Origin of the sequence: Pseudomonas sp. BP8 (assembly GCF_017875955.1) — a bacterium.
Classification (GTDB): Bacteria; Pseudomonadota; Gammaproteobacteria; order Pseudomonadales; family Pseudomonadaceae; genus Aquipseudomonas.
In genome coordinates this window covers 5,001-61,299 of record NZ_JAGINK010000001.1, presented here as the reverse complement: position 1 = coordinate 61,299, position 56,299 = coordinate 5,001, and the positions used below count along the sequence as shown (strand labels likewise).

Sequence of the window (56,299 nt, the reverse complement as noted above, 5' to 3'; positions counted from 1 at the left end):
CGATTTCGCTGTAGCCGGTGATCTCGCTGAAGGCCCGGTTGACTGCGCTGATGCGCTGTTCGGTGTCGGTGATCAGCACGCCTTCGGCGGTGTTCTCGAACACGGTGGCGGCCAGTTGCAGCTTTTCTTGCATCAGGTGACGTTCGGTGATGTCGCGGGCAATGGTCAGCATGCAATCGACCCCTGCAATCGGCAGCGGGCGTGCCGACACTTCACACAGGCGGATCTGCCCGTCACTGCGGCGGATATGGCAACTGAAGTCGCGCACGAAGCCATCCTGGCGGAGCTTGTCGATCATCCGCCGGCGTTCGTTCAGGTCGACCCAGATGCCCAGGTCGAGCGAGGTCTGGTCGACGGTGGGGTTAAGGTCATAGCCGGTCAGGCGGCAGAAGCCTTCGTTGACTTCGATCAGCAGGCCATCGCTCTGGCGCGACAACAGCAAGCCGTCGGGCGAGGCATGGAAGGCCTTGGCGAATTTTTCTTCAGAGGTCTGCAGCTGTTGCTGGGTTTCCTTTAGCTGACTGATGTCGCGAACCGCTACCACCAGGGCCGGAGTACCATCGAGGTCGAAGGTTTCAGCCGAGGTCAGGCCGGTGAACAGTTGGCCATTGCTGCGCCGGAAGCTCATTTCCAGGTTGCGCACGCCGCCACGGTTCAGGCGTTCGAGCAAGGCGGGACCGGTACCGCTGACGCCCCACAGGCCTAGCTCGGTGGCCGTGCGACCGACCACTTGGGCAGGGCTCAGGCCAATCTGCTCTTCAAAGGCTTCGTTGACCTCGAGCAGGCAGCCGTCGCTGTGCCGGGCGATCAGGAGGATATCCGGGCACTGCTGGAACACCGAGGCGAACTTCTGTTCAGAGAGGCGCAGGGCATCTTCGGTGTGCTTGGTCTCGCTGATATCGATCATCAGGCCGCGCATCAGTGGCCGGTGACCCTGTTCGATCATGCTGACGATGTTGCGCACCCAGAGGGTCTGGCCATCGGCGCGGATCACCCGGTAGTCAAGGCTGTGATCGCGGCCGGCGGCGGTTTCGCTTTCGCAGTAGGCCTGGGCCCAGAGGGCGTCCTCGGGGTGGAGGATACTGCGCCAGAACCCTGGTTTGAGCCATTCGTTGAGGGCAAAGCCGAGCAGGCCTTCGGCGTGGGGCGAGACGTAGCTGTAGGTGAAGTCGTTGGCGTCCGCCTCCCAGGCGATGGCGGACAAGCTCTCGACCAGGCTGCGGTAGTGATATTCACTGCTGCGCAGCTCTTGCTCGAGGGCGATGCGCCGAGAAATCTCCGAGCTCAAGCGGCGATTGACGCGCATCACCGCAGCAAGAATGGCCACCAGCAGCAGCACCCCCGGCAGGCCATAGAGCAGCATGTCGTGCCAGAAGCTCCGTTGGTCAATGACGTTGCCGACCCAGCGCTGCTGGATATCGCTGATTTCGGCGCTGCTCATGTCGGCCATGACTTTGTCGAGGATGCCCACCAGCAACGCGTTGTCACGCGGCACGGCCATGGCCAGTTGGTAGCGGTAGGGTGTTTCGCCGCTGACGTAGAGGCCGTCCAGCTTGAGCTGGCGCAGGCTCCAGATGCTTGAGGCGAGGTCGCCGACCACCGCGTCGACGGCATCGGTGGCGAGCGCCTGCAAGGCGGAGCTGACATTGGGCAGGGCGACCAGGTTGAGGTCTGGGTGATGGGTGCGCAGCAGTTCGTGGGGGGCGTAGTTTTCCACCACGGCGATCTTCAGGCCGTACAGGTCTTTGAGGGTGCGCGGTTGCTTACCGCCTTCGTGGGCCAGGATGACAATCGGGAAATCCAGGTAGGGGCGGGTGAACGACAGGTAGCTCTGGCGCTCTGGGGTCGACATGATGCCGGGCAGCAGGTCCAGCTGATTATGCCGGGCCTGCTCGAGTACCTGGCCCCAATTGGTCGGCTCGATCGGCTTGAGCGTGACACCGAGGCGCTCCTGGATCACGGCGATGTAGTCGGCGGCCAATCCCTGGTAACGGCCGTCCTGATCGCGAAATTCGAAAGGGGGCCAGGATGCATCAACACCCAGGCGCAGCTGAGGGTGCTCGCTGAGCCAGGCTTGTTCTTGATCGGTCAGGGTGAGGGCGCCGGCAGTTGCGCTCCAGGTGAACAGGATCAGCAACAGAAGGGCCGGCAGTGTCGGCATAGCGGCCTCTCGGTCAGATGGTCTGAACTCGAGTGTAGTCGGGCATTGTGAAGGGCGTTGAGGGAAGTTGGTTTGTGTTGGCTGGGTGTGCCTCTTCGCGGGGCAAGCCCGCGCCTACAGGGGCGGCGCAACCTTCAAACGGGTGAGTCAGCGGGCTTGCCCCGCGAAGAGGCCAGCCTAGCCCAGCAACTCGAAAGCGAGCCCAAGAAAAACCCCGGCCTGGGCCGGGGTTTGTCATCACTCGTCGAGGAAGGAGCGCAGATGCTCGCTCCGAGTCGGATGGCGCAGCTTGCGCAGCGCCTTGGCTTCAATCTGACGGATCCGCTCACGGGTCACGTCGAACTGTTTGCCAACCTCTTCGAGGGTGTGGTCGGTGTTCATGTCGATACCGAAACGCATGCGCAGCACTTTGGCTTCACGTGCAGTCAGGCCGCCAAGTACATCGCGGGTGGCCTCTTTGAGGCTTTCGACCGTGGCAACGTCGATCGGGGACTGCATGGTCGAGTCCTCGATGAAGTCGCCCAGGTGCGAATCTTCGTCATCGCCAATCGGCGTCTCCATGGAGATTGGCTCTTTGGCGATTTTCAGCACCTTGCGGATCTTGTCCTCAGGCATCTCCATGCGCTCACCGAGCTCTTCCGGGGTCGGTTCGCGACCCATTTCCTGGAGCATCTGCCGGGAAATACGGTTGAGCTTGTTGATCGTCTCGATCATGTGCACCGGAATACGGATGGTGCGCGCCTGGTCGGCGATCGAGCGGGTGATGGCCTGACGGATCCACCACGTAGCGTAGGTCGAGAACTTGTAACCGCGACGGTATTCGAACTTGTCCACCGCCTTCATCAAGCCGATGTTGCCTTCCTGGATCAGATCGAGGAACTGCAGGCCACGGTTGGTGTACTTCTTGGCGATCGAGATGACCAGACGCAGGTTGGCCTCGACCATCTCTTTCTTGGCGCGGCGAGCCTTGGCTTCACCGATCGACATGCGACGGTTGATGTCCTTGATTTCCGCGACGGTAAGACCGGTCTCGGTTTCAAGGTCGACCAGCTTCTGCTGGCAGGCAACGATCGCGTCGTTCTTTTCGCCCAGTGCTGCAGCCCACTTGGTGCTGCGCTTGGAGAGGTCACCGCTCCAGGTCTGATCGACTTCATTGCCCGGGAACAGGCGCAGGAAGTCGGCACGCGGCATGCGAGCGTCACGGACGCACAGTTGCATGATGGCGCGTTCCTGCTGACGCAGACGATCCAGGGCACCGCGAACGCGCTCGACGAGCACTTCGAACTGCTTGGGTACCAGCTTGATCGGCATGAACAGGTCAGCCAGCACCTGCATGGCACCAATGCTCTCGGCGTGGCTGCGGCCGTGCTTCTTCAGCGCCTTGAGGGTGACGACGAGCTGGTCGGAAACCGCGCCGAAGCGCTGTTGGGCAACGACAGGATCCGGACCACTTTCGGTCTCTTCCTCTTCGTCGTCACCGTCCTTTTCCTCTTCCTCGTCTTCCGCCTCTTCCTTCGCGGCAGCGGCCTTGGCGCCAGGAATCGGCACCTCTTCGGTCGGTGCGGCGATGTTGTCATCAGGGTCGATATAACCGCTGAGGACATCGGACAGGCGACCACCTTCGGTGGTGACTCGATCGTACTCGCTGAGGATGTAGTCGACGGTACCCGGGAAGTGAGCGATAGCGCCCATGACTTCACGAATGCCTTCTTCGATACGCTTGGCGATTTCGATCTCGCCTTCGCGGGTCAGCAGTTCGACAGTACCCATTTCACGCATGTACATGCGCACCGGGTCGGTCGTACGGCCGATATCGGTCTCGACGGCGGCCAACGCTGCGGCGGCCTCTTCGGCTGCGGCTTCGTCAGTGTCGGCTTCCGCCAACAACAGGGCATCCGCATCCGGAGCAGTCTCGAATACGTTGATCCCCATGTCGTTGATCATGCGGATGATGTCTTCCACCTGTTCAGGATCTGAAATATCCTCAGGCAGGTGGTCGTTGACCTCCGCGTAAGTCAGGTAACCCTGCTCACGACCGCGGGTGATCAACTCTTTGATACGAGATTGCTGTTGCGCTTTTCCGGACATAACACCCTATCCACTGAAGGTCTTGGCGGGCAAAAAACAAGCCGAGGATTATACCCGAGCTAGGACCTCACGCGCCAGATGAGGTCGGGTTTTGTGCGGGAACATTACGGCTCAGCAGGGCCAAAAGCTGAGATTTTTCCTCTGTACTCAAGTCACTTTGACGTGCTTTGCGCATCAGATGTTCCAGGCTGCGCTCGCGTTGGCGGGCGGACAAGCTAGTAATGGTGTCGAAAAACTGTTGTTCAAGGTTGTCGGCATCGATCAGCCATTCCTTTTCGGCCAAGGCACGCAGCAGGCGGCCTTGGTCAGTACCGTGCCAGCGTGCAATCAGCTGCATTGAGCTTAGCTTAGGATTCTTCTGCGCGGCTTCGATGAGGGCCACGAGCAATTGGTTGTAGACGTGTTCTTCATCCGCGAAGTGGCTGGCGTCTTCGACCTTGCCGGCCAGTAGCGGGTGGTGCAGCAGGGTGCGCAGGGCCGACAGCGTGGGCGGTTCGACCGGGGCCGGAACGCGCGGTGGCGCTTCACGCTGACCGTCGCGCTGCCAGGGCTTGCCGCCCTTCTTGTCCCAGGGTTTTTTCTCCCACTGCTTCTTGCCGCCGCCCTTGTCGGGCGTCCACGGGCGCTGCTCCTGGTGCCCGGCGCCGTAGTCGGGCTGATAGGCGTCGGCATGCTCGGGGGTGTAGCTGGCCATGGCATCGTAGTCGTAGCCAGGGTCGTAGTCCGGCACGCTGGCGGGTGGTGCGCTCTGTGCGAGCTGCTCCACCTGCTGGGTGTCCAGGCCTGTAATTTCCTTCAACCGATTGCGCATCAACTGACGCAGGTTGGCGCCCGGGATCTTTTCGATCAACGGTGCGGCCAGGGTCACCATGTGTGCCTTGCCTTCGAGCGAACGTGGGTCGGCTTCGTTGCTCAACTGCTCGAAGAAGTAGTCCGCGAGGGGTTGCGCGTGCTGGTTGATGCGCGCCTGGAAGGCGTCGGTGCCTTCGGCGCGCACCAGCGTATCCGGGTCTTCGCCTTCGGGCAGGAACAGAAAGCGCGCGCGCCGGCCGTCTTGCAGGCTCGACAGGGTCGACTCCAGGGCGCGCCAAGCGGCCTTGCGTCCGGCCTGGTCGCCGTCGAAGCAGAACAATACGCTGGGCACTACGCGGAACAAGCGCTTGAGGTGCTCTTCGCTGGTTGCCGTGCCCAGGGTCGCCACCGCGTTGCGCAGGCCTTGCTGGGCCAGGGCGATGACGTCCATGTAGCCCTCGACGACGATGATCTCGTCGAGATTGCGGTTGTGCTTGCGTGCCTCGAACAGCCCGTACAGCTCCTGGCCCTTGTGGAACACCGGGGTTTCCGGCGAGTTCAGGTACTTGGGCTTGTCGTCGCCCAGGACCCGGCCACCAAAGGCGATGATGCGGCCGCGGCTGTCGCGGATCGGGAACATTACCCGGTCGCGGAAGCGGTCGTAGCGCTTGCCGCTCTCGGCGTTCTCGATCAGCAGCCCGGCGTCGATCATGACCTTTTGCTGCAGGCTGTCGGCGCCCAGGTGTTTCATCAGGTTGTCCCAGCCGGGCGGGGCGAAACCCAGGGCGAAGTCGCGGGCGATTTCGCCCGACAGGCCGCGGCCCTTGAGGTAGTCGACCGCGGCCTTGCGGGTGGGATGGCTGCGCAGCGCCTGGCGATAGAACTCGGCGGCGGCCTCCAGCAGCGGGTACAGCGGCGAATCGGTCGGCTGGCGGGGTTTCTGCCCTCGCCGGCCTTCTTCGCGGGGGACTTCCATGCCAGCGGTGCGGGCAAGGTCTTCGACGGCCTGGGGGAAGTCCAGGTTGTCATGGTCCATGACGAAGCCGAGCGCGTTACCCCCGGCGCCGCAGCCGAAGCAGTAGTAGAACTGCTTGTCGGGGCTGACGGTGAAAGAGGGGGTTTTTTCTTTATGGAACGGGCAGCATGCAGAGTAGTTCTTGCCAGTCTTTTTCAGCTGGATGCGCGAACTCACCACGTCGACGATGTCGGTGCGGTTGAGAAGGTCGTCAATAAAACTCTGGGGAATCAGCCCGGCCATGGCGGTCTCGTCATCTTGCAACAGGCAAGTCTAATCGCTAACGCAGGGATGCGGAGAGGTGATGCGGGTATAGCGAGGGGAGTGTGCGCGTCGCCAGCCACAAGGGCTCGTCAGACAGGGACGGCACTACTGGTCCAGGACCAGTTCTGACGTGTAAAGACAGCATGCCAACTGCTTATCGCAGCGAGCGCCTCGGGCTTGCACCTGAGGTGTGTAACAACCGCTGCCAGCGGCCCGGCGTTAACCGGGCAGGGCAGAAGCTTTGTGACGAACGTCTGTATTAGTACAGACGAACGGCACGGCGCTGTTCGCGCTGTACTTTCTTCGCGTGACGCTTGACTGCAGCAGCAGCCTTACGCTTACGCTCAGCGGTTGGCTTCTCATAAAACTCGCGGCTACGCACTTCAGCCAGTACACCGGCTTTTTCGCAGGAGCGCTTGAAGCGACGCAGAGCTACGTCGAAGGGTTCGTTCTCTTTTACTTTGACGGCTGGCATCCAGGGCTACCTTCATTCGTTACCGGGGTAGACGTACTCCTGACAAAACAAAGATGCGCTGGAGAACGTCGGTTTTCAAGGGTTGCGGATGTTAACGCTTAGCTAGCCGGAATGCAAAGCCTCTGATCGAAAACCGCTGGTCGGCACTGGACACGGGGACTATCATGCGCGCCTTCGAATTCAGCCTCAACAAGGCACGGACCCATGCTAGTACTGGGATTGGAAACATCCTGCGACGAAACTGGCGTCGCATTATACGACAGTGAGCGCGGTCTGCGGGCCGACGCGCTGTTCAGTCAGATCGACCTGCACCGCGCTTATGGCGGCGTAGTGCCCGAGCTCGCCTCTCGCGATCACGTCAAGCGCATGCTGCCGTTGATTCGCCAGGTGCTGGATGAGGCCGACGCAGTCGCCACTGACATCGACGCCATCGCCTACACCGCGGGTCCTGGCCTGGTCGGCGCCTTGCTGGTGGGCGCTTCGTGCGCCCAGGCAATGGCATTCGCCTGGGATATTCCGGCGATCGGTGTGCACCACATGGAAGGTCATCTGTTGGCGCCGATGCTCGAAGAGCAGCCGCCGCAGTTCCCGTTCGTCGCTTTGTTGGTGTCCGGTGGTCATACCCAGCTGGTCCGGGTCGATGGCATCGGTCAATACCAGCTCCTTGGCGAAAGCCTGGATGACGCCGCCGGCGAGGCGTTTGACAAGACCGCCAAGCTGATCGGCCTGAACTACCCCGGTGGCCCGGAAATCGCGCGGCTGGCGGAGCAGGGTGTGCCTGGGCGGTTTGTCTTCCCGCGGCCAATGACTGATCGCCCGGGCCTGGAATTCAGCTTCAGTGGCTTGAAGACCTCGGCGTTGAACACCTGGAACAAATGCCGCGCCGTTGGCGACGATACCGAGCAAACCCGTTGCGATGTGTCGCTGGCGTTCCAGCAGGCGGTGGTCGACACGTTGACCATCAAATGCAAGCGCGCCCTCCAGCAGACCGGCCTCAAGCGCCTGGTCATTGCCGGTGGGGTCAGCGCCAACACTGCGCTGCGGGCCTCGCTGGAGCATATGCTCGCGGGGATCAAGGGCAATGTGTATTACGCACGGCCCCGGTTCTGTACCGATAACGGGGCGATGATCGCTTACGCCGGCTGCCAGCGGCTGCTGGCCGGGCAGCAGCAGGACCTGGCGATCAGCGTCCAGGCGCGCTGGCCGATGGAACAATTACCGCCGGTCTGAAGCTGAGCGCGGATAACCCGATCGGCTCAGAAATGTCGTTCGCGTCCAGCAAACAGGTCGCGTAGATTGCTGCGGTGGCGCCAGACAATCAGTATCGTCAGTGCGGTCATCGGTAGCAGGGCCTCAGGCTCGCGCCAGGCCAGCAGCGGCAGGGTCAGCGGCGTCGCGATCAGCGCGGCCAGGGAGCTGGTGCGGGTCAGGTAGATGGTCAGCAGCCAGGCGCCGATGGCCAGCAGTGCAGCCGGAAAGTACAGTGCCATGAGCATGCCGGCGGCAGTCGCCACGCCTTTGCCGCCCTGGAAGCGAAAGTACACCGGAAACATATGGCCGATCACCGCGCACAGCCCGATCCAGGCTTGCGCTTGCAGGCCGAGGCCGGCGAGGTGGGCGAGCAATACCGGCAACATGCCCTTGCACAGGTCGCCCAGCAGGGTCAGGATCGCCATCTTGCGGCCTGCCAGGCGCAGCATGTTGGTGGCGCCGGCATTGCCCGAACCGCTTGAGCGCGGGTCGGGGGTGCCGCTGAGCAGGCTCAGGACAATGGCAAAGGACAGCGAGCCAAGCAGGTAGGCGAACAGCGCCAATAACCAAAACATGCTAACTATTCCGGGCGAGGACGCCCTGATTCTAACGGCGCCAGTCGCCCTTGTCGTGCTGTGGAGAGAAGTGCTTGGACAGAGTGTTCATCGAAGGCCTGGAAGTCGATACCGTGATCGGTGCCTATGACTGGGAACGGGATATTCGTCAGTGCCTGCGCCTGGACTTGAGCTTCGCCTGGGACAACCGCCCGGCCGCCGCCGGCGATGACCTGAGCCTGGCTCTGGACTACGCCAGTGTCTCGGCGCGCGTTCAGGCGTTTGCCGAGCAGGCGCGCTTCGAGTTGGTCGAGACTTTTGCCGAGCGTCTGGTGGCGGTGCTGATGGACGAGTTTCACATTCCTTGGGTACGTCTGAAGCTGACCAAGCCTGGTGCTGTACCCGCAGCCCGTGGTGGTGTTGGCGTGGAGATCGAGCGCGGATGTCTTTGAGCACGGTATACCTGGGGCTGGGCAGCAACGTTGATCGCGAAGAGCACCTGTGTGCCGGGCTCGATGCCTTGGCCGGGTTTCTTGGCGAGATGCGCTGTTCGCCGGTCTTCGAAAGCCAGGCGGTGGGGATCAAGAGCGGCCCGTTCTTCAATCTGGTGGTAACGGGGCAGACCGACTTGCCACTGATGGAGCTGGATCGTCGGCTCAAGTTCATCGAGGCCGAGAATGGCCGTTATGCGCCTGAGCGCAAGGGCTTGCCGCTGGACATTGACGTGCTCATGTATGACGACCTGCACGGCGCGTTCGATGGCTTGGTGCTACCACGGGCCGAGATCCTCAAGAATGCCTTTGTGTTGTGGCCGTTGTCGCTGATTGCGCCGTCGTTGCTGCATCCGGGGGCGGGCAAGAACATGGCGCAGTTGTGGCAGGAGGCGCGTATCGAGCAGGTGCTGGCACCGGTGCCGTTCGAGTGGCGCGGGTTGCAGCTGACCCGAATTTAACCGCTTGTTGGTTGTTGGCGGGGACTCTGTAGGAGCGGGCTTGACCCGCGAACACCGGCGAAGCCGGTGCCCTACATCACGGTGCCTGAGCTGGCCTCTTCGCGGGGCAAGCCCGCTCCTGCAGGATCAGTTTCGCTGCGCGATAGCGCTTTGCGTATAGGCCTCAAGCGCCTTCAGTCGCTCAGCCTTGAGTGCCGCTCCCAGCGCCTGCCCGGTCAGGCCTTGGGCCACCAGTGACTTCACCTCCACTGCCTTGGCCGCCGCTACCGCACCGCGCAGGTAATCGCCCTGTGGATAATCTTCGCCGCCCCGCCCGCGGGCATCCATCGCGCACGCGGCGATAAAGTCCTCGAACCGTTGCGGTCGGCGATACACATCGAATTTCTGCAACAGATCCAGCAAGGTCGCTGCATCCAACTGCTGCGCGCGATGGCAGTGCGCCTGAAACTCACCGACCAGCAGCGCCAGTTCCTGGCACTCGCGGGGAGCCTTGAAGCGCTGGTTGACGGCGTTGATGGCCGTGCCAAGTGCCTGGGTCAGGCACGCCCAGCGGACATTCAGTGGCTGCTGATGCTTCGCGGCCTGCTCCAGCGCGGCGAGGGTGTGCATACCTGCGTCCTGCGGCGCAGCGAACAGCGCATCGAGCTCGGGCATCAGCTCTCTCAGCGCGTCGCAATCACGTAGCACCTGGATGAACACCTGCGGCTGCTCTTCCATCAGTGCGCGCTCGATTTCCTTCCAGCTGCGCTCTGCGGTCAGTGCCTGCAGCTCGCCCGAGGCGCTGATCTGGCGCATCAGTTCGAGGGTCTCTGGGGCTACCCTGAAGCCCAGTGGCGCATAGCGCGCAGCAAAGCGCGCGACGCGCAATACTCGCAATGGGTCTTCGGCAAACGCCGGGGATACATGGCGTAAAATACGCTGATCAAGGTCTTTTTTGCCGAAATAAGGATCGTACAAGTTGCCCTGTTGGTCCTCGGCCATGGCATTGATGGTCAGGTCGCGACGGATCAGGTCTTGTTCGAGAGTGACGTCGGGGCTGGCGTGGAAAACGAAGCCGCCGTAGCCGCGCCCGCTTTTGCGCTCGGTGCGAGCCAGAGCGTATTCCTGCCCGCTCTTGGGGTCGATGAAGACTGGGAAATCAGCCCCTACCGGGCGATAGCCCAGGGCCTGCATCTGTTCAACCGTAGCGCCGACTACCAGCCAGTCGACATCGCTGACCGGGCGGCCGAGCAGGCGGTCGCGCACGGCGCCGCCGACTTTGTAGATCTGCATATGAAACCTCCGTTGCTGGCAACAGGATACCCTGTCGACAGCAACGCAGGTGCTCGGGCTAGAGGTGATGCACCACGGCCAGGTCCATGCGTCCGTAGTCGCCGCTTTCGCCATGCTCACCGCGGGGCGGCATGTGGTGGGTTTTCATGACCTGGTCACCTTGTACGGTTTCCAGGTGGATATCGAAGCCCCACAGGCGGTGCAGGTGTTTGAGCACTTCTTCGGTGGAGTCGCCCAGTGGCTTGCGGTTGTGCTGCTGATGGCGCAGCGTCAGCGAGCGATCACCGCGACGATCAATGCTCCAGATCTGCACGTTGGGCTCGCGGTTGCCCAGGTTGTATTGCGAGGCGAGTTGTTCACGAATGACTCGATAGCCGTCTTCGTCATGGATGGCCGGCACCAGCAAGTCATCGCGCTGGTCGTCATCGAGGATGCTGAACAGCTTCAGATCACGGATCACCTTGGGCGACAGGTATTGCAGGATGAAACTTTCGTCCTTGAAGCTGCTCATGGCGAACTTGATGGTAGACAGCCAATCACTGCCGGCAATGTCGGGGAACCAGCGGCGATCTTCGTCGGTGGGGTGTTCGCAGATGCGCCGAATGTCGGTATACATCGCAAAGCCCAGGGCATACGGGTTGATGCCGCTGTAATACGGGCTGTCGAAGCCTGGCTGGAACACCACGCTGGTGTGCGACTGCAAGAACTCCATCATGAAGCCTTCGGTCACCAACCCCTCGTCATACAGGTCATTCATCAGCGTGTAGTGCCAGAAAGTGGCCCAGCCTTCGTTCATTACCTGGGTCTGACGCTGTGGATAGAAATACTGGGCGATCTTGCGCACGATGCGCACCACTTCGCGCTGCCACGGTTCCAGCAGGGGAGCATGTTTTTCGATGAAATAAAGGATGTTTTCCTGCGGTTCGGCGGGGAAGCGTGCATCGTCGCGCTCGTTGCCTTTTTCTGCGCCCTTGGGAATCGTCCGCCAGAGGTCGTTGATTTGCCGCTGCAGGTGCTCTTCGCGTTCCTTCTGGCGCCGGCGTTCTTCTTCGGCAGAGATCGGGTAGGGGCGCTTGTAGCGGTCTACGCCGTAGTTCATCAGCGCATGGCAGGAGTCGATCAGGTCTTCAACCGCATCGATGCCATGACGCTCTTCGCATTGGGCGATGTACTGCTTGGCGAACACCAGGTAATCGATGATCGAGCTGGCGTCGGTCCAGGTGCGGAACAGGTAATTGCCCTTGAAAAAACTATTGTGGCCGTAGCAGGCATGGGCGATCACCAGTGCCTGCATGCACATGGTGTTTTCTTCCATCAGGTAGGCGATGCACGGATCGGAGTTGATCACGATCTCGTACGCCAGGCCCATCTGGCCGCGGGTGTAGGACTTCTCGGTGCTGAGGAACTGTTTGCCGTAGGACCAGTGGTGATAGCCCAGCGGCATGCCGACCGACGCATAGGCGTCCATCATCTGTTCGGCGGTAATCACCTCGATCTGGTTGGGGTAGGTGTCCAGCGCGTAACGTTCGGCCAGCCGGCTGATTTCACGGTCGTAGGTCTGGATCAGGTCGAACGTCCACTCGGACCCGATGGAAATGGGTTGGCGTCTCTGTGCTCTTGCGGTCATGTGGCTAACCTGCGCTGGAAGAGTTCACGGAAGACCGGATAGATATCGCCGGCCGAGACCAACTGCTGCTGGGCGAAGGTGTCAGGGAATGACTCGCCGATACGCTCGTATTCGTACCACAGCGCCTGGTGCTCGCGCGGTGTGATTTCGACGTAAGTGTAGTACTGCACGTGCGGCATGATCTGCTTGGAGAGGATCTCGCGGCAGATCGGCGAATCGTCGTTCCAGTTATCACCGTCCGAGGCTTGGGCGGCATAGATGTTCCAGTCGTTGGTCGGGTAGCGTTCGGCCATGATCTCCTGCATCAGCTTGAGCGCGCTGGAAACGATGGTGCCGCCGGTTTCCCGGGAATAGAAGAACTCTTCTTCGTCGACCTCGCGGGCACTGGTGTGGTGGCGGATGAACACCACGTCGATCCGGTCATAGTTTCGCTTGAGGAACAGGTACAGCAGGATGAAGAAGCGTTTGGCAATGTCCTTGGTGGCCTGGGTCATCGAGCCGGACACGTCCATCAGGCAGAACATGACGGCCTTGGAACTGGGATTGGGCTGCTTCACCAGCAGGTTGTATTTAAGGTCGAAGGTGTCGAGGAAGGGCAGGCGATTGATCCGCGCACTGAGGCGCTCGATTTCTGCCTCTATGGCCTGAATGTCGGTGAAGTTGTCCGGCTCTTCCACTTTCAGTCGAGCCAGCTCGGCCTTGGCGTCGCGCAGCAGGGCACGGCTGCTGCCGGTCAGGGCAATACGCCGGGCATGCGCCGAGCGCAGGGTGCGGATGATGTTGATGCGTGCCGGGTTGCCTTCGTTGCTGATACCGGCGCGGACGGTCTTGAAGGTGTCGGTGCCGCTCAGTTGGCGCTTGACCAGGTTGGGCAGCTCGAGGTCCTCGAACATGAATTCGAGGAATTCTTCCTGGGTGATCTGGAAGACGAAGTCATCCATGCCATCGCCGGAGTTACCGGCCTTGCCACGGCCGCCGCCGCCTCCACCGCCCTGAGGCCGCGGGATGTGTTCGCCAGCAGTGAATTCCTTGTTGCCGGGATGGACGACGGTCTGTTTGCCGCCACGCCCGTGGTGCAGCACCGGTTCGTCGATATCACGACCGGGGATACTGATCTGCTCGCCGTGCTCCATGTCCATGATGGAGCGGCGGCTGACCGCCTCTTCGACGGCTTTCTTGATGTGGTCACGGTACCGGCGCAAAAAGCGCTGGCGGTTGACCGTGCTCTTGTTCTTGCCGTTCAGGCGTCGGTCGATTACGTAGCTCATGGGCCCTCCGGTAGCTGCGCAGCAGCTTCAAGCTGCAATACGGAGCGGTCGCCGCCACTGCAAGCCGGACGCGTACCGGAGGTACACGACGCCCAGCTTGCAGCGTGAGGCTAGTGGCTCGCCGCTTACTGCGATTTTCTGACCCGCAGGTACCATTCCGAGAGCAGGCGCACCTGCTTGTCGGTGTAGCCACGTTCCACCATCCGGGTGACGAAGTCGTTGTGCTTCTGTTGGTCTTCCTTGCTGGCCTTGGCATTGAAGCTGATGACCGGCAGCAGGTCTTCGGTGTTGGAGAACATTTTCTTCTCGATCACCACCCGCAGCTTCTCGTAGCTCAGCCAGGTTGGGTTCTTGCCATTGTTGTTGGCCCGGGCGCGCAACACGAAGTTGACGATCTCGTTGCGGAAATCCTTCGGATTGCTGATACCGGCTGGCTTCTCGATCTTTTCCAGTTCTTCGTTGAGGGCGATACGGTTGAGGATCTCGCCGGTCTCCGGATCGCGGTACTCCTGGTCCTGAATCCAGAAATCGGCGTACAGCACGTAACGGTCGAAGATGTTCTGGCCGTATTCGCTGTAGGACTCGAGGTAGGCGGTCTGGATTTCCTTGCCGATGAACTCGATGTAGCGCGGTGCCAGGTATTCCTTGAGGAAGCGCAGGTAACGCTCACGCACCTCGGCCGGAAACTGCTCCTGTTCGATCTGCTGTTCCAGCACATACAGCAGGTGTACCGGGTTGGCGGCCACTTCGTGGGCGTCGAAGTTGAACACCTTGGAGAGGATCTTGAAGGCGAAGCGGGTCGACAGACCGTTCATGCCTTCGTCGACCCCGGCCGAGTCGCGGTACTCCTGGATCGATTTTGCCTTGGGATCGGTGTCCTTGAGGTTTTCGCCGTCGTAGACGCGCATCTTCGAATAGATGTTGGAGTTTTCCGGCTCCTTCAGGCGCGAGAGCACGGTGAACTGGGCGAGCATCTTCAAGGTGTCAGGCGCGCAATGGGCTTTGGCCAGCGAACTGTTGAACAGCAGTTTGTCGTAGATCTTGATCTCGTCGCTGACCCGCAGGCAGTAGGGCACCTTGACGATATAGATCCGGTCGATGAAGGCTTCGTTGTTCTTGTTGTTGCGGAAGGTGTGCCACTCCGATTCGTTGGAGTGCGCCAGCAGGATCCCGGAGTAGGGGATCGCGCCCAGGCCTTCGGTACTGTTGTAGTTGCCTTCCTGAGTGGCGGTCAGCAGCGGGTGGAGCACCTTGATCGGTGCCTTGAACATCTCGACGAATTCCATCAGGCCCTGGTTGGCCCGGCACAGCGCGCCGGAATAGCTGTAGGCGTCGGCGTCGTTCTGCGGGAATTCTTCGAGCTTGCGGATATCCACCTTGCCCACCAGGGCGGAGATATCCTGGTTGTTCTCATCGCCGGGTTCGGTCTTGGCGACGGCGATCTGGTTGAGGATCGACGGGTAGAGTTTGACCACCTTGAACTGGCTGATGTCGCCCCCGAACTCGGCCAGTCGCTTGGTCGCCCAGGGCGACATGATGGTGTTGAGGTAGCGGCGCGGGATGCCGAAATCTTCTTCGAGGATCGCGCCATCTTCGGTGGCGTTGAACAGCCCAAGCGGCGATTCGAAGACCGGTGAGCCTTTGATCGCGTAGAAGGGCACCTTTTCCATCAGTTGCTTGAGTTTCTCGGCCAGGGACGATTTACCGCCACCCACCGGGCCCAGCAAATAGAGGATCTGTTTCTTCTCTTCCAGGCCTTGGGCGGCATGGCGGAAGTAGGAGACGATCTGGTCGATGCACTCTTCCATGCCATGGAAGTCGGCAAAGGCCGGATAGCGACGGATCACCTTGTTGGAGAAGATTCGCGACAGCCTGGAGTTGGTTGAGGTGTCGATCACCTCCGGCTCGCCGATGGCCAGTAACAGCCGTTCGGCCGCCGAAGCGTATGCGCTGCGATCCTGCTTGCACAGCTCGAGGTACTCCTGCAGCGAAAGTTCTTCCTGGCGGGTTGACTCGAAACGTTGTTGGAAGTGGCTAAAAATACTCATGACGTCACCTCGCTCGATACCTGGAGCCGACGCCGGATCAATCAGCTGATGCTGGCATGCAACCGGGTTCGCCGGTTGCTGTATACCCCCCAGAACACCCTTGAAGCGCTACCGATGACCCGCACGCCGGTGTACCGGCTCTCCCCTTTTTGGATGGCCTGGGCTTAAGAATAGTTGGTTCTGCGCAAGGTCAAGGGCGCGAGGCCGAGAAGTTGCCTACGACCGTTCGTCAGGTCTGGCGCCAGCCCGCTCGGGGCGCGGGCTGCAGGGGAGTGAAAATTTATTCGGCGGAGCCTTGAGCGGTCTCGGCCGGATAGGTGCCGCGCCACAGTTCGAAGCCGCCGTCGAGGCTGTAGACCTCGGAAAAGCCCTGGCCAACCAGGTAGGCAGCGGCGCTTTGGCTGGAGTTGCCGTGATAGCAGACGACGACAGTGGGCTGATCGAGGTCGGCGTTGCGGATGAAGTCGGCGACCGAGTGGTTATCCAGGTGCTGCGCGCCGCTGATATGGCCGGCGGCATAGGCTTGCGGGTCGCGAATGTCGACCACGACGGCACCTTGCTCGCGCAGGGCCTGGGCCTGTTCGGGAGGGATGCGCTTGAATTCGCTCATGGGGCGGGTTCCTTCAGGACTGATCGTTCATGTTAGCTGGCAGTGCCGCTTGGGGCATGCGCCGGCGGGCGGACAGTGCCGCTGTCGGCACAGTCGCAGCGGTGCAGTTCGCCGCTGTCGACATTGTACAAAGTCATCGCGCCGCCCCATACGCAGCCGGTATCCAGGGCAATCACGCCCGGCGCGTGCACGCGTCCTTCGAGCGCGGCCCAATGACCGAAGATGATCTTGACGTGGCGCGAGCGGCGCTCTTTGTGGGCGAACCAGGGCTTGTAGCCTTTAGGCGCCGAGTCCAGGCCTTCCTTGCTCTTGAGGTCGAGCTTACCCTCGGCGGTACAGAAACGCATGCGGGTAAAGTAGTTGGTGATGACCCGCAAGCGCTCGACACCGGTCAGGTTCTTGCTCCACTTGTTCGGCTCATTACCGTACATGCCGTCCAGATAGAGCTTGAACCGTGCATCGTCGCGCAGCACGTGTTCAACCTCGGCGGCCAGCTCCAGGGCTTGGCCCAGCGTCCACTGGGGCGGGATGCCTGCATGGACGAGGGCGACGCCGCGGGGCTCGTCGTAATGCAGCAGCTTCTGCTGACGCAGCCAGTCGAGCAGTTGGTCGGCGTCGGGGGCTTCGATGATCTCGCGCAGGGTGTCGCTTTTTTTCAGGCGCTCGACGTTGTGCCAGGCGGCCAGCAGGTGCAGGTCGTGATTGCCCAGCACGCAGACCAGCGAGTCGCGCATGCCATACAGGAAGCGCAAGGTTTCCAACGACTGCGGGCCACGGTTGACCAAGTCACCGACCAGCCACAGGCGGTCGACGGCAGGGTTGAAGCGGACCCGTTCGAGGAGGCATTTGAGCGGTTCGAGGCAGCCCTGCAGGTCGCCAACGGCGTACACCGCCATCAGTGCAGGGCCCCAGGCACGGCGAGGCGGAACGGCGCAATGGTGGCGTCGAAGCGCTTACCGTCCTCGGCAAACATCTGATAACTGCCCTGCATGGCACCGACCCGGGTGCTGATCACCGCGCCGCTGCTGTAGGTATGGCTCTGGCCAGGCTCGATCAACGGCTGCTGGCCGACCACGCCGGAGCCACGCACTTCTTCGACTTCACCGTCGCCATTGGTGATCAGCCAATGCCGGGACATCAGCTTGGCGGCGACCGTGCCGCTGTTCTGTACGGTAATGGTGTAGGCGAACGCGAAACGCTCGTTGTCGGGATCGGATTGTTCTTTGAGGTAGCGGGTCACGACGCTGACGTCGATCTGGTATCGGGAATCGGACATGCAAAGGCCTTGAGCAGACGTGCGAATACGGCAATGGATGCAGTCTAGGCTATCGGCGGGGCTTGAGGCCAGTTGTGTGCAGGGAAGGGGTGTTGGCGGTGCCGGCCTCATCGCGGGGCAAGCCCGCTGCCGCGCAGGCGCGATGAGGTCGGTACGGGGCAGCTTACTGGGCAGGCTGCTCGGCGAGCTTGTCGGCCAGGCGCACGAAGGCGGCCAGGTCGAGCTGCTCCGGACGCAGGCTGCCGTCAACGCCGGCGGCTTCGATGGCCTGGCTGTCGAGCAGGCCCTTGAGGGTGTTGCGCAGGGTCTTGCGGCGCTGGTTGAAGGCTTCGCGAACGACGCGTTCGAGCAGCAGGTGGTCCTTGGCCGGGAACGGCAGCACTTCGTGCGGCACCAGCCGGACAATGGCCGAATCGACCTTGGGTGGCGGGTTGAATGCGCCGGGGCCGACATTGAACAGGTGCTCGACCCGGCAATGGTACTGGACCATGATCGACAGGCGGCCCCAGTCACCACCGCCAGGGCCTGCGGCCATGCGCTCGACCACTTCCTTCTGCAGCATGAAGTGCATGTCGCGAATCAGCCCGGCATGGCTCAGCAGATGGAAGATCAGCGGGGTGGAGATGTTGTAGGGCAGGTTGCCAACCACTTTCAGGCTGCGCGCCGGGGCGCCCAGCTGGTTGAAGTCGAACTTCAGCGCATCGCCCTGGTGCAGGCGGAAATTGTCGCGGTTGGCGAACTTGTGCTGGAGGATCGGCACCAGGTCCTTGTCCAGCTCGACCACGTCGAGCTGCGCGCCGCTGCCCAGCAGGCCTTCGGTGAGGGCGCCCTGGCCCGGGCCGATTTCCAGCAGGTGCTCGCCAGGCTTGGCGTGGATGGCACGCAGGATGCGGTCGATGACCCCGGCGTCGTGCAGGAAGTTCTGGCCAAAGCGCTTGCGCGCCTTGTGTTGGTATTGCTCGTTCATGGTCGGTTCTCGGCCATCTGGTAGGCGGTTTGCAGCGCGACGCGCAGGCTGCCGGTGTCGACCTTGCCGCTGCCGGCCAGGTCCAGGGCAGTGCCGTGATCGACCGACGTGCGGATGATCGGCAGACCCAGGGTCACATTGACCGCAGCGCCAAAGCCTTTGTACTTGAGTACCGGCAGGCCCTGGTCGTGATACATCGCCAGCACCGCGTCGCAGTGCTCCAGATATTTGGGGGTAAACAGGGTATCGGCCGGCAATGGGCCGCGCAGGTCCATTCCTTCGGAGCGCAGGCGTTGCAATGCGGGCTCGATGATGTCGATTTCTTCGCGGCCGAGGTGGCCGCCTTCGCCGGCGTGCGGATTGAGGCCGCAGACCAGGATGCGCGGGTTGGCAATGCCGAACTTGTCACGCAGGTCGGCGTGCAGGATGCGGGTGACCCGTTGCAGACGCTCGTCAGTGATGGCGTCGGCGATCTCGCGCAGGGGCAGGTGAGTGGTGACCAGGGCCACGCGCAGGCCATGGGTCGCCAGCATCATGACCACCTGCGGAGTGTGGGTCAGGTCGGCAAGGAACTCGGTATGCCCGGAGAAGGCGATACCGCTTTCGTTGATCACACCCTTGTGCACCGGCGCGGTGATCATCCCGGCAAAACTGCCGTCGAGGCAGCCGTTGCCGGCGCGCGTCAGGGTTTCGAGGACGAATGCCGCATTGGCCTTGTCGAGCTTGCCGGGCACCACCGGTGTGGCCAGCGGTGTGTCCCAGACGTACAGGCTGCCGGCAGGCGCTGCCTGGTCGGGCCAGTTGTCGGGTGTCACCGTCAACAGGCTGATCGCCAGCCCCAGCTGCGTGGCCCGCTCAGCGAGCAGGTCACGGCTGGTGATGGCGATCAGGGGGTGAGGCTGGGCCTCGATGGCGAGCAGCAGGCACAGGTCGGGACCTATGCCTGCTGGCTCGCCGGGCGTGACGGCGAAGCGCAGGGGCTTCACTGAGCGGCCTGGTCGGCGCCAGGCAGCTTGATCTCAACGTAGGCTTCGTCGCGGATCTGGCGCAGCCAGGTCTGCAGCTCTTCGTCGTACTTGCGGTTGCGCAACACGCTCAGTGCCTGTTGTTCACGGGCCTGTTCGGTGCTGTCGGTGGCGCGGCGGCCGAGTACTTCGAGCACATGCCAGCCGTACTGGGTACGGAATGGCTTGGTCACTTGGCCTTGCTGGGCGGTGGCCATCTGTTCACGGAACTCAGGCACCAGGCTGTTCGGGTCGATCCAGTTGAGGTCGCCGCCATTGAGCGCCGAACCCGGATCTTCCGAGAAGCTTTTCGCCAGGGTAGCGAAGTCTTCGCCGTCCTTGATGCGCTCATAGAGCTTCTCGGCGAGCTGCTCGGTGGCGGCGTCGCTGCGAATCTCGCTGGGCTTGATCAGGATGTGACGAACATGCACTTCATCACGCAGGACGCTTTCGCTGCCGCCGCGCTTTTCTTCGAGCTTGAGGATGATGAAGCCGTTGGGGATACGAATCGGTTGAGTGATTTCACCCTCGGACAGGCTGCTCAGCATCTTGGCGAAGTCGGGTGGCAGCTGACCTGCCTTGCGCCAGCCCATTTCGCCGCCTTCCAGAGCGTTCTCGCTGGCCGAGCGGGCAATTGCCAGCTGGCCGAAGTCTGCACCCTGCTTGAGCTGCTGGTACACCTCGCCAGCTTGGCGCGCAGCGGCCTGGATGGCGTCCGAATTGGCGCTTTCCGGGGTCGGGATGAGGATGTTGGCCAGGCGGAACTCTTCCGACAGCTGCATCTTGCCCAGGTCGGACGCGAGGAAGTTCTTCACTTCCTGCTCGGAAACCTGGATACGCTCGGCAACCCGACGCTGACGCACGCGGCTGATGATCATCTCGCGCTTGACCTGATCGCGGGCGTCATCGAACGACAGGCCGTCGTGGGACAGGGCGGCGCGGAACTGATCCAGCGACATGCCGTTGCGCTGGGCAATGGTGCCGATGGCCTGGTTCAGCTCTTCGTCAGTGATGCGGATGCCCGAACGTTCGCCAATCTGCAACTGCAGGTTTTCGACGATCAGGCGTTCCAGGACCTGCTGGTCCAGTGCGCCGGGAGGCGGGGTGCCACCACCGCGCTTGGCGATGGTCTGCTCCACTTCACGAACGCGCTGGTCCAATTGGCTCTTCATGACCACGTCGTTGTCGACGATGGCCACTACGCTGTCCAGAGGTTGCACCGCGGCATGCACCGCGCCACTCAGTAATACAGCGCCCAGCATCAGCGGGCGCAGGCGATCAATAAGCTTGGTCTTCACGTGTACGATAACCTTGAATGCCTTGGTCGAGGAAAGACTCGACCTTGTTGCCCACGACGCCACCGAGGCCTTTCAGCACGATCTGCAGGAAGATGCCGTGGTCGCCTTTTTCGTTCGCTGGAATCGCCTGGCTGAAGTCGTCGTTGTCGACCCAGTAGCGGTTGATCAGGCGCAGTTTCCAGCAGCAGTTGTCATATTCGAAACCACCCATGGCTTCCAGGGTGCGGTTGCGGTTGTAGTCATGCTGCCAACGCGCGATCACGCTCCACTGCGGCACGATCGGCCAGATGACCGAGAAGTCGTGCTGCTGGATCTTGTAGTAGTCCTTGATGAAGTTCGGATCGCCCGGCGTGCCATAGTCGCCGCCGCCCACTTTCCAGGTACCGGTCAGCGAATCGTAGGTGATCATGTCGTTGCGGTAGCGATAACCGAAGTTGACGATCTTGTTCGGATTGTCTTCAGGCTGGTAGTGGAACATGGCACTGCCGGAGCGGGTGCTGCGGCTGTCCGGATCCCAGTTGAAGTCCGAATTGAAGCGCCAGTCGCGGTTGAAGTTGTAGGCGTAGACCAGTGCGTACGGCGATACGTCGGCCTGGCTGTCCTTGCGCGTACGGTAGTCGATGCCTGGCAGTTGGACCTTGCGATCCTGGAAGTACAAGGCCTGGCCGATGCTGAAGCTTTGACGTTCGAAACCGTTGTCTTCGATCCAGCGGGTGGTCACGCCGAGCGACAGCTTGTTCTCGTCACCGATGCGATCGCTACCGGCGAAGCGGTTGTCGCGGAACAGCGAGTCGTAGCTGAACAGGGTTTCACCCGAATCGAAAATCGGGATGTCCTGCTGTTCCTTGTTCGGTACATAAAGGTAGAACAGCCGCGGTTCGAGTGTCTGGCGGTAGTTTGTGCCGAACAGCGAGGTGTTGCGGTCGAAGTACAGGCCACTGTCGACACTGAAGACCGGTACGTCGCGGTTGATCGAACTGCTGTAGCTGCCGAACCCAGGGTTGGCCGACTGAGCCTCTGCCTGGGTTTTACCCTGGCTGTCGAGGTCCAGGTCATAGTGTGTATAGACGTACTTCAACTTAGGCGTGACATAACCGTAGCTGGCAGTCATCGGCAGGCTGATTGCAGGCGCGAAATTCAGTCGGGTGCCGTTGGCGCGGGCAATACCGGAGACGTTTTCATCCAGGCGGCGGCCTTCGGCGCCTGCGGAGAAGTCAGGGTTGCCATCTTTATCCCGGACAAAGTCGTCCTTCAGGTCACGCTCGAAGCGCACTGCTTCAGTGTCATAGCTGAAGTTCAAACCGCCCGGGCGGAACGGCAGGGTACCGTTGAAGGTAACCTGCGGCAGCCGGTCATACGGCGTGATCTGGGAGATGGTCGCCAGCTCGTAGGCCTGTACGTTCAACCGCGCGGCGTAGCTGTCGCCACGGTAGGTCAAGGCGCCTTGCTGGTTGACGAAGTCGGAGGTCTCGATGCCGACCTGATCCGATTCCAGATCCTGGAAGTAGAACGGATCGCTGATCTTGGTGTAATCCACCTCGGTCATCAGACGCTCGTCGAGGCCGCCCTTGTGCTGCCAGTTGATCATGTAGCGATCTTTCTGGTAATCGGTCTGCTTCTCGCGATCGTTGCTTTCGTCGTTGAGGAATGCACCGCCGAACTGCCCTTCGCTGGACTTGGTCAGGTAGCGGAACTCGCCTTCCATCAGCAGGCCGCGCTTGGTCATGTAGCGCGGGTACAACGTGGCGTCATAGTTCGGCGCCAGGTTGAAGTAGTACGGCGTGACCAGCATGAAGCCGGTGTCGCTGCTGGAGCTGAACGACGGCGGCAGGAAGCCGGACTGGCGACGGTCATCGATCGGGAAGTAGATATACGGTGTGTAGAACACCGGAATATCCTTGACCCGCAGGGTGACGTTGGTCGCGGTACCGAAACCGGTGGCCGGGTTCAAGGTGATGTTGTTGCCTTTCAGCTGCCAGGCATTGCTGCCAGGTTCGCAGGTGGTATAGGTACCATCCTTGAGGCGAATGATGGCGTTTTCGCCACGCTTGGCGTACAGGGCGTTACCGCGGATACGCGATTTGTGCATCACGTATTCGGCGTTGTCGACCTGAGCCTCGCCGGTATCCAGCTGGATCTGTGCCTGGTCACCGACGACCAGCGAGCCGTTGTCGCGAATCTTGACGTTGCCCTTGAGCTCGCCACGGTTCTCGGCCTGATAGAGGTTGGCCTCGTCGGCTTCGACCTGCATGCTGCCCTGGCGCATGACCACGTCGCCCGCGAGGGTAGCGATCTGCTGCTCCTGCTGGTACTTGGACACCTTGGCATTGAGGTAGGTCGGCGACTCGTCCTTGGGCGTGGTGTCGTTCATGCCCGGCCGGGTAGGCTCGACATAGGCACCCGCGCAATACGGACCGGTCTCGGCCAACTGGGCGGCCGTGAGCTTCTCGCGCGGGACCCAGTCCAGGTGGCTGTAGTCTTCGCTGCGGGTTTTCAGGCCGCGGCCTTTGCTCTCGGTGACCAGCATCGGCTTGGGCTCGCCGTCGACGCTGGCACTGCCAGCCTCGGCTTCGGTGCCCGAACTGAGCGCTGCGCCATCGTGCACGGGGCGCGGTGGCAGCGTGCTGACAGAGGTCTTGGGCTTGCAGTCCCAACCACCGGAAGCGGACACTTGGCAGTCAAACTGCTCGGCTGCCACCACGTACGAGGTGGCCAGAGGTTGCAGTACCAGCAAACTGCCTGTCACCAGCAACGGAAACTTTCTACGAAACGCGGGGGATTTCAATGCCATCTTATTAGTCCGGGCTTCCTGCGTGCCATCTGCCCGCGTGTGGGGCCGCACGCCTCTCGATGGTCTGAAAAAGATGCTGGATAATAAAGCATGACCCGCTTGACGGCTAGGGCCGTCGGAGACCCTTGTAATGCCTGATCATGATCTACGCCTTGAACTACTCAAAGACTGGCTCAAACCGCAACTGCTCGCCCTGTTCCAGATAAACGGCTGGGGTGAGGTGCCTGAAGGCAGCCTGACCGCCGCCAGCAGCGATGCGAGCTTCCGTCGTTATTTCCGCTGGCAGGGCGCCAACCGTAGCTTCGTGGTCATGGATGCGCCGCCCCCGCAAGAGAACTGCGCGCCGTTCGTGGCGATCGATCATCTGCTCGCCAGTGCGGGCGTACATGTCCCGACCATTCATGCCGAAGACCTGCAGCGCGGTTTTCTGCTGCTGGGTGACCTGGGCCACCAGACATACCTGGATATCATTGATGGCGATAACGCCGATGGCCTGTTTGCCGACGCCATCGATGCCCTGCTGGCGTTCCAGCGCCTGCCGATGGATGCAGCGCTGCCCAGCTACGACGATGCCCTGTTGCGCCGCGAGCTCGAGCTGTTCCCCGAGTGGTACGTCGGTCACGAGCTGGGCCTGGCCCTGGATGAAGCGCAGCAGGCTCGCTGGCAGCGGGTCAGCCAGTTGCTGATCGACAGCGCCCTGGCCCAGCCGAAAGTGCTGGTGCACCGCGACTACATGCCGCGCAACCTGATGCACAGTGCGCCCAACCCGGGTGTGCTGGACTTCCAGGATGCGGTCTACGGGCCGGTGACCTATGACATTACCTGCCTGTTCAAGGATGCCTTCCTCAGCTGGCCGCAGGCGCGTGTCGAGGGCTGGTTGGGCGATTACTGGGAGAAGGCGCGGGTTGCCGGAATCCCGGTACATGCCGATTTCGAGGCGTTTCAGCGGGCCAGCGACCTGATGGGCGTGCAGCGTCACCTCAAGGTGATCGGCATCTTTGCGCGGATCTGCCACCGTGACGGCAAGCCACGCTATCTCGGCGACGTGCCGCGCTTCTTCGCCTACATCGATGAAGTGATCACGCGGCGTCCGGAGCTGGCTGAGCTGGGCCAGCTGATCAATGAACTGACCGGCGAGGCGCGTCCATGAAGGCGATGATCCTCGCTGCCGGCAAGGGCGAGCGCATGCGCCCGTTGACCCTGCATACCCCCAAACCGTTGGTGCCGGTGGCTGGCCAGCCACTGATCGAGTATCACCTGCGCGCCCTGGCGGCTGCCGGGGTCAGCGACGTGGTGATCAACCACGCCTGGTTGGGCCAGCAGATCGAGGATCACCTGGGCGATGGCAGTCGGTTCGGCCTGAGCATCCGCTACTCGGCCGAAGGCGAGCCGCTGGAGACGGGCGGTGGCATCTTCAAGGCGTTGCCGTTGCTCGGTGATGCGCCATTCTTGCTGATCAACGGCGATATCTGGACCGATTACGACTTCAGCCGTCTGCACGCGCCGAGCGATGGTTTGGCGCATCTGGTTCTGGTCGACAACCCGGGACACCACGGCCGCGGCGACTTCCGTCTGCAGGGCGAGCAGGTTGTCGACGGTGACGAGGCTCCGGGCACGCTGACGTTCAGCGGCATCTCGGTGCTCGACCCGGCGTTGTTCGAGGGTTGTCAGGCGGGCGCCTTCAAACTGGCGCCGTTGCTGCGCAAGGCTATGGCTGCTGGCAAGGTCACGGGTGAGCACCATCGGGGGCACTGGGTTGACGTTGGTACCCTGGAACGCCTTGCCGAGGTTGAACGCTTGATTGGCGAGCGCACCTGACGTGTGGTGGCCGAGTACAGTGATCGGTGCCGGAGCAGGCTTTGCGGTTGCCAGTATCCCGGGTGCCTTGCTCGGCGCCTTGCTCGGCCAGGCGATGGACCGGCGCCTGCGCCTGCGTGGCTGGGAAGACCTGCGCGAGCGCTTGGGTGGGCGCCCGGCGCTGCGTGACGAAGAGCTGCTGTTTGTCTTGCTGGGGCGGCTGGCCAAGAGCGATGGCCGGGTCGGCGAGGGGCACATTCAGCAGGCGCGGCATGAGATGGCGCGGCTGGGCATGGCCGAGCCTGCCCGCTTGCGTGCGATCGCAGCGTTCAACCGTGGCAAGACCGGCAAGCAACGGCTTGGCCCTTACCTGCGGCGCATCAAGGACCAGCCGCATGCGGCAGAAGGCACGCTGCGCGCGTGCTGGCGGATGGTCTGGGCCGATGGCAAGGCCGGGCGCCATGAACGGGACTTGGTCCTGGACTGGGGGCAGGCGCTTGGCCTGAGTCGGCGGCAGGCGCAGGCACTGTCGCTGGAGTACGAGCCGCGCAAGGCTACGGTGGAAGGCAGCGCCATGACTTACGCTGCGGCCTTGCGGGTGCTTGGCGTCGAGGCTGATACCGAGCCGGACAAGCTCAAGCAGGCTTATCGACGCCTGCTTAGTCGGCACCATCCGGACAAGCTGGTGGGCAGTGGCGCGAGCGAGGCGCGGGTGCGGGAGGCGACCGATAAGACTCGCGAGCTGCACCAGGCCTATGCCCTGATTCGCAAGCGGAGGGGGGTGTAGCCCTAAGTTGATCGGGTGACTGTGCCGGCCTCTTCGCGGGACAAGCCCGCTCCTACAGAATTTACGCAATCCCGCGAAGAGGCAGGCACAGCCTGCAGATCACTCCTGGGGTGTTAACCACCCTCGCACCCGGCGAAACAGCTGCTCTTGTTCCGCCGCCTTGTTGCCTGGCATGGCAATCAGCGACAACTGCCGATACTGACTGTCCTGCTGGCGCTTGCTCGCCTGCAGGCGCAGTTCGGCCGCGCGGCGGTCGGCGGTGCGCGTGGCGTAGTACAGGTCTGCTGTTGGCACTTTCAGCGTTGGGGTTAGGCTCTCCAAGTCATGCTCGACCCGCGCCGGTGTCTGTGCAGCCACCATGACCAGCTTTTGCACCTGCGGCGGCTGCCGCTCGCTCAGGTAACGGGCCGCCCAGTAGGCGCCGCTGCCATTGCCGAGGAGGACGATGCTGCGGGCTTTCTGTTGCTGGGCGTAGGCCACCGCCGCATCAAGCCGGGCAAAGATCCGCTCGGCATCAGCCTGGTCGGTCTGTTCGCTGGCCTCGACTGCGTCGGTGCCCTGAGCGGTATCGGCGTCGGCAGCGGTTGCCTGGGCGACATTGGCGTTGGCATCGGCAGGCGTGTCCTTGGCCGGAGCGGCTTCGCCGTTGCCTTTGTCCGGTTGCGCCGAGGGCGCCTGCTCGACGCGCGCTTGCGGGCTGTCAGCGAGCAGGTCGGGCAGGCTTATGCTCAGGCTGTGCCAGCCGGCATCGGGAAACTTGCGCCGAAGCGGGCCAACCGTACTGGGCCAGTCGGCAGTTTCCCCGGCACCAGGGACGATGATCAGCGCGCCCTGCGGGTCGCTGTCGTTGGCGGGTTTCCACAGTGCCAGAAAACGCTCGCCGCCAGCTTCCAGCATTTGCTGTTCCACTTTGGGCACCTGTCGCTCAAGCGCCTGGGCGTCTTCCTGGCTGCGTTCGATCAGCGCAGGGCGAGGAACGGGCGTTTCGGCCTCTGCGGCGCGCGCACCGAGCGGTACCAGCGAAGCCAGGCAGCACATTGCCAGCGTCGTGCGATAAAGTGTCAACATGAACCGATCCAAGGCCAGAGTGATACCGGCAGCCTAATAGTATTTGTCCGCGACGGCCACGGCTGATGGCCGCGCTTGCCAAGACGAGCGTATAGATGAAGCGAATGCGTCGCCTGTTGGTTATCGGCTGCCTGTGTCTGCCCTTGATCGCCTTGGCCAGGCCTGCGCCGACGCCGTCGGTAGCCCTGGAGCCTGCCCAGCAGCAGTGGCTGGATGAGAACCGCAGCCTGCGGGTTGGCCTGGTCCTGCAGGCGCCATACGCCCAGTTTGATCGGCGTCTGCAACAGCTGTATGGAGCCAACGTCGAGCTGGTCAACTGGCTGGCGCAGGCGCTCAGGCTCGACCTGACCTGGCGCAATTACGCCGACCAGGCCGCCCTTGAGCATGCACTGCAGGCCGGCGAGATCGATTTTGCCCCTGGCCTGACGCAAACCCCGGCCAGCTTGCGTGTGTGGCTGTTCAGCGACCCCTATATGCGTGTCCCGCAGCTGATGGTGGGGCAGCGCACCGGAGCGGTCGCGGTCGAGCTGGAGAAACTCGGCTCCGCCGAGCGGGTTGCGGTGCGCATGCCCAGCGCCCTGGCCGACTACCTGCGGAGCAACTACGCCAATCTCAATCTGCAGGGGGTGCCCAACGAGCGCCAAGCCCTGCAGCTGCTCCTCGGCGGGCAGGCGAGCTATGCCGTGCTCGATGAAGCGCAGCTCAGCCGCTTGTCGCGCGAGAGTGAGTTCAGTGACCTGGCAGTGGTCGGTGACATCGGCCTGCCGCAGTTGCTGCGGGTCGGCTCGCGGCGTGACTGGCCGCTGCTGGCCGATGTGCTTGAACGTGGCCTGCAGAGCATGCCGGCCAAGGAACTGGAGCAGCTGCATCAACGCTGGCTGCAACCCAAGTATCCGCGGCTGAGCGAGAGCGCCGGCTTCTGGCAAAACCTGGCGCTGTTGTTTGGCATGTTGCTGTTATGCGCTATCGCCACGTTGGTCTGGCAGCGTCGCCAGCAACGCCAGCTGGAACGCAGCCTGCTGGCCGCGCGGGAAACCCTGGTCGAGCGCCAGGCGCACGAGGAGGCGCTGCGCCTGAGCCAGTTTTCCATCGACCAGAGCACGGTGGGTATCCTCTGGGTCAATTGGGACAGCCATGTCCGTTATGCCAACCACGCCGCCGAAGGCATGCTCGGTTATGGCCAGGGTGAGCTGCTCGAACGGCCGCTGATCGATTTTGAGCCGAACCTGCAGATGGACCGCTGGCTGCAGTTATGGCGGCGTGCGCGTACCGGTAATGGCGGCGCTGAGCACTTCGAAAGCCAGTGCTTGCGGGCTGACGGCAGCGTGCTGCCGGTAGACCTGTCGCTGAGCTTTTTGCGCTTTCGCGATGCCGAGTACCTGGTGGTGTTTCTCACCGATGTCACCGAGCGCCGCCGCGCCTTGGCCGCCTTACGCGAGAGCGAGGCACGGCTCAAGGGGATTGCCGGCAATGTGCCGGGCCTGGTGTTTCGCCTGGAGCGTGACCCGGCTGAGGGCGACCTGGAGTTTCCCTACGTCAGTGAAGGCAGTGAGGCTCTGGTTGGCTATGCGCCCGCGGCGATCCAGCACCCGCAGATGGGCCTGCGCAACCTGGTCCATCCGCAGGACCGGGCCGATTATCACCGGGTCCAGGACCTGGCCCTGGCCAACAATCAGGACTGGTCCTGGCAGGGGCGTATCCTCACCCGCCAGGGCGAGCAGCGCTGGGCTGATATCAAGGCCAGTGCCCGTCAGCTGGGCGATGGCCGGGTGGTGTGGGACGGGATTGTCTGGGACATCTCCCAGAGCAAGCGCGCCGAGCTGGCCCTGGCGCGCTCTCAGGGGCAGTTACGCGAGCTGTCGGCGCACCTGGAGAGCGTGCGTGAAGAGGAGAAGGCACGCATTGCCCGTGAAGTGCATGACGAACTGGGGCAGATGCTCACCGTGCTCAAGCTGGAGGTGTCGATGTGCGAGCTGGCTTATGCCGAGCTCGACCCAGGGCTGAACGAGCGCCTGTCGAGCATGAAGCGGCTGATCAGCCAACTGTTTCAGCTGGTCCGCGACGTGGCCACCGCGCTGCGGCCACCGATCCTCGATGCCGGCATCGCTTCGGCTATCGAGTGGCAGGCGCGGCGGTTTGAGGCGCGCACGCAAATCCCGTGTCTGGTACAAGTGCCGGATAATCTGCCAGCATTGAGCGATGCCAAGGCCATCGGCCTGTTTCGTATCCTGCAGGAAGCGCTGACCAACGTCATGCGCCATGCCCAGGCGCATACCGTGCAGATCCTGCTCGAGCGCGAAGCTGCGGTGCTGCGCATGAGTGTCATCGATGATGGCGTGGGGTTTTGTACCGAGCAGGCCAGGCCGACGTCGTTCGGCCTGGTCGGCGTACGTGAACGGGTGCTGATGCTCGGTGGCAGCATGACCCTGGACAGCGAGCCGGGCGAGGGCAGCAGCCTGAGCGTGGCGATTCCTCTGGATTAGGAGAACACGCGTGATTCGAGTGCTGGTAGCCGAAGACCACACCATTGTTCGTGAAGGTATCAAGCAGCTGCTCGGCCTGGCCAAGGACATGCAGGTCGTGGGCGAGGCGGGCAACGGCGAGCAATTGCTGGAAACGCTGCGCCACACCCCGTGTGAAGTGGTGCTGCTGGATATCTCGATGCCTGGGGTCAGTGGCCTTGAGGCCATCGCGAGGATTCGCGCGCTCAACGCGCCACCGGCGATCCTGATGCTGTCCATGCACGATGAAGCGCAGATGGCCGCCCGGGCCCTGAAGGCGGGTGCCGCTGGCTATGCCACCAAGGACAGCGACCCGGCGCTGCTGCTCACGGCCATTCGCCGGGTAGCCGGTGGCGGGCGCTACATCGACCCGGCGCTGGCCGACCGGATGGTCTTCGAGGTTGGCCTGACCGAAACCCGTCCGCTGCACACGTTGTTGTCGGAGCGGGAGTTCTCGGTGTTCGAGCGGCTTGCCCAAGGTGCCAACGTCAATGACATCGCCCAGCAGCTGGCGCTGTCGAGCAAGACCATCAGTACCCATAAGGCGCGGCTGATGCAGAAGCTCAAGGTCAATTCGCTGGCCGAGCTGGTGAAGTACGCCATGGAGCACAAGCTGGTCTGACTGTTCCAGTTGCGACGTGCGGCGCGCTCGGGTTCGCTGCGCTGCGTGTGTGGGGGGCTGCCGGCGAACAGGCCCGACGTGGCAATGGAGCGGTTCGGGCGGGTGTATTCGCGGGTGAAGCCGCTCCCACAGGATTTATCGGTTACCTGAAAACGTCATCGTTGTAGGGCGATCCCTACACGCAATCTTCCACCTGGATGATGGAATTCTCTCAGCGCCCCCGATTTGCGGGCACTTGCGCCTTGTCTAACCTTCTCTCACGCAGTCATCCAACAAGAAGGTGCAGGCATGAGCGAGGCGAATTCGAACGCTGCCACCGGCGACACGCTGGTCAGCTTCCGTGGTGTGCAGAAGAGCTACGACGGCGAGTCGCTGATCGTCAAGGACCTCAACCTGGAAATCCGCAAGGGCGAGTTCCTCACCTTGCTCGGCCCATCCGGTTCGGGCAAGACCACCAGCCTGATGATGCTGGCCGGCTTCGAGACGCCCACTGCTGGCGAGATTCAGCTCGAGGGCCGCTCGATCAACAACGTGCCCCCGCACAAGCGCGACATCGGCATGGTGTTCCAGAACTACGCGCTGTTTCCGCACATGACCGTCGCCGAAAACCTGGCGTTTCCGCTGAGCGTACGCAACCTGAGCAAGACCGACATCAGTGAGCGGGTCAAGCGCGTGCTGGGCATGGTCCAGCTCGACGCCTTCGCCAAGCGCTACCCCGGTCAGCTCTCCGGCGGCCAGCAGCAGCGAGTCGCCCTGGCCCGGGCGCTGGTGTTCGAACCGCAGCTGGTGCTGATGGACGAACCGCTCGGCGCACTCGACAAGCAACTGCGTGAGCACATGCAGATGGAGATCAAGCACATTCACCAGCGCCTCGGCGTGACCGTGGTGTACGTGACCCACGACCAGGGCGAAGCGCTGACCATGTCCGACCGCGTGGCCGTGTTCCACCAGGGCGAAATCCAGCAGATCGCTGACCCGCGCACCCTGTATGAAGAACCGCGCAACACCTTCGTGGCCAACTTCATCGGTGAAAACAACCGCCTCAATGGCACCTTGCTGGCGCGCAATGGCGAACGCTGCCAGGTGCAGCTGGCGCGCGGCGAGCGAGTCGAGGCACTGGCAGTGAACGTCGGTGAAGCGGGTGATCCGGTGACCCTGTCTATCCGGCCTGAGCGTGTGCGCCTCAATGACCACAGCGAGCGCTGCGCCAACCGTTTCTCCGGCCGGGTGGCCGAGTTCATCTATCTGGGCGACCACGTGCGGGTGCGCCTGGAAGTCTGCGGCAAGACTGACTTCTTCGTGAAGCAGCCCATTGCCGAACTCGACCCGGCCTTGGCCGTGGGCGACGTGGTACCGCTAGGCTGGGAGGTGGAGCACGCGCGCGCGCTCGACCCGATTGCCGAAGCCCACTGAAGGTTCGCTTAACCAACCCTGTACTGTGGAGAGAATAATAATGCGCAAGCAGTTGAAACTGACCGCCCTGGCCCTTGGCCTGTTCGCCGCCGGCCAGGCCATGGCCGCGGACCTCACCGTGGTGTCGTTTGGCGGTGCCAACAAGGCAGCCCAGGTCAAGGCGTTCTACGAGCCGTGGGAGAAGGCTGGCAACGGCAAGATCATCGCCGGCGAGTACAACGGCGAAATGGCCAAGGTCAAAGCCATGGTCGACACCAAGAGCGTGTCGTGGCACCTGGTCGAGGTCGAGTCGCCTGAGCTGGCCCGCGGCTGTGACGAAGGCATGTTCGAGGAGCTCGACCCCGCGCTGTTCGGCGACGAGGCCGACTATGTGCCTGGCGCCATCCAGCCGTGCGGCGTGGGCTTCTTCGTCTGGTCGACGGTGCTTGCCTACAACGCCGACAAGCTCAAATCCGCGCCCACCAGCTGGGCGGATTTCTGGGACACCAAGCAGTTCCCGGGCAAGCGTGGTCTGCGCAAAGGCGCCAAGTACACCCTGGAATTCGCCCTGATGGCCGATGGCGTTGCGCCGAAGGACGTCTACAAGGTGCTGGCCACCAAGGAAGGCCAGGACCGTGCGTTCAAGAAGCTCGACCAGCTCAAGCCGAGCATCCAGTGGTGGGAAGCCGGTGCCCAGCCGCCGCAGTACCTGGCCTCGGGTGACGTAGTGATGAGCTCGGCCTACAACGGCCGGATCGCGGCGGTACAGAAAGAAAGCAACCTCAAGGTGGTGTGGAACGGCGGTATCTACGATTTCGACGCCTGGGCCATTCCGAAGGGCGCCAAGAACGTCGAAGAGGCGAAGAAATTCATCGCTTATAGCGTTCAGCCCGAACAGCAGAAGGTTTACTCGGAGAACATCGCCTACGGTCCGGCCAACTCCAAGGCGGTCCCGCTGCTGGCCGAAGCCGTGAAGAAGGACATGCCGACTACACCTGAGAACATCGCCAACCAGGTACAGATCGACGTGGCGTTCTGGGCCGACAACAGCGAGCAGCTGGAGCAACGCTTCAACGCCTGGGCGGCGAAGTAAGCGTGTGATCGGAGCGCCGGGCAGGTCCGGCGCTCCCCGTTTTCCCGTTTTTTCGGAGTTCGCCATGGCCATTGCAGTGCCCCTGAATGACGGCGCAGGTAAAAGCCTCAAGCAGCGCCTCAAGCATGCCGAGCGGGTCAACCGCTGGAAGGCCCAGGCGTTGATCGCGCCGCTGGCGCTGTTTCTTCTGCTGGTGTTCCTGGTGCCGATCGCGGCGCTGCTGTACAAGAGCGTCGGCAACCCCGAGGTGGTCGCCGGCCTGCCGCGTACGGTCGAAGCGGTGCAGCAGTGGGATGGCAAGAGCCTGCCGGGCGAAGCGGTGTACAAGGCGCTGAGCCTGGACCTGCCCGAGGCGCGCAAAAATCAGAGCCTGGGCGATCTTTCCAAACGCTTGAACATGGAGCTGGCCGGTTACCGCAGCCTGCTGTCGAAGACGGCTCGGGCGTTGCCGTTCAAGACTGAACCCGCTTCCTATAAAGAAGCCTTGCAAACCCTCGACGAGCGCTGGGGCGATCCGGCCTACTGGCAGGCGATCCGCCGTAATACCAGCACTGTCACCTCCTATTACCTGCTGGCCTCGGTCGATCATCGCATCGACGACCTGGGCGAACTGGCCAAGGCCACGCCTGACCAGGCCATCTACCTGGATATCTTTGCCCGCACGCTGTGGATGGGGGTGGTGATCACCGTGATCTGCCTGTTGCTGGCCTACCCGCTGGCGTACCTGCTGGCCAACCTGCCAACCCGGCAAAGCAACCTGCTGATGATTCTCGTGCTGTTGCCGTTCTGGACGTCGATCCTGGTGCGGGTTGCCGCCTGGATCGTGTTGCTGCAGTCGGGCGGGCTGATCAACAGCGCACTGATGGCCATGGGCATCATCGATGAACCGCTGGAGCTGGTGTTCAACCGCACCGGGGTCTACATCTCCATGGTGCATATCCTGCTGCCGTTCATGATCCTGCCGCTGTACAGCGTGATGAAGGGTATATCGCCCAGCTACATGCGTGCGGCGATCTCGCTGGGCTGTCATCCGTTCGCCAGCTTCTGGCGGGTGTACTTCCCGCAGACCTACGCTGGCATCGGTGCAGGTTGCCTGCTGGTGTTCATCCTGGCCATCGGCTACTACATCACCCCAGCGCTGCTCGGCAGCCCCAACGACCAGATGGTCAGCTACTTCGTGGCCTTCTATACCAACACCAGCATCAACTGGGGCATGGCCACCGCGTTGGGTGGGCTGTTGCTGCTGGCCACCGTGCTGCTGTACCTGATCTATAGCTGGCTGGTCGGCGCCAGCCGCCTGCGCCTGAGCTGAGGAGCCTTGTCATGCTGAGCCCTTACATGTCGCCCGTGGAGCGGGTGTGGTTCTACAGCCTGCGGATACTGTGCGGCCTGATCCTGTTGTTCCTGGTGTTGCCGGTGCTGGTGATCATTCCGCTGTCGTTCAACAGTGGCAGCTTCCTGGTGTACCCGCTGCAGGGCTTTTCCCTGCAGTGGTACCAGGACTTCTTCGCCTCGGCGGAGTGGATGCGTGCCCTGAAGAACAGCATCATCGTGGCACCGGCGGCGACGGTGCTGGCGATGGTGTTCGGTACCCTGGCTGCGATCGGCCTGACCCGGGGTGATTTCCCCGGCAAGTCGTTGGTGATGGCCCTGGTGATTTCGCCGATGGTGGTGCCGGTAGTGATCATCGGCGTGGCCAGCTACCTGTTCTTCGCCCCGTTGGGCATGGGGAACAGCTTCATTTCGCTGATTCTGGTGCATGCGGTGCTGGGCGTGCCGTTCGTCATCATCACCGTGTCGGCGACCCTGCAGGGGTTCAACTACAACCTGGTCAGGGCGGCGGCCAGCCTCGGCGCGTCGCCGCTGACAGCCTTCCGCCGGGTGACCTTGCCGCTGATTGCGCCGGGGGTGATTTCTGGAGCGCTGTTTGCCTTTGCCACCTCGTTCGATGAAGTGGTGGTGACGCTGTTTCTCGCCGGGCCTGAACAGGCGACCCTGCCCCGGCAGATGTTCAGCGGCATTCGCGAGAACCTGAGCCCGACCATTGCGGCGGCGGCGACGCTGTTGATCGCCTTCTCGGTGGTCTTGCTGCTGACCCTGGAGTGGTTGCGGGGGCGTAGCGAGAAGCTGCGGACTCAGCAACCAGGCTGATTGCTGTGTTGCCCGCTTCGCGGGGCAAGCCCGCTCCTACAGGTCTGCACTCACCCCTGTAGGAGCCGGCTTGCCCCGCGAAGAGGCCGGTACTGATACCGCGACATTGGGCAGTCGTCGACATCGATTGATACCAATCAGCCTTGATCCTATTGCCTGGGGTACAATGCGCGCCACCGTGATTCTGCCAACAGGTGCGCCATGCAGCCCTTCGCTATTGCCCCCTCCATCCTTTCCGCCGATTTCGCCCGCCTGGGCGCTGACGTCGACGCGGTGCTGGAAGCCGGGGCCGACATCGTTCACTTCGATGTCATGGACAACCACTACGTCCCCAACCTGACCATCGGCCCGATGGTCTGCAGCGCTCTGCGCAAGTACGGCGTCACCGCGCCGATCGACGTTCACCTGATGGTCAGCCCGGTCGACCGCATCATCGGTGACTTCATCGAAGCCGGCGCCACCTATATCACCTTCCACCCCGAAGCCAGCACGCACATCGACCGCTCGCTGCAGTTGATCCGCGATGGTGGCTGCAAGGCCGGCCTGGTGTTCAACCCGGCTACCGGCCTGGATGCACTGAAGTACGTCATGGACAAGGTCGACATGGTCTTGCTGATGAGCGTCAACCCAGGCTTTGGCGGGCAGAAGTTCATCCCTGGCACCCTCGACAAACTGCGCGAAGCCCGTGCCTTGATCGATGCCAGCGGCCGTGACATCCGCCTGGAAATCGACGGCGGGGTCAACGTCAATAACATTCGCGAAATTACCGCGGCTGGCGCCGACACCTTTGTCGCCGGCTCGGCGATCTTCAATGCCCCGGACTACAAGCAAGTCATCGACAAGATGCGCGCCGAAATGGCCCTGGCCCGCGCATGAGTGGCTTCGAGCAGCTGTTCCCGGGGACGCTGCCCAAGTTGGTGATGTTCGATCTGGATGGCACGTTGATCGATTCGGTCCCCGACCTGGCTGCAGCCGTCGACCGCATGCTGCTCGAACTCGGGCGCCCTCCGGCTGGCCTGGAGGCTGTCCGCCACTGGGTCGGCAATGGCGCCCAGGTGCTGGTCCGCCGTGCCCTTGCCGGCGGCCTGGAGCATGAGGCGGTAGACGAGCAACTGGCCGAGCAAGGCCTTGCGCTGTTCATGGAGGCTTACGCCGAAAGCCATGAACTGACGGTGGTCTACCCCGGCGTGCAGGATACCCTGCGCTGGCTGCGCAAGCAGGGCGTGGAGATGGCCTTGATCACCAACAAGCCGGAGCGCTTCGTTGCGCCCTTGCTTGACCAGATGAAGATCGGTCGCTACTTCCGCTGGATCATCGGCGGTGACACCTTGCCGCAGAAAAAGCCTGATCCGGCAGCCTTGCTGTTCGTGATGAAAATGGCCGGTGTCGAGCCTGGGCAAGCGCTGTTTGTCGGCGACTCGCGCAGCGATGTCCTGGCGGCCAAAGCGGCTGGGGTCCAGTGCGTTGGCCTGACGTACGGCTACAACCATGGTCGCCCGATCAACGAAGAATCGCCGAGCCTGGTGATCGACGATCTGCGCATCCTGTTGCCTGGTTGCGTAGTCACGGACACTGGGATAACGTTGGCGCATCTTCAAGCCTCCCAAGACAGAGAGTCCACCGTGGCGGTTACTGGCAAATTCTGGATGAAAGTCATCAAGGCCCTGGCCCGTTGGCGTTGGCGCGCCTGACTTCTGCCCGCCGGCGCCTGCCGGCCCGTCCGTTTGCCTGACCCCATTGCTGCTTGCTCCGAGGCTACTCATGACCCGCGAAGAATTCCTGCGCCTGGCTGCTGCCGGCTATAACCGCATTCCCCTGGCCTGCGAAACCCTGGCCGACTTCGACACCCCGCTGTCGATCTACCTGAAGCTGGCCGACCAGGCCAACTCCTACTTGCTCGAGTCCGTGCAGGGCGGCGAGAAGTGGGGGCGCTACTCGATGATCGGTTTGCCGTCGCGCACCGTGATGCGCGTGCATGGCTATCACGTGAGCATCCTGCAGGATGGCGAGCAGGTGGAGAGCCACGAGGTAGAAGACCCGCTGGCATTCGTCGAAACGTTCAAGGATCGCTACAAGGTTGCTGATATCCCTGGCCTGCCGCGTTTCAATGGCGGCCTGGTCGGCTACTTCGGCTACGACTGCGTGCGCTATGTGGAAAAACGCCTGGGGGCTTGCCCGAATCCGGACCCGCTGGGCGTGCCGGACATCCTCCTGATGGTCTCGGATGCCGTCGTGGTGTTCGACAACCTGGCCGGCAAGATGCACGCAATCGTTCTGGTCGATCCGTCCGAGGAGAACGCCTTCGAACACGGCCAGGCGCGCTTGCAAGGCTTGCTGGCCAAGCTGCGCGAGCCGATCACCCCGCGCCGTGGCCTCGACCTGAGCCGGCCGATGGCCGCAGAACCGGCGTTCCGCTCCAGTTTTACCCAGGATGACTACGAGCGTGCGGTCGACACGGTCAAGGAATACATCCTAGCCGGTGACTGCATGCAGGTTGTGCCGTCGCAGCGCATGTCCATCGACTTCAAGGCGGCGCCGATCGACCTGTATCGGGCGCTGCGTTGCTTCAACCCGACGCCTTATATGTACTTCTTCAACTTCGGTGACTTCCACGTGGTGGGCAGTTCGCCGGAAGTCCTGGTGCGGGTTGAAGACAATCTGGTCACGGTACGACCGATTGCCGGTACCCGTCCGCGTGGCGCTAGCGAAGACGCCGATCGGGCGCTTGAAGACGACCTGCTGTCTGACGCCAAGGAAATCGCCGAGCACCTGATGCTGATCGACCTGGGCCGCAACGATGTTGGCCGGGTATCGGCCACCGGCAGCGTGCGCCTGACCGAGAAGATGGTGATCGAGCGGTACTCCAACGTCATGCACATTGTCTCCAACGTTACTGGCCAGTTGCGTGAGGGACTGACCGCCATGGATGCACTGCGTGCAATCCTGCCGGCGGGCACCTTGTCGGGCGCGCCGAAAATCCGTGCGATGGAGATCATCGACGAGCTGGAGCCGGTCAAGCGTGGCGTGTATGGCGGTGCGGTCGGTTACTTTGCCTGGAATGGCAACATGGACACCGCGATTGCTATCCGTACGGCGGTGATCAAGGACGGCGAGCTGCATGTCCAGGCCGGTGGGGGCATCGTCGCCGACTCGGTGCCGGCGCTCGAGTGGGAAGAAACCATCAACAAGCGCCGCGCGATGTTCCGCGCGGTGGCGTTGGCCGAGCAAACGCCCGAGGCGTGAAGGGTCGGGGCTGCACCGCAGCCCCAAACCTCAGAAGTCCAGGCTGAGCGCCAGGCTCACCCCCTGCTGGGTCAGCTCATCACTCTTGCGCCAGTTGTAGTTCCCACGCAGTTGCACCCCCGCCGTCAGCTCATGCGACAAGCCCAGGCTGGCCCGGGTGAGGTTGCTCTGTGGCGTATACCCGGTCAGGGTGAAGTCGTTGGCCGGCAGCCCCGTCAGGTGCATCGTCACCTCTTGCTGGTCATCCTCGAACTCATGCTCGCGCGCGACTTCGGCATACACCCGCGTTGAAGGCATGAACTGATAGCTTCCCTGCAAGCCCGCGCCCAAGCGCCGTGAAGTGCGTTCCTGGTCGGCGAAACCCAGCGCAGTGGAGCGGTCGCCTTTCTCCTCATAACCATCCACCTTGACCCGCGCATAGTCGGCGCTGATGAAGGGGGAAACCTGCCAGGCACTCTGTTCGGCAGCGAGGTTGTAGCCAAGCCGCCCGCTGACCGCCCAGACCTCGCCATCGGTGTCGCCTTTCTCACTGCGATCATTCACGCCAAGGGCGAACGTGCGCTTGAGGTCGCTGTAATCCAGGTGGCCGGCACTCAGTGCGGCATCTGCCCACCAGTGGTGTTGCCGGTACTGGGCGAAAACGCTGGCCAGGTAGCTGTTCAGCTTGTAGTCCGAATCCTGTTCGCCTGCTTCCAGTTTCTGCCGGTAGACACCCGCCGCCACGCCCAGGCGCCAGGCATCATCCAGGCGGTAGCTGCCGCCAACCGTCAGGTTGTAGCCACGCCCGTCACCGCTGGCACTGCTGCGTTGATCGTCAAAGTCGAGGTCCTGGGCGCCCGTGGCGACGATCGCCTGCCACTGGCCAACCGCTTGCCAGGGTGTCTGCCACTGATTGCGCAGCTCGTCCTGATGGGCGCGCAGGCTGGCGTGGGCCATCTCTGGCAGCAGGCTCAGTTCCCAGGGGGCGGCAATGATCGAATAGGCGTAGTCGGCGATCAGTTGCTGGCCGGCGATGGTCGGGTGTACCGAGTCGTTGAACAGCAGCTTGGTCGGGTCGGGTGAGGCGCTGTTGATCCCGTACAGCGGGTTCTCCACGCAGCTGTCGCCGCTGTAGCAGGTGCCGACCAGGTTTTGCCCGCTGGCCAGGCCGAACTGTTCCGGGTTGGCCAGTGCTTCACTGAGCAACACCGGGATGTTCAGGGGGATGATCTCGGCATCGATCTGGCTCAACTGGCTGACCAGCGATTGATTGAATACGCCGGATAACTGCGACAGGGCGCCTTGTTGCGGGGTGCCACTGAAGTTGGGTGTGAGGCCAAGGTCGGGCAGCAGCCAGACCATGATGTAGCGCGCACCGCCTTGCTGCAGGGCTTGGGCGCTGGCAGCCAGGTTGGCACCGGCCGCCGCCGCGGTAGCGGGGCTGGTGACCCGACCCTGAAGGAAGTCGTTGCCGCCGCCGGTCAGGTAATAGAGGGCGTTGGGGTCCGCAACCTGGCCGTTGGCCAGATAGCCTGCGCGTTCGCGCAGGACAAAGCCGCCCAGCGGGCCACCTGGCGGAAAGACCGTTTGTGAGGTGTCGGTGATCGAGTCGAAGATCTGCTCGGTGGTGTAGCCACCCACCGCCCAGTTATTGCCGTCGGGTTGAACGCCTACCGAGGTGGAGGGATTCAATTCGTCGGGCGCGATGCCCAGTCGTCCGCCAAGGATCATCGGCGACACCGGCGCATAGTTGCCGTTGGCGTCGCGGTTGGTAAAGCGCATGCCACCGAACTGACCGGCATCACTGAGGCTGTCGCCAAACACGATCAGTGTGGAGTAGGGCGAAGGCGCAGCCACCGCCTGGTGGCAGGCGAGGGTGAGGGTACACAGCGTAAAGCCCAGCAAGCGTGAAATACGCATGAAGGAAGATCCTTTTCATTGTTTTTATAGGAGCGTGCCGATTGACCATAGCAAATCGCGGGGCATGCTCGGCAAGTCCAATCGTTTCCCGGTATTTACCGGCATATTGCGCCCGTCGCGCCGGTAGGCTACTGTGCCGGGACGTATGAACGAGACCTACCCCGTGTTGATCGTCAGCAAACTCTTGATGCGCGTTATCAAGGCTCACGCCCGTTGGCGTTGGCGCGCCTGACTTTATCTCCTGCCGGCCCGCCCGGCTCGCTCCGTCTGCCTTCCCTTTGCTTCATCCAGCGCCCTGCGCGTGATTGCCCGCGCCTGCGGCCGGCATCGGAAGGTTCGAATCAAAAGTCAGTATTCAAGAGGTTTGCCCCAGATGTTACTGATGATCGACAACTATGACTCTTTCACTTACAACGTCGTGCAGTACTTCGGCGAGCTGGGTGCAGAGGTCAAGGTCATTCGCAACGACGAAATGACCATCGCCCAGATCGAAGCGCTCAACCCCGAGCGCATCGTTGTTTCCCCCGGCCCATGCACACCCAGCGAAGCGGGCGTGTCCATCGAAGCGATTCTGCACTTTGCCGGCAAGCTGCCGATCCTGGGCGTGTGCCTCGGTCACCAGTCCATCGGCCAGGCCTTTGGTGGTGATGTAGTGCGTGCGCGCCAGGTGATGCACGGCAAGACCAGCCCGGTCCACCACCGCGATCTGGGCGTATTCGCCGCGCTCAACAATCCGCTGACCGTGACCCGCTATCACTCGCTGGTGGTCAAGCGTGAAACCTTGCCGGACTGCCTGGAAATTACCGCCTGGACAGCCCACGACGATGGCACTGTCGACGAGATCATGGGCCTGCGGCACAAGACCTTGAACATTGAAGGGGTGCAGTTCCACCCCGAATCGATCCTGACCGAGCAGGGCCACGAGCTGTTCGCCAACTTCCTCAAGCAGACCGGCGGCCGCCGCTAAGGACCGAACATGGATATCAAGAGCGCGTTGAGCCGCATCGTCGGTCATCTGGACCTGTCCACCGATGAAATGAGTGACGTCATGCGTCAGATCATGACCGGGCAATGCAGCGAGGCGCAGATTGGCGCCTTCCTGATGGGCATGCGCATGAAGAGTGAGAGCATCGATGAGATCGTCGGTGCGGTATCGGTGATGCGTGAGCTGGCTGACAAGGTCGAGCTGAAGAGCCTTGATGGCGTGGTCGACATCGTCGGTACCGGTGGCGATGGGGCGAATATCTTCAACGTTTCCACGGCTTCATCGTTTGTGCTCGCGGCCGCCGGTTGCCCGGTGGCCAAGCATGGCAACCGTGCGGTCTCCGGCAAGAGCGGCAGCGCCGACCTGTTGGAGGCCGCCGGCATCTACCTGAACCTGACGCCGGTACAAGTCGCCCGCTGCATCGACAGCCTGGGCATCGGCTTCATGTTTGCCCAGAGCCATCACAAAGCCATGAAGTACGCTGCCGGCCCGCGTCGTGACCTGGGTCTGCGGACCCTGTTCAACATGCTTGGCCCGCTTACGAATCCGGCCGGCGTGAAGCATCAGGTGGTCGGCGTGTTCACCCAGGCGCTGTGCCGGCCGTTGGCCGAAGTGCTGCAGCGGTTGGGCAGCAAGCATGTCTTGGTGGTGCACTCCAAGGACGGCCTGGATGAATTCAGCCTGGCAGCGCCGACGTTTGTTGCCGAGTTGAAGAATGGCCAGATCAGCGAGTATTGGGTCGAGCCCGAAGACCTCGGCATGAAGAGCCAGAGCCTGCATGGCCTGGCGGTGGAGAACCCCGAAGCGTCGTACGCGTTGATCCGTGACGCCTTGAGCCGGCGCAAGACCGAGAACGGCCAGAAAGCCGCCGAAATGATCGTACTCAACGCCGGCGCCGCCTTGTATGCCGCCGATCACGCGATGACCCTGGCACAAGGCGTAGAACTCGCCCACGACGTGCTGCACACCGGCCTGGCCTGGGAAAAACTGCAGGAGCTGGGCGCCTTCACTGCTGTATTCAAGCTGGAGAACGAAGCATGAGCGTACCGACCGTGCTGGAAAAAATCCTCGCCCGCAAGGTCGAGGAAGTCGCCGAGCGCAGTGCCCGGGTCAGCCTGGCCGAACTTGAGCGCATGGCCAAGGCGGCCGATGCCCCGCGTGGCTTTGCCAACGCCTTGATCGAACAGGCCAAGCGCAAGCAGCCGGCGGTGATCGCCGAGATCAAGAAGGCCTCACCGAGCAAGGGCGTGATTCGCGAACACTTCGTCCCGGCCGAAATCGCCGTCAGCTACGAGAAGGGCGGGGCCACCTGCCTGTCGGTGCTGACCGATGTCGATTACTTCCAGGGCGCCGACGCCTACCTGCAGCAAGCGCGAGCAGCTTGCAGCCTGCCGGTGATCCGCAAGGACTTCCTGATCGATCCCTATCAGGTGGTGGAGGCCCGTGCGCTGGGCGCCGACTGCGTCCTGTTGATCGTGTCGGCGCTGGACGACGTGCGCATGGCCGAGTTGGCCGCCGTCGCCAAGCAGGTCGGCCTCGATGTACTGGTTGAAGTGCATGACGGTGACGAGCTTGAGCGCGCGCTGAATACCCTCGATACGCCGTTGGTGGGGGTCAACAACCGCAACCTGCATACCTTCGAGGTCAGCCTCGAGACCACCCTCGACCTGCTGCCGCGGATCCCTCGTGATCGCCTGGCAATCACCGAGAGCGGCATCTTCAACCGTGCCGATGTCGAGCTGATGGAGATCAACGAGGTGTACTCGTTCCTGGTCGGCGAGGCGTTCATGCGCGCCGAGCAGCCTGGGCACGAACTGCAGCGGCTGTTCTTCCCCCAGCGACCTGTGCACAACGTGGTTCAGGCACTGGACTGATCGACTCTGAAGCCGGCGAATGCCGGCTTCTTTGTATCTACAAGGTAGAAACCAATGACGACTGAGCAACCTCTGGCCCTCACTGTCGAACAAGGCCTGCAGGCCGAGCAGGAACTGCTGGCCGCCGTCTGCCGGGGTGAGCGCGATGCCGGCGTGCTGTTCTGGCGACCTACCGACCATGCCCTGGTGATGCCGCGGCGCATGAGCCGGCTGGAAAACTTCGAGGCGGCCTGTGCCGAGCTGGCCATTGCCGGCTGGCCGGTGCTGTTGCGCGAAACCGGCGGCGAGCCGGTGCCGCAGTCGCACGCCACGGTGAATGTGGCGTTGGTGTATATCGCGCCGCGCAGCGAAGGTGATCACGGCCGCATCGAAAATGCTTACGAGCGCTTGTGTCTGCCCCTGTGCGACGTGTTGCGCGAGTGGGGCGGGGTGGCTTCGGTGGGCGAGATCGACGGCGCCTTCTGCGATGGCCGCTACAACGTCAATCTCAATGGCCGCAAGTTGGTGGGTACCGCCCAGCGCTGGCGCCAGGGCCTGGGCGGCAAGCGTGGGGTGGTGTTGGTGCATGGCGCGCTGTTGCTGGACAACGAGCGTGAATCGATGGTCGCCGCGGTCAATCGCTTCAACGAGTGTTGTGAGCTTGAGCAACGCTGCCGCGCCGACAGCCACATTGCCTTGCACGAAGTCGCGCCCGCCGTGGCCTGGTTCGAGCGCCTGTCGCAGGCCTACGCTGAAGTGATTGCCGCCTTGCCCAAGGACTAGCGGGTCCCGTAGACCACCATGGTCTTGCCCTTGACCTGCACCAGGCTGCGCTCCTCGAGATCCTTGAGGACGCGGCCGACCATCTCCCGCGAGCAGCCGACGATGCGCCCGATTTCCTGGCGGGTGATCTTGATCTGCATGCCGTCAGGGTGGGTCATGGCGTCCGGCTGTTTGCACAGGTCGAGCAGGCAGCGCGCCACCCGCCCAGTCACATCGAAGAAGGCCAGGTCACCGACCTTGCGCGTTGTGTTGCGCAAACGCTGGGCCATCTGGCTGCCCAAGGCATAGAGAATGTCGGGATCCTGGCGGGTGACGTCGCGGAATTTCTCGTAGCTGATTTCGGCGACTTCACATTCGGTCTTCGCCCGTACCCAGGCACTGCGTTGCTGCTCCTGCCCGGCGGGTTCGAACAGGCCCAGCTCGCCAAAGAAATCGCCATCGTTGAGGTAGGCGATGATCATTTCGTGACCGTCGTCATCTTCAATCAGGATGGTGACCGAACCCTTGATGATGAACGACAGTGTCTCGGCCCGATCACCTGCGCAGATGATATTGCTCTTGGCGGTGAAGCGGCGTCGCTGGCAGTGAACCAGCAGCTTGTCGATGTTCTTGATCTTGGCGGATAGGGCGGAAACAACCATCACGAAATCCTGTTCGATACACGCAGAGGCTTTTTATAGAGTCGGCCGACGTCATGCGCCAGTCATTTGGCGCCAGCTTATCAGACACTGCGGCCGCTATCGGCACAATTGCGCGGCGTGTTGAGCTTTTCCGGCAGCCCGACAAGGCTTAAGCTGACACCCTTTCAAGCATATAGGGAGTCCAGCAACATGAAGGCACGCATCCAATGGGCCGGTGAAGCGATGTTCCTCGGCGAGTCGGGCAGCGGCCATGTCGTGGTCATGGACGGCCCGCCCGAAGCCGGAGGTCGCAACCTTGGCGTGCGCCCGATGGAAATGCTCCTGCTGGGCCTGGGCGGCTGCAGCAACTTTGACGTGGTCAGCATCCTGAAGAAGTCCCGCCAGGCGGTGGAGAGCTGCGAAGCCTTCCTGGAAGCCGAACGTGCCGATGAGGACCCCAAGGTGTTCACCAAGATCCACCTGAACTTCGTGGTCAAAGGACGTGGGCTGAAGGACGCGCAGGTCAAGCGTGCGGTCGAGCTGTCGGCAGAGAAGTACTGCTCAGCGTCGATCATGCTCGGTCGAGCAGGCGTCGAGATCACTCACAGTTATGAGATTGTCGAGCTCGGCTGAGGTATTCGAGGGCACACACCAGTGCCAGCCCGGGAGCCAGTGCGATTAACCCACTGGGCAGGTTGAAGGCTAACAGGCCGGCAATTTCCGCACGGCTCCAGGTGCTGCCAAAGGTCTCGGCAAACAGCAGGCATTGCAGTAGCAGAGTGATGCTCGCGGCCCCTGCATAAACGCCGATGAGCACTCGACGCCTGTGGATAAAACTGCCTGTGAGCAGAAACAGCAGTTGCCCTGGCACGCTGAACAGCAGCAGCTCCAGCGTGCTGCTGCTGTCAGGTTCTACCAGGGTGGGCAGTTCGAAGCTGAGCGGCGACTGGCTGACGTTGGCCGTCATCAGGCAGACGAACAGGTAGGCCACCAGCATCAGACTGAACCCTTGCAGCAGCCGCAGGCCGAACCCGCGCAATTTCAACGGCGCAGGCCGGGCATCAGTTGCAGCAGCTGTGCCGGCAGGCGTGCGCGCAGGCGTACGCTCAAATCTTCGCGATGCTTCTGATAAAGCACGCCCAGGCCGATCACTCCCAGGCCAATCAAGGTCAGCACCAGCGGGAACAACAGCGACTCGGCAAACACCTCATACGACAGGTAGCCCAGATACGCCGCCACGCCCAGCGCGCCAAACACCATGAACAGCGGACGGCGCAGCACTACCGCAACAAGCATCAAGCCCAGGTTGATCAGGCAATACAGTGCCTTGCCCCATTCGCTGTCGCTGTCCATCAGCGTCAAGCCACCCCAGAATGCTGCCAGCCCTGCCAGGTAACCCCAGAAGGCATAGTCCCTGCGGGTACGCCCATCGACGATCAGGCACACCAGCAGCAGGCCCAGGCCGAACCAGAGCGACACCGTGCGGCGCTGCTCCCAACTGAACGGCGCGCCGTAGATCCACTCGCTCAGGTCCATCGACATGAACCACAGCGCCAGTGCCATCGGCATGACGATGAACGGGAAAGGGATCAGCCGTAGCATCAATAGGCCGGCCACCACCGTGGCGGCCTCCATCAGCAGCCAGCCGCCTTGCACGTAGGTGTAGTACTGATGGTAATCAGCTTGCGCATCGTCCAACGGCCACCAACCGAGTAAACGCTCGATGGCAAATACGGCAAGGGGGACGATGCTCACCGCCACAGCACCGAGCACGCCTGCCGCAATCAGCTGGCCGCGCCGCTGCAAGGAGATGCCAAGCGCGCTCAACGAGGCAATATAAAGAAGGGCGATCGTCAGCAGCGCCGTGTCGCCGATCCGCATCCAGGCTTCGCTGAGCAACCAGCCCATGGCAGCCATGATCAGCAGGGCACCGAAATAGAACGCGACATGGGCCAGCTGAAAACGCCCGCGGTTCTCTGGCTGTTGGCGCAAGAAGCCCAGCAAGGCATGCGCCTGGCTGGGCTGGAGAATACCTGCGTCTACCGCACGCGCCAGATCCTTGGCATCAAAACGTTCCGTCATCGCCGGGATCCTAAATGCGGTAAGTGCTTTTGGTCATGACCTTGGCCATCAGGCTCATACCGAAGCGGACCGGAGCCGGGAAGCGATAACCACCAGCTTCCAGCGCAGATTCGGCGTGGTGCTCTTCATCAACGCGCATCTGCTCGAGAATCGCCCGAGACTTTTCGTCCTCGGCTGGCAGCTGCTCGAGGTGCTCGTCGAGGTGCTTGCAGACCTGGTGCTCGGTCGCGGCGACGAAGCCGAGGCTGACCTTGTCGCTGACCAGGCCGGCGAGCGCGCCGATGCCAAACGACATGCCATAGAACAGGGGGTTGAGCACACTGGGATGACTGTTCAGCTGACGAATACGCTGCTCGCACCAGGCCAGATGGTCGACTTCTTCTTCGGCGGCATGCTCCATCGCCTTGCGTACCTGCGGCAGCTTGGCGGTCAGGGCTTGGCCCTGGTAGAGCGCTTGGGCGCACACTTCACCGGTGTGGTTGATGCGCATCAGGCCAGCGATGTGGCGGGTCTGCGTCTCGTCCAGGTCGGCGTCCGGCTGGATGATGGCCGGGGAAGGGCGGGAAGGTTGGCCGCTGAAGGGCAGCAAGGTGCGCATGGCGGTGTCGGCCTGCAGCAACAAGCGGTCGAGCGGGGAATAGTGACGTTCGGTAGCCATCGGGCACCTCCGCTAGAGTGATGCCCGACAGTTTACCGCAATCCCCTGGCCGGGGCTTGCCTTGGATCAGCCTGGTGGCCAGTGCATCTGGCGTTGGCCGAGCACGTGCATGTGAATATGGTAGACCGTCTGGCCACCCAGTTCGTTGCAGTTCATGACCACGCGGAAACCGTCTTCACAGCCGAGCTCCTTGGCCAGGCGCTGGGCGGTGAACAGAATGTGGCCGGCCACGCCCTTGTCTTCCTCGGTGAGGTCGTTGAGGGTGCGAATGGGCTTTTTCGGGATGACCAGAAAATGCACCGGCGCCTGCGGGGCGATATCGTGGAAGGCCAGAACCTGGTCGTCCTCGTAGATGATCTTGGCCGGGATTTCCCGGTTGATGATCTTGGTGAAGAGAGTCTCCACAGCACTTGCTCCAGGGTGAGGGTCCGGGCCGAGTGTACCCAGCACGGCGCCGCTCGCACAGTGCTATTGCGCTTCGAGCGGGCAGTAACGCCGGTTGATCGCCCCGGCCAGCTTGCGGGCCAGCCATCGCGGCAGCAGGCGTGGCAGCCAGGCCAGCCAGCGGTTGCGCCGGCCGGGCATGATCAGCGCGCGGTTCTTGTCCAGCGCACGCACGGTGTACAGCGCTACCTCCTCAGGGCTCAGGCAGCGTTGGCTGCCGTCGAGCCGGGGAATGTGCCGCCGAGACGAGCGAACCGGGCCAGGACAAAGCGCCGAGACTTTGATCCCGGTACGCCCGAGCTCTTCGCGCAGCGCTTCGGAAAAACTCACCACGTAAGCCTTGCTGGCGGCATAACAGGCCATCCATGGCCCGGGGGTCGCGCTGGCCAATGACGCCACATTGAGGATCTGCCCGCCACCCTGCACCGCCATCAGGTTGCCGATCGCGTGACACAGGCGGGTCAGGGCGAGAATGTTGACCTCGAGCAGGTCTTGCTCGTCGGCCCATTCGTGCGCCAGGAAGGGGCCGTAAGTGCGCTGCCCGGCGCAGTTCACCAGCAGGTCGATACGCCGCTCACCTTCTTCGAGTTCGAGCACGAAGCCCGATAGCCGCAGCGGTTGGCTGAGGTCGCAGGCGCGGAGCAGTACCTCGACGCCAAAGCGCTGGGTCAGCTCAATGGCTATCGGCTCCAGGGTTTCCCGATGACGTGCCACCAGGATCAGGTTGCGCCCGCGCCGCGCCAGAGCTTCCGCCAGGGCCAGGCCCAGGCCGCTGGAAGCGCCGGTGATCATGGCGTAACGGGTCATGCAGGGCTCCTGGGGCGGCGAAAAAGGGCGCTTAGTGTACAGCTTGGCCCGGTAAGTTGTTGCCTTTTGCTACAGGGCTCAGGCGGGCATCTGGCGGGTGCGCGCCAAGGCTTGCCGGTACTCGTGGTGGAGGCGCTCGATCAGTTCGGCGGTGGCCGGCAGGTCGTGGATGTCACCGACGCCCTGGCCGGCTGACCACACCGTCTTCCAGGCCTTGGCTTCTTCGTCCAGGGGCTTGAGCCGTGCTTGCTCGTGGCTGGCCTTGAGGCTCGCCATGTCATAGCCGGCCTGCTCCAGGCTCTGGCGCAGGAAACTCGCCGGCACGCCGGAAACGGCCGGGGTGTGGACGATATCGGCGGCGCGCGCCTCGATCAGCATGTGTTTGTAGGCATCCTGTGCCTGGCTTTCCTGAGTGGCGATGAAACGGGTGCCCATGTAGGCGAGGTCCGCCCCCAACAGCTGCGCGGCAAGAATCTCGTGGCCATGGTTGATGCAGCCGGCCAGCAGCAGGGTCTTGTCGAAGAACTGGCGAATCTCGGCAGCGAGGGCGAACGGGCTCCAGGTGCCGGCATGGCCGCCGGCGCCGGCGGCCACCGCGATCAACCCGTCGACCCCGGCCTCGGCGGCTTTCTCGGCGTGGCGGCGGGTGGTCACGTCATGCAGCACCAGGCCGCCATAACCCTGCACCGCGTCGACCACTTCCTTCACCGCGCCGAGGCTGGTGATGACAATCGGCACGCGGTGTTCGACGCACAACGCCAGGTCGGCCTGCAGGCGCGGATTGCTCGGGTGGACGATCAGGTTGACCGCATAGGGCGCGGCTGCCGGCAAGCTGGCCAGGCCTGCCTCGATCTCTTCCAGCCAGCGCTTGAAACCGGCGCTGTCGCGCTGGTTGAGGGCGGGGAAACTGCCCACCACGCCATTGCCGCAGCAGGCCAGGACCAGTTGCGGATTGCTGATCAGGAACATCGGTGCGACGACCACCGGCAGGCGCAGGCGTTGTTCGAGCAGGGCGGGCAATGACATGGCAGAACTCCTCTACGGTCGCTGATTGCCTCAGAACGGTTTGACCACCACCAAAATCACGATGCCGAGCAGGATCAGCACCGGCACTTCGTTGAACCAGCGGTAGAACACGTGGCTGCGGGTGTTGGTGCCAGTGGCGAAGCGCTTGCGCTGGGCGCCGCACATGTGATGGTAGCCGGTGAGCAGGATCACCAGGGTGAGCTTGGCATGCATCCAGCCCTGGCTCATCCAGCCCGGCGTGAGGTAGAGCATCCACAGGCCGAAGACGAACGTGGCGATCATCGCCGGGTTCATGATGCCGCGGTACAGCTTGCGCTCCATGGTGGTGAAGCGTTCCTGGCTGATGCTGTCCTGGCTCTGGGCGTGGTAGACGAACAGGCGCGGCAGGTAGAACAGGCCGGCGAACCAGCAGACCACGCTGACGATATGCAGCGCTTTGATCCATAGGTAAAGCATTGGAGGGTGTTCCTTCAGGTTTTCACGGTCGTCAGATAGTAGAGGTGAAGCACCCCGAGGCGCACCCGAAGAGTTGTTACAGGCGACTGTGGCCCCTATCATCGTGCGCTTTCCAGTCGGATCGTTGATAAGGGGCAAGCGTTATGATCAAGGTCGGTATCGTCGGCGGCACGGGTTACACCGGGGTCGAACTGTTGCGTCTGCTGGCGCAGCACCCTCAGGCAGAGGTTGCGGTGATCACCTCGCGTTCCGAGGCGGGCGTGGCCGTTGCCGACATGTATCCGAACCTGCGCGGTCACTATGACGGCCTGGCTTTCAGCGTGCCGGACAGCCAGACCCTGGCGGCCTGCGACGTGGTGTTCTTCGCCACCCCGCACGGTGTTGCCCATGCCCTGGCCGGTGAGCTGCTGGCGGCGGGGACCAAGGTTATCGACCTGTCGGCTGACTTCCGCCTGCAGGACGCGGTCGAGTGGGGCAAGTGGTACGGCCAGCCGCACGGCGCGCCAGAGCTGCTCAAGGATGCGGTCTACGGCCTGCCCGAGGTGAACCGCGAGAAGATTCGCACTGCGCGTCTGATTGCTGTGCCGGGTTGCTACCCGACTGCCACCCAGTTGGGCCTGCTGCCTTTGCTCGAAGCAGGCTTGGCCGACCCATCGCGGTTGATTGCCGACTGCAAGTCCGGAGTCAGCGGCGCTGGCCGTGGCGCTGCCGTGGGCTCGCTGTTCTGCGAATCGGGCGAAAGCATGAAGGCCTACGCGGTCAAGGGCCACCGCCACCTGCCAGAAATCAGCCAGGGGCTGCGCCAGGCTGCCGGCCGGGACATCGGCCTGACCTTCGTCCCGCACCTGACGCCAATGATTCGCGGTATCCACGCCACCTTGTACGCAACTGTTGCCGATACCTCGGTCGATCTGCAGGCGCTGTTCGAGAAGCGCTACGCCAATGAACCGTTCGTCGACGTAATGCCGGCTGGTAGCCATCCGGAAACCCGCAGCGTGCGTGGCGCCAATGTTTGCCGGATTGCCGTGCATCGTCCGCAGGGCGGTGACCTGGTGGTGGTGCTGTCGGTGATCGACAACCTGGTCAAGGGCGCGTCCGGTCAGGCGGTGCAGAACCTGAACATCCTCTTCGGCCTGGATGAGCGTATGGGCCTGTCGCATGCAGGCTTGATGCCCTGACAGCCTCGGCAAGGTTCAAGCTTCATGGCCGCAAAGGGCGCACCGCGTTCCACTTGTCGCTTGAAGCTTGTCGCTTGCAGCTTTTGTATTGTTGACCGATTTTCTCGGAGAAGCGGATAATGCGCGTCATCGAGTTTTATGGCGGCACTGCGCCGGGAGAGTCAACATGAGCGTCGAATCCTTCACCCCCACGGCTTTGGAGTTCACCCAAGGTGCTGCACACAAGGTGAAGACCCTGGTCAGCGAAGAGGGCAATGATCGCCTGAAGTTGCGTGTTTTCGTGACGGGCGGCGGCTGCTCGGGCTTCCAGTACGGTTTCACCTTCGATGAGGAAGTGGCTGAAGACGACACCATCGTCGAGCGCGAAGGCGTTTCGTTGGTGGTCGATCCGATGAGCTACCAGTACCTCGCGGGCGCCGAAGTGGATTACCAGGAAGGTCTTGAGGGCTCGCGCTTCGTGATCAAGAACCCTAACGCTGCGACCACCTGCGGCTGCGGTTCTTCGTTCTCGATCTGAGCCCAGGGCTCTACTCAGCAAAACGCCGCGCTATTGCGCGGCGTTTTGCGTTCAGGGGGTTGCCTCAGGCCGGGTAGATAGCGCCGAGCACGCGCAGGCCCTTGGCCGCGGTCACGCTTGGACGATTGGCGGGAATCCGCTCCAGGCAGCAATGCGCCAGCCAAGCGAACGCCATGGCCTCAACCCAGTCCGGGTCGATACCATACGCAGCGGTACTGGCGACCTGAGTGCCGGGCAGGAGACTGGCCAGGCGCTGCATCAGTGCGCCATTGCGCGCGCCACCGCCACACACCAGCAACGCCTGGCTGTCGGTCTGCGCGTTGCGCAGCGAATCGACGATGCTGCGCGCGGTCAGCTCGAGCAGCGTTGCCTGCACGTCTTCATCGCGGTAGGGCGCCAGTGCGGCCAGATGGCCGTCCAGCCAGGGCAGGTTGAAGACCTCGCGGCCAGTGCTCTTCGGGCCGCTGCCGGCAAAGAACGGGTCTGCCAGCAACCTGCCGAGCAGGTCGTCGATCACCTTGCCAGTGGCTGCCCAGGCGCCGTCGGCATCGTACTGCTGGCCGCGCTTGCGCTCGATCCAGGCGTCCAGCAGGACATTGCCCGGGCCACAGTCGAAACCGTGTACGGGTGTCGCCTGATCGATCAGGCTGAGGTTGCTGAAGCCGCCGACGTTGAGCACCGCCAGGCGCTGCCCAAGGTGGCCGAACAGCGTCTCATGGAAGGCTGGCACCAGAGGCGCGCCTTGACCACCTGCGGCGACGTCGCGACGGCGGAAGTCACCTACCACGCAGATACCTGTGAGCTCGGCGAGCAATGCCGGGTTGCCGATCTGTACGGTAAAACCCAGGGCCGGTTCGTGGCGGATGGTCTGGCCATGGCTGCCAATCGCGCGAATGGCCTCGGCTTGCACGCCTTGAGTGGCGAGCAGGTGGTGTATGCCTTGAGCGGCGAGGGTGGCCCAGCGGTTTTCCGCGAGGCACGCGCGGGCGATTTCGTCCGGGCCGCTGGCACAAAGGCCGAGCAGTTCCAGGCGCAGATCGACCGGCATGGGAATGTAGTGAGTGGCGAGCAGCCGAAGCTGCTCATCCTGTTCGATCAAGGCGATGTCCAGGCCGTCGAGACTGGTCCCGGACATCACCCCCAAGTAGAGTGCCACGGGCTCAGCGCTTGTTGGCAGCGAGCAGCGTGGCCTTTTCCTGATCCATGCGGGCGATCAGGGGCTGGCTCTGCTGGTTGAAACGCTGGCGTTCGGCCTTGGCGATCGGATCAGCCATCGGCACTTTCTGGCTCAGCGGGTCGACATGCACGCCATTGACCTGGAACTCGTAGTGCAGGTGAGGGCCGGTGGACAGGCCCGTGGTGCCGATATAGCCAATGATCTGCCCCTGCTTGACCGAGCTGCCGGTCTTGATGCCCTTGGCAAAGCCCTGCATGTGGCCATAGAGGGTCTTGTAGCGATTGCCGTGGGCAATGACCACGGTATTGCCGTAACCGCCACGACGACCAGCCAGTTCGATTCGGCCATCACCTGCCGCCTTGATCGGCGTGCCGCGCGGTGCTGCATAGTCGACGCCCTTGTGTGCGCGGATCTTGTTCAGGATCGGGTGCTTGCGGCCGTTGGAGAAGCGCGAACTGATGCGGGCGAAGTCCACTGGCGTACGGATGAACGCCTTGCGCAGGCTATTGCCGTCAGCGGTGTAGTAGTTGGTGTTGCCCTGTTTGTTGGTGTAGCGCACGGCGGTGTAGGTCTTGCCGCGGTTGGTGAAGCGCGCGGAGAGGATATTGCCGGTGCCGACCACCTTGCCGTCCATGACCTTCTGCTCATAGACCACGTCGAATTCGTCGCCAGGGCGGATGTCCTGGGCGAAGTCGATGTCGTAGCCGAGCACGCGGGCCATGTCCATGGTCATGCTGTGCGACAGGCCGGCACGCTGCGCGGAGGCCGACAGAGAACTCTTGATCACGCCGTGCGCGTAGGCAGTACGCACCAGCGGTTTACTGATTTCGCGCTGGAAGCTGTAGCCCTTGTCGGTTTTGCTCAGGCGAATGGTCTCGAGGTTGCTGACCTTGCTGTGCAGGTTGCTCAGCTGGCCGTCCTTGTCGAGCTCGAACTGCAGTACCTGGCCGTGCTTGAGCTGGCTGAACTGCTTGGCTTGCTTGCCACTGGCCAATACATCGTGGACCACATTGGAGGGCAGGCCAACCTTGGCGAAGAGGGTGGACAGCGTGTCGCCACGGGCAACGGTCACCTCGCGGTGACCAGGGGCCTTGGCTTCGGTCTTTTCCTCGACGGCGGGTGCCGCAGCGGTTTTATCAGCGGGTGCCTGGGCATTCTCGATCTGGGCGAAGGGCGAGCCTTGTTCCGTCGTGGACTGCACCAGAGGGGCTGCATTGGCTTCGTCTTTGAGCTGCTCGGCCGGGGTTTCCAGCTCGAGGTTAAGGGTGGTTTTCTTGGCTTCCACTTCGCTTGAAGGGAACACCAGCAAGGCCAGGCTGAGGAGAGCGGCAATGCCGCTTGCGGCCAACAGATGGCTTTTCGGATAAAGCGGTGGCGCTTTAGGCGTGTCGTTGGTCATAGGGAAAGTGACTTTGAAAAAGGTGAATGAAAAGGTGAAATGGAAAAGATGAATGACATGATGAAGATGAAATAACTGTATAAAATATAACCAAATCCGGTTTCGCGCAAGGGCGCGTAGACGCCGGATCACGCCTTTCGGGTCACATCTCTTTGCCAAACTTGTATTTGACGGCCGATCTTGTATGGTTGGCTCCCTTTGAATCTGAGCCTTGCGGGTCTTTCTATGAAGTCGGTTGAAGAGCAGCTGGCGCTTATCAAGCGCGGTGCGGAAGAGGTATTGGTCGAGTCGGAGCTGGTAGAGAAGCTCAAGCGCGGTCAGCCGCTGCGAATCAAGGCGGGCTTTGACCCGACGGCGCCAGACCTGCACCTGGGGCATACGGTACTGATCAACAAGCTGCGCCAGTTCCAGGACCTGGGCCATCAGGTGATCTTCCTGATCGGCGATTTCACCGGCATGATCGGTGATCCGAGCGGCAAGAGCGCTACGCGCCCGCCGCTGACGCGCGAGCAGGTTCTGGACAATGCCGAAACCTATAAGCAGCAGGTGTTCAAGATTCTCGACCCGGCCAAGACCGAAGTCGCGTTCAACTCCACCTGGATGGATCAGCTGACGCCGGCCGACTTCATTCGCCTGGCTTCGCAGTACACCGTTGCGCGAATGCTCGAGCGTGACGACTTCGACAAGCGCTATACCACCAATCAGCCGATCGCTATCCACGAGTTTCTCTACCCGCTGGTGCAGGGCTACGACTCGGTGGCACTGAAGGCTGACGTCGAACTGGGCGGTACCGATCAGAAGTTCAACCTGCTGATGGGGCGCGAGTTGCAACGCGCTTATGGCCAGGAAGCACAGAACATTGTCACCATGCCGCTGCTGGAAGGCCTTGATGGCGTGAAGAAGATGTCCAAGTCGCTGGGCAACTACGTCGGCATCCAGGAAGCGCCTGGGGTGATGTACAGCAAGCTGGTGTCGATCCCGGACACCCTGATGTGGCGTTATTTCGAGCTGCTCAGTTTCCGTTCCATGGAAGAGATCGAGCAATTCCGAGCCGATGTCGAGCAGGGTGCCAACCCGCGCGACATCAAGATCAAGCTGGCTGAAGAAATCGTCGCTCGCTTCCATGGTGAGGAGGCTGCGGCCAATGCTCACCGTGCGGCGGGCAACCGTATGAAGGACGGCGAGCTGCCGGAGGACATTCCGGAGATTGAAGTCAGCGCTGCCGAAGACATGCCGATCGCGGCCGTCCTGAACCGGGCTGGCCTGGTGAAGAACTCTGCGGCTGCCCGCGACTTGCTCAATGCCGGTAGCGTGAAAGTCGATGGTGAGGTGGTGGATCGCGGCTTCATGTTTGCCGTCGGTGCCAGTCATGTGTGCCAGGCCGGCAAGAAGGCCTTTGCCCGGATCTCGCTGAAGCCGGAATGACGGCTGCTTCTATATAGCGTGAAGGGTGATGCTATATAGAGTGTCAAAAGCGGGGAGGCCGAAAGGCCTCCCCGCTTTGTTTTTCAGGGATATGACGGTTTAGTGAAATTAACGGTTGACGCCCTTTCGAATCCCCTTATAATGCGCCCCACTTCCAGCGTAGTTGGAACGGAAAACTCCTTGAGTTTCAAAGGGTTAGAAGTTTCAGGCAGTACTGGAGGTGCCTCGATCGTCAGATCGGCAGCGGTGAAAAAGGTAGTTGACAGCAGGTTGTAACGCTGTAGAATTCGCCTCCCGCTAAGAGAGATCGCAAGCGAGTCAAGTGTTTGAAGTTGAACGAGTTTCTCGCAAAATACTTCGAAATAAATGCTTGACAGACACAGAGGAAAGCGTAGAATGCGCGCCTCGGTTGAGACGAAAAGCTCTTAACCAACCGCTCTTTAACAAATTGAATCAAGCAATTCGTGTGGGTGCTTGTGAGTATGGTTTGATAGTCGCCAAGATTATCAGCATCACAAGTGGCCACATGAGAAATCATAGTAGTCATTTGAGATTGCTGAGCCAAGTTTAGGGTTTCTTAAAAACCCAAGCAGTATTGAACTGAAGAGTTTGATCATGGCTCA

At 62.3% G+C, this 56,299-nt stretch carries 51 protein-coding genes and 1 rRNA gene (2 of these 52 only partly in view); 24 read left to right on the top strand and 28 right to left on the bottom strand.

Features of this window, described 5'->3' with window-relative positions; translation table 11 throughout:
* The 4 genes from J3B00_RS00270 to rpsU all read right to left on the bottom strand — a co-directional run.
* Positions 1 to 2,161: the 5' portion of an EAL domain-containing protein gene (locus J3B00_RS00270; RefSeq protein WP_209861829.1), read on the bottom strand. 1,583 nt of this gene lie to the left of the window's left edge; the window shows 2,161 of its 3,744 coding nt (coding positions 1-2,161); its start codon is at positions 2,159 to 2,161; its stop codon lies off the left edge, out of view.
* A gap of 237 nt (positions 2,162 to 2,398) precedes the next feature.
* Positions 2,399 to 4,249 carry an RNA polymerase sigma factor RpoD gene (rpoD, locus tag J3B00_RS00265; protein ID WP_209861826.1) on the bottom strand — a complete coding sequence of 617 codons (1,851 nt, stop codon included), beginning with the start codon at positions 4,247 to 4,249 and terminating at the stop codon, positions 2,399 to 2,401.
* Between the two features lie 67 nt (positions 4,250 to 4,316).
* On the bottom strand, positions 4,317 to 6,299 hold the full coding sequence (dnaG, locus tag J3B00_RS00260) for a DNA primase (RefSeq protein ID WP_209874474.1): 1,983 nt from the start codon (positions 6,297 to 6,299) through the stop codon (positions 4,317 to 4,319).
* Positions 6,300 to 6,579: 280 nt separating this feature from the next.
* Entirely contained in the window at positions 6,580 to 6,795 is a 216-nt protein-coding gene (rpsU, locus tag J3B00_RS00255; RefSeq protein ID WP_003255575.1) for a 30S ribosomal protein S21, read from the bottom strand.
* Between the two features lie 204 nt (positions 6,796 to 6,999).
* On the opposite strand from rpsU, the gene tsaD reads away from it, so the two are divergent.
* Positions 7,000 to 8,025: a tRNA (adenosine(37)-N6)-threonylcarbamoyltransferase complex transferase subunit TsaD gene (gene tsaD, locus J3B00_RS00250; RefSeq protein WP_209861823.1), complete on the top strand. Its 1,026-nt coding sequence runs from the start codon at positions 7,000 to 7,002 to the stop codon at positions 8,023 to 8,025.
* Between the two features lie 26 nt (positions 8,026 to 8,051).
* Here the strand turns inward: tsaD and plsY are convergent, their stop codons facing one another.
* Positions 8,052 to 8,621, bottom strand: coding sequence for a glycerol-3-phosphate 1-O-acyltransferase PlsY (gene plsY / locus J3B00_RS00245; protein WP_209861820.1), 570 nt, complete (start codon positions 8,619 to 8,621; stop codon positions 8,052 to 8,054).
* A gap of 74 nt (positions 8,622 to 8,695) precedes the next feature.
* Here plsY and folB point away from each other — a divergent pair, with 74 nt between their 5' ends.
* Entirely contained in the window at positions 8,696 to 9,052 is a 357-nt protein-coding gene (folB, locus tag J3B00_RS00240; RefSeq protein ID WP_186552690.1) for a dihydroneopterin aldolase, read from the top strand.
* Positions 9,043 to 9,552, top strand: coding sequence for a 2-amino-4-hydroxy-6-hydroxymethyldihydropteridine diphosphokinase (gene folK, locus J3B00_RS00235; protein ID WP_209861817.1), 510 nt, complete (start codon positions 9,043 to 9,045; stop codon positions 9,550 to 9,552). Before folB ends, folK begins: the two co-directional genes overlap by 10 nt.
* Before the next feature lie 126 nt (positions 9,553 to 9,678).
* Here the strand turns inward: folK and J3B00_RS00230 are convergent, their stop codons facing one another.
* The 11 genes from J3B00_RS00230 to J3B00_RS00180 all read right to left on the bottom strand — a co-directional run bounded on the left by J3B00_RS00230 (position 9,679) and on the right by J3B00_RS00180 (position 23,713).
* A complete protein-coding gene (locus J3B00_RS00230) occupies positions 9,679 to 10,824 on the bottom strand; it encodes a multifunctional CCA addition/repair protein (RefSeq protein ID WP_209861814.1) in 1,146 nt (381 codons plus the stop codon).
* 58 nt (positions 10,825 to 10,882) lie between these two features.
* Entirely contained in the window at positions 10,883 to 12,451 is a 1,569-nt protein-coding gene (locus tag J3B00_RS00225) for a SpoVR family protein (RefSeq protein WP_209861812.1), read from the bottom strand.
* Positions 12,448 to 13,719 (bottom strand): YeaH/YhbH family protein, encoded by a 1,272-nt coding sequence (locus J3B00_RS00220; RefSeq protein WP_209861807.1) that lies wholly within the window; start codon positions 13,717 to 13,719, stop codon positions 12,448 to 12,450. The genes J3B00_RS00225 and J3B00_RS00220 overlap by 4 nt, the downstream gene beginning before the upstream one ends.
* Positions 13,720 to 13,844: 125 nt before the next feature.
* A complete protein-coding gene (locus J3B00_RS00215) occupies positions 13,845 to 15,767 on the bottom strand; it encodes a PrkA family serine protein kinase (RefSeq protein ID WP_209861804.1) in 1,923 nt (640 codons plus the stop codon).
* A 280-nt stretch (positions 15,768 to 16,047) separates the two neighbouring features.
* Complete coding sequence (glpE, locus tag J3B00_RS00210; protein ID WP_209861801.1) at positions 16,048 to 16,377, bottom strand: thiosulfate sulfurtransferase GlpE; 330 nt, start codon at positions 16,375 to 16,377, stop codon at positions 16,048 to 16,050.
* Between the two features lie 32 nt (positions 16,378 to 16,409).
* Positions 16,410 to 17,273, bottom strand: a complete 864-nt coding sequence (locus J3B00_RS00205; protein WP_209861799.1) for a symmetrical bis(5'-nucleosyl)-tetraphosphatase — start codon at positions 17,271 to 17,273, stop codon at positions 16,410 to 16,412.
* Entirely contained in the window at positions 17,273 to 17,653 is a 381-nt protein-coding gene (gene apaG, locus J3B00_RS00200) for a Co2+/Mg2+ efflux protein ApaG (protein WP_209861796.1), read from the bottom strand. The genes J3B00_RS00205 and apaG overlap by 1 nt, the downstream gene beginning before the upstream one ends.
* Before the next feature lie 163 nt (positions 17,654 to 17,816).
* Positions 17,817 to 18,620: a 16S rRNA (adenine(1518)-N(6)/adenine(1519)-N(6))-dimethyltransferase RsmA gene (gene rsmA, locus J3B00_RS00195; RefSeq protein WP_209861793.1), complete on the bottom strand. Its 804-nt coding sequence runs from the start codon at positions 18,618 to 18,620 to the stop codon at positions 17,817 to 17,819.
* Positions 18,617 to 19,606, bottom strand: coding sequence for a 4-hydroxythreonine-4-phosphate dehydrogenase PdxA (gene pdxA, locus J3B00_RS00190; RefSeq protein WP_209861790.1), 990 nt, complete (start codon positions 19,604 to 19,606; stop codon positions 18,617 to 18,619). Before pdxA ends, rsmA begins: the two co-directional genes overlap by 4 nt.
* On the bottom strand, positions 19,603 to 20,922 hold the full coding sequence (surA, locus tag J3B00_RS00185; RefSeq protein WP_209861787.1) for a peptidylprolyl isomerase SurA: 1,320 nt from the start codon (positions 20,920 to 20,922) through the stop codon (positions 19,603 to 19,605). Before surA ends, pdxA begins: the two co-directional genes overlap by 4 nt.
* Positions 20,903 to 23,713 carry an LPS-assembly protein LptD gene (locus J3B00_RS00180; protein ID WP_209861784.1) on the bottom strand — a complete coding sequence of 937 codons (2,811 nt, stop codon included), beginning with the start codon at positions 23,711 to 23,713 and terminating at the stop codon, positions 20,903 to 20,905. The genes surA and J3B00_RS00180 overlap by 20 nt, the downstream gene beginning before the upstream one ends.
* 130 nt (positions 23,714 to 23,843) lie before the next feature.
* On the opposite strand from J3B00_RS00180, the gene J3B00_RS00175 reads away from it, so the two are divergent.
* From J3B00_RS00175 to J3B00_RS00165, 3 genes are read left to right on the top strand one after another with little or no spacing between them, the layout of a single operon-like run.
* Positions 23,844 to 24,863 (top strand): phosphotransferase, encoded by a 1,020-nt coding sequence (locus J3B00_RS00175; protein WP_209861781.1) that lies wholly within the window; start codon positions 23,844 to 23,846, stop codon positions 24,861 to 24,863.
* The gene (murU, locus tag J3B00_RS00170; RefSeq protein WP_209861778.1) at positions 24,860 to 25,531 is read left to right on the top strand and encodes an N-acetylmuramate alpha-1-phosphate uridylyltransferase MurU; all 672 of its coding nucleotides are present in this window, start codon (positions 24,860 to 24,862) and stop codon (positions 25,529 to 25,531) included. Before J3B00_RS00175 ends, murU begins: the two co-directional genes overlap by 4 nt.
* Before the next feature lies 1 nt (position 25,532).
* Complete coding sequence (locus J3B00_RS00165; protein ID WP_209874470.1) at positions 25,533 to 26,297, top strand: TerB family tellurite resistance protein; 765 nt, start codon at positions 25,533 to 25,535, stop codon at positions 26,295 to 26,297.
* Between the two features lie 99 nt (positions 26,298 to 26,396).
* Here J3B00_RS00165 and J3B00_RS00160 read toward each other — a convergent pair whose 3' ends face one another.
* Entirely contained in the window at positions 26,397 to 27,365 is a 969-nt protein-coding gene (locus tag J3B00_RS00160; RefSeq protein ID WP_209861776.1) for an alpha/beta hydrolase family protein, read from the bottom strand.
* Between the two features lie 95 nt (positions 27,366 to 27,460).
* On the opposite strand from J3B00_RS00160, the gene J3B00_RS00155 reads away from it, so the two are divergent.
* From J3B00_RS00155 to trpE, 9 genes are all read left to right on the top strand, one after another.
* Complete coding sequence (locus J3B00_RS00155; RefSeq protein WP_209861773.1) at positions 27,461 to 29,848, top strand: sensor histidine kinase; 2,388 nt, start codon at positions 27,461 to 27,463, stop codon at positions 29,846 to 29,848.
* A gap of 10 nt (positions 29,849 to 29,858) precedes the next feature.
* A complete protein-coding gene (locus J3B00_RS00150) occupies positions 29,859 to 30,488 on the top strand; it encodes a response regulator transcription factor (protein ID WP_209861771.1) in 630 nt (209 codons plus the stop codon).
* Between the two features lie 288 nt (positions 30,489 to 30,776).
* Positions 30,777 to 31,901, top strand: coding sequence for an ABC transporter ATP-binding protein (locus J3B00_RS00145; protein ID WP_209861758.1), 1,125 nt, complete (start codon positions 30,777 to 30,779; stop codon positions 31,899 to 31,901).
* Positions 31,902 to 31,941: 40 nt separating this feature from the next.
* Positions 31,942 to 32,973: an ABC transporter substrate-binding protein gene (locus J3B00_RS00140; protein ID WP_209861755.1), complete on the top strand. Its 1,032-nt coding sequence runs from the start codon at positions 31,942 to 31,944 to the stop codon at positions 32,971 to 32,973.
* A 64-nt stretch (positions 32,974 to 33,037) separates the two neighbouring features.
* Entirely contained in the window at positions 33,038 to 34,285 is a 1,248-nt protein-coding gene (locus J3B00_RS00135) for an ABC transporter permease (protein WP_209861752.1), read from the top strand.
* 11 nt (positions 34,286 to 34,296) lie between these two features.
* Positions 34,297 to 35,124 (top strand): ABC transporter permease, encoded by an 828-nt coding sequence (locus J3B00_RS00130; RefSeq protein WP_209861749.1) that lies wholly within the window; start codon positions 34,297 to 34,299, stop codon positions 35,122 to 35,124.
* A gap of 201 nt (positions 35,125 to 35,325) precedes the next feature.
* Positions 35,326 to 36,000 carry a ribulose-phosphate 3-epimerase gene (gene rpe, locus J3B00_RS00125; protein ID WP_209861747.1) on the top strand — a complete coding sequence of 225 codons (675 nt, stop codon included), beginning with the start codon at positions 35,326 to 35,328 and terminating at the stop codon, positions 35,998 to 36,000.
* A complete protein-coding gene (locus J3B00_RS00120; protein WP_209861744.1) occupies positions 35,997 to 36,815 on the top strand; it encodes a phosphoglycolate phosphatase in 819 nt (272 codons plus the stop codon). The genes rpe and J3B00_RS00120 overlap by 4 nt, the downstream gene beginning before the upstream one ends.
* 70 nt (positions 36,816 to 36,885) lie before the next feature.
* A complete protein-coding gene (trpE, locus tag J3B00_RS00115; RefSeq protein WP_209861741.1) occupies positions 36,886 to 38,367 on the top strand; it encodes an anthranilate synthase component I in 1,482 nt (493 codons plus the stop codon).
* A 30-nt stretch (positions 38,368 to 38,397) separates the two neighbouring features.
* On the opposite strand, the gene estP is transcribed toward trpE, so the two are convergent.
* On the bottom strand, positions 38,398 to 40,266 hold the full coding sequence (estP, locus tag J3B00_RS00110; RefSeq protein ID WP_209861738.1) for an esterase EstP: 1,869 nt from the start codon (positions 40,264 to 40,266) through the stop codon (positions 38,398 to 38,400).
* 373 nt (positions 40,267 to 40,639) lie between these two features.
* Here estP and J3B00_RS00105 point away from each other — a divergent pair, with 373 nt between their 5' ends.
* The 4 genes from J3B00_RS00105 to J3B00_RS00090 are packed head-to-tail and all read left to right on the top strand — an operon-like array spanning position 40,640 to position 43,887.
* The gene (locus J3B00_RS00105; RefSeq protein ID WP_209861735.1) at positions 40,640 to 41,233 is read left to right on the top strand and encodes an aminodeoxychorismate/anthranilate synthase component II; all 594 of its coding nucleotides are present in this window, start codon (positions 40,640 to 40,642) and stop codon (positions 41,231 to 41,233) included.
* Between the two features lie 9 nt (positions 41,234 to 41,242).
* Positions 41,243 to 42,292: an anthranilate phosphoribosyltransferase gene (gene trpD, locus J3B00_RS00100; protein ID WP_209861732.1), complete on the top strand. Its 1,050-nt coding sequence runs from the start codon at positions 41,243 to 41,245 to the stop codon at positions 42,290 to 42,292.
* Positions 42,289 to 43,125 (top strand): indole-3-glycerol phosphate synthase TrpC, encoded by an 837-nt coding sequence (gene trpC / locus J3B00_RS00095; protein WP_209861729.1) that lies wholly within the window; start codon positions 42,289 to 42,291, stop codon positions 43,123 to 43,125. Before trpD ends, trpC begins: the two co-directional genes overlap by 4 nt.
* 54 nt (positions 43,126 to 43,179) lie before the next feature.
* Complete coding sequence (locus J3B00_RS00090; protein ID WP_209861726.1) at positions 43,180 to 43,887, top strand: lipoate--protein ligase family protein; 708 nt, start codon at positions 43,180 to 43,182, stop codon at positions 43,885 to 43,887.
* Here J3B00_RS00090 and crp read toward each other — a convergent pair.
* On the bottom strand, positions 43,884 to 44,528 hold the full coding sequence (gene crp / locus J3B00_RS00085) for a cAMP-activated global transcriptional regulator CRP (protein ID WP_209861723.1): 645 nt from the start codon (positions 44,526 to 44,528) through the stop codon (positions 43,884 to 43,886). The two genes, J3B00_RS00090 and crp, sit on opposite strands and share 4 nt — an antisense overlap.
* Before the next feature lie 189 nt (positions 44,529 to 44,717).
* Between crp and J3B00_RS00080 the strand changes: the two genes are divergently transcribed.
* Positions 44,718 to 45,140, top strand: coding sequence for an OsmC family protein (locus J3B00_RS00080; RefSeq protein WP_209861706.1), 423 nt, complete (start codon positions 44,718 to 44,720; stop codon positions 45,138 to 45,140).
* On the opposite strand, the gene J3B00_RS00075 is transcribed toward J3B00_RS00080, so the two are convergent.
* The 7 genes from J3B00_RS00075 to hemJ form a co-directional block, all read right to left on the bottom strand.
* Complete coding sequence (locus tag J3B00_RS00075) at positions 45,106 to 45,504, bottom strand: hypothetical protein (RefSeq protein ID WP_209861703.1); 399 nt, start codon at positions 45,502 to 45,504, stop codon at positions 45,106 to 45,108. The two genes, J3B00_RS00080 and J3B00_RS00075, sit on opposite strands and share 35 nt — an antisense overlap.
* Positions 45,505 to 45,548: 44 nt before the next feature.
* Positions 45,549 to 46,589 carry a DUF2157 domain-containing protein gene (locus tag J3B00_RS00070; RefSeq protein WP_209861700.1) on the bottom strand — a complete coding sequence of 347 codons (1,041 nt, stop codon included), beginning with the start codon at positions 46,587 to 46,589 and terminating at the stop codon, positions 45,549 to 45,551.
* Between the two features lie 10 nt (positions 46,590 to 46,599).
* Entirely contained in the window at positions 46,600 to 47,247 is a 648-nt protein-coding gene (gene coq7, locus J3B00_RS00065) for a 2-polyprenyl-3-methyl-6-methoxy-1,4-benzoquinone monooxygenase (RefSeq protein ID WP_209861697.1), read from the bottom strand.
* A gap of 66 nt (positions 47,248 to 47,313) precedes the next feature.
* A complete protein-coding gene (locus tag J3B00_RS00060) occupies positions 47,314 to 47,652 on the bottom strand; it encodes a histidine triad nucleotide-binding protein (protein WP_119137778.1) in 339 nt (112 codons plus the stop codon).
* Positions 47,653 to 47,715: 63 nt separating this feature from the next.
* Positions 47,716 to 48,498, bottom strand: coding sequence for an SDR family oxidoreductase (locus tag J3B00_RS00055; protein WP_209861694.1), 783 nt, complete (start codon positions 48,496 to 48,498; stop codon positions 47,716 to 47,718).
* Between the two features lie 78 nt (positions 48,499 to 48,576).
* On the bottom strand, positions 48,577 to 49,524 hold the full coding sequence (locus J3B00_RS00050; protein ID WP_209861691.1) for a nitronate monooxygenase family protein: 948 nt from the start codon (positions 49,522 to 49,524) through the stop codon (positions 48,577 to 48,579).
* Between the two features lie 30 nt (positions 49,525 to 49,554).
* Positions 49,555 to 49,980 (bottom strand): protoporphyrinogen oxidase HemJ, encoded by a 426-nt coding sequence (gene hemJ, locus J3B00_RS00045; RefSeq protein ID WP_209861688.1) that lies wholly within the window; start codon positions 49,978 to 49,980, stop codon positions 49,555 to 49,557.
* A 143-nt stretch (positions 49,981 to 50,123) separates the two neighbouring features.
* Here hemJ and argC point away from each other — a divergent pair, with 143 nt between their 5' ends.
* Entirely contained in the window at positions 50,124 to 51,158 is a 1,035-nt protein-coding gene (gene argC, locus J3B00_RS00040) for an N-acetyl-gamma-glutamyl-phosphate reductase (RefSeq protein ID WP_209861685.1), read from the top strand.
* A gap of 166 nt (positions 51,159 to 51,324) precedes the next feature.
* On the top strand, positions 51,325 to 51,675 hold the full coding sequence (gene erpA / locus J3B00_RS00035) for an iron-sulfur cluster insertion protein ErpA (protein ID WP_186552650.1): 351 nt from the start codon (positions 51,325 to 51,327) through the stop codon (positions 51,673 to 51,675).
* A 64-nt stretch (positions 51,676 to 51,739) separates the two neighbouring features.
* On the opposite strand, the gene J3B00_RS00030 is transcribed toward erpA, so the two are convergent.
* Entirely contained in the window at positions 51,740 to 52,831 is a 1,092-nt protein-coding gene (locus J3B00_RS00030) for an anhydro-N-acetylmuramic acid kinase (RefSeq protein WP_209861682.1), read from the bottom strand.
* Positions 52,832 to 52,835: 4 nt separating this feature from the next.
* Positions 52,836 to 54,251 carry a peptidoglycan DD-metalloendopeptidase family protein gene (locus J3B00_RS00025; RefSeq protein ID WP_209861679.1) on the bottom strand — a complete coding sequence of 472 codons (1,416 nt, stop codon included), beginning with the start codon at positions 54,249 to 54,251 and terminating at the stop codon, positions 52,836 to 52,838.
* Between the two features lie 225 nt (positions 54,252 to 54,476).
* On the opposite strand from J3B00_RS00025, the gene tyrS reads away from it, so the two are divergent.
* Positions 54,477 to 55,676, top strand: coding sequence for a tyrosine--tRNA ligase (gene tyrS, locus J3B00_RS00020; RefSeq protein ID WP_209861676.1), 1,200 nt, complete (start codon positions 54,477 to 54,479; stop codon positions 55,674 to 55,676).
* Between the two features lie 597 nt (positions 55,677 to 56,273).
* Positions 56,274 to 56,299, top strand: a 16S ribosomal RNA gene (locus tag J3B00_RS00015); it runs 1,511 nt beyond the window's last position.

What these genes read in the sequence shown, in the direction of transcription:
- murU (WP_209861778.1), top strand. Translation starts at nt 24,860, where the DNA reads ATGAAGGCGATGATCCTCGCTGCCGGCAAGGGCGAGCGCATGCGCCCG.
- J3B00_RS00175 (WP_209861781.1), top strand. Translation starts at nt 23,844, where the DNA reads ATGCCTGATCATGATCTACGCCTTGAACTACTCAAAGACTGGCTCAAA.
- plsY (WP_209861820.1), bottom strand. Translation starts at nt 8,621, where the DNA reads ATGTTTTGGTTATTGGCGCTGTTCGCCTACCTGCTTGGCTCGCTGTCC.
- glpE (WP_209861801.1), bottom strand. Translation starts at nt 16,377, where the DNA reads ATGAGCGAATTCAAGCGCATCCCTCCCGAACAGGCCCAGGCCCTGCGC.
- J3B00_RS00090 (WP_209861726.1), top strand. Translation starts at nt 43,180, where the DNA reads ATGACGACTGAGCAACCTCTGGCCCTCACTGTCGAACAAGGCCTGCAG.
- rpe (WP_209861747.1), top strand. Translation starts at nt 35,326, where the DNA reads ATGCAGCCCTTCGCTATTGCCCCCTCCATCCTTTCCGCCGATTTCGCC.
- J3B00_RS00225 (WP_209861812.1), bottom strand. Translation starts at nt 12,451, where the DNA reads ATGACCGCAAGAGCACAGAGACGCCAACCCATTTCCATCGGGTCCGAG.
- J3B00_RS00070 (WP_209861700.1), bottom strand. Translation starts at nt 46,589, where the DNA reads ATGACGGAACGTTTTGATGCCAAGGATCTGGCGCGTGCGGTAGACGCA.
- J3B00_RS00205 (WP_209861799.1), bottom strand. Translation starts at nt 17,273, where the DNA reads ATGGCGGTGTACGCCGTTGGCGACCTGCAGGGCTGCCTCGAACCGCTC.
- J3B00_RS00055 (WP_209861694.1), bottom strand. Translation starts at nt 48,498, where the DNA reads ATGACCCGTTACGCCATGATCACCGGCGCTTCCAGCGGCCTGGGCCTG.
- J3B00_RS00080 (WP_209861706.1), top strand. Translation starts at nt 44,718, where the DNA reads ATGAAGGCACGCATCCAATGGGCCGGTGAAGCGATGTTCCTCGGCGAG.
- J3B00_RS00075 (WP_209861703.1), bottom strand. Translation starts at nt 45,504, where the DNA reads ATGCTGGTGGCCTACCTGTTCGTCTGCCTGATGACGGCCAACGTCAGC.
- erpA (WP_186552650.1), top strand. Translation starts at nt 51,325, where the DNA reads ATGAGCGTCGAATCCTTCACCCCCACGGCTTTGGAGTTCACCCAAGGT.
- J3B00_RS00135 (WP_209861752.1), top strand. Translation starts at nt 33,038, where the DNA reads ATGGCCATTGCAGTGCCCCTGAATGACGGCGCAGGTAAAAGCCTCAAG.
- rpsU (WP_003255575.1), bottom strand. Translation starts at nt 6,795, where the DNA reads ATGCCAGCCGTCAAAGTAAAAGAGAACGAACCCTTCGACGTAGCTCTG.
- argC (WP_209861685.1), top strand. Translation starts at nt 50,124, where the DNA reads ATGATCAAGGTCGGTATCGTCGGCGGCACGGGTTACACCGGGGTCGAA.
- tyrS (WP_209861676.1), top strand. Translation starts at nt 54,477, where the DNA reads ATGAAGTCGGTTGAAGAGCAGCTGGCGCTTATCAAGCGCGGTGCGGAA.
- J3B00_RS00160 (WP_209861776.1), bottom strand. Translation starts at nt 27,365, where the DNA reads ATGTTGACACTTTATCGCACGACGCTGGCAATGTGCTGCCTGGCTTCG.
- J3B00_RS00145 (WP_209861758.1), top strand. Translation starts at nt 30,777, where the DNA reads ATGAGCGAGGCGAATTCGAACGCTGCCACCGGCGACACGCTGGTCAGC.
- apaG (WP_209861796.1), bottom strand. Translation starts at nt 17,653, where the DNA reads ATGTCCGATTCCCGATACCAGATCGACGTCAGCGTCGTGACCCGCTAC.
- coq7 (WP_209861697.1), bottom strand. Translation starts at nt 47,247, where the DNA reads ATGGCTACCGAACGTCACTATTCCCCGCTCGACCGCTTGTTGCTGCAG.
- J3B00_RS00105 (WP_209861735.1), top strand. Translation starts at nt 40,640, where the DNA reads ATGTTACTGATGATCGACAACTATGACTCTTTCACTTACAACGTCGTG.
- J3B00_RS00050 (WP_209861691.1), bottom strand. Translation starts at nt 49,524, where the DNA reads ATGTCATTGCCCGCCCTGCTCGAACAACGCCTGCGCCTGCCGGTGGTC.
- J3B00_RS00230 (WP_209861814.1), bottom strand. Translation starts at nt 10,824, where the DNA reads ATGCAGATCTACAAAGTCGGCGGCGCCGTGCGCGACCGCCTGCTCGGC.
- J3B00_RS00120 (WP_209861744.1), top strand. Translation starts at nt 35,997, where the DNA reads ATGAGTGGCTTCGAGCAGCTGTTCCCGGGGACGCTGCCCAAGTTGGTG.
- trpD (WP_209861732.1), top strand. Translation starts at nt 41,243, where the DNA reads ATGGATATCAAGAGCGCGTTGAGCCGCATCGTCGGTCATCTGGACCTG.
- J3B00_RS00130 (WP_209861749.1), top strand. Translation starts at nt 34,297, where the DNA reads ATGCTGAGCCCTTACATGTCGCCCGTGGAGCGGGTGTGGTTCTACAGC.
- dnaG (WP_209874474.1), bottom strand. Translation starts at nt 6,299, where the DNA reads ATGGCCGGGCTGATTCCCCAGAGTTTTATTGACGACCTTCTCAACCGC.
- J3B00_RS00025 (WP_209861679.1), bottom strand. Translation starts at nt 54,251, where the DNA reads ATGACCAACGACACGCCTAAAGCGCCACCGCTTTATCCGAAAAGCCAT.
- folK (WP_209861817.1), top strand. Translation starts at nt 9,043, where the DNA reads ATGTCTTTGAGCACGGTATACCTGGGGCTGGGCAGCAACGTTGATCGC.
- trpE (WP_209861741.1), top strand. Translation starts at nt 36,886, where the DNA reads ATGACCCGCGAAGAATTCCTGCGCCTGGCTGCTGCCGGCTATAACCGC.
- tsaD (WP_209861823.1), top strand. Translation starts at nt 7,000, where the DNA reads ATGCTAGTACTGGGATTGGAAACATCCTGCGACGAAACTGGCGTCGCA.
- hemJ (WP_209861688.1), bottom strand. Translation starts at nt 49,980, where the DNA reads ATGCTTTACCTATGGATCAAAGCGCTGCATATCGTCAGCGTGGTCTGC.
- rsmA (WP_209861793.1), bottom strand. Translation starts at nt 18,620, where the DNA reads ATGAACGAGCAATACCAACACAAGGCGCGCAAGCGCTTTGGCCAGAAC.
- J3B00_RS00140 (WP_209861755.1), top strand. Translation starts at nt 31,942, where the DNA reads ATGCGCAAGCAGTTGAAACTGACCGCCCTGGCCCTTGGCCTGTTCGCC.
- trpC (WP_209861729.1), top strand. Translation starts at nt 42,289, where the DNA reads ATGAGCGTACCGACCGTGCTGGAAAAAATCCTCGCCCGCAAGGTCGAG.
- J3B00_RS00215 (WP_209861804.1), bottom strand. Translation starts at nt 15,767, where the DNA reads ATGAGTATTTTTAGCCACTTCCAACAACGTTTCGAGTCAACCCGCCAG.
- crp (WP_209861723.1), bottom strand. Translation starts at nt 44,528, where the DNA reads ATGGTTGTTTCCGCCCTATCCGCCAAGATCAAGAACATCGACAAGCTG.
- rpoD (WP_209861826.1), bottom strand. Translation starts at nt 4,249, where the DNA reads ATGTCCGGAAAAGCGCAACAGCAATCTCGTATCAAAGAGTTGATCACC.
- J3B00_RS00220 (WP_209861807.1), bottom strand. Translation starts at nt 13,719, where the DNA reads ATGAGCTACGTAATCGACCGACGCCTGAACGGCAAGAACAAGAGCACG.
- J3B00_RS00180 (WP_209861784.1), bottom strand. Translation starts at nt 23,713, where the DNA reads ATGGCATTGAAATCCCCCGCGTTTCGTAGAAAGTTTCCGTTGCTGGTG.
- J3B00_RS00155 (WP_209861773.1), top strand. Translation starts at nt 27,461, where the DNA reads ATGAAGCGAATGCGTCGCCTGTTGGTTATCGGCTGCCTGTGTCTGCCC.
- estP (WP_209861738.1), bottom strand. Translation starts at nt 40,266, where the DNA reads ATGCGTATTTCACGCTTGCTGGGCTTTACGCTGTGTACCCTCACCCTC.